The organism is Vulcanisaeta sp. EB80, from assembly GCF_002078205.2.
This window is the reverse complement of sequence record NZ_LCWN02000001.1, coordinates 1-56,438: the sequence shown is the minus strand read 5'-3', so window position 1 is coordinate 56,438 and position 56,438 is coordinate 1. Positions and strand designations below refer to the sequence as shown.

At 46.0% G+C, this 56,438-nt stretch carries 63 protein-coding genes and 1 tRNA gene (1 of these 64 running past the window's edge); 25 read left to right on the top strand and 39 right to left on the bottom strand.

The window, feature by feature from the left end; translation table 11 throughout:
• Positions 1-840: the 3' portion of an aminotransferase class V-fold PLP-dependent enzyme gene (locus tag B7L70_RS00315; protein ID WP_081225904.1), read on the top strand. 336 nt of this gene lie to the left of the window's left edge; the window shows 840 of its 1,176 coding nt (coding positions 337-1,176); its start codon lies beyond the left edge, outside the window; the stop codon is at positions 838-840.
• 145 nt (positions 841-985) lie between these two features.
• Here B7L70_RS00315 and B7L70_RS00310 read toward each other — a convergent pair whose 3' ends face one another.
• Entirely contained in the window at positions 986-1,690 is a 705-nt protein-coding gene (locus B7L70_RS00310; RefSeq protein WP_238376007.1) for a 7-cyano-7-deazaguanine synthase, read from the bottom strand.
• A 90-nt stretch (positions 1,691-1,780) separates the two neighbouring features.
• On the opposite strand from B7L70_RS00310, the gene B7L70_RS00305 reads away from it, so the two are divergent.
• Complete coding sequence (locus B7L70_RS00305) at positions 1,781-3,166, top strand: MmgE/PrpD family protein (protein ID WP_081225902.1); 1,386 nt, start codon at positions 1,781-1,783, stop codon at positions 3,164-3,166.
• A 283-nt stretch (positions 3,167-3,449) separates the two neighbouring features.
• Complete coding sequence (locus B7L70_RS00300) at positions 3,450-5,051, top strand: DNA topoisomerase VI subunit B (protein ID WP_081225901.1); 1,602 nt, start codon at positions 3,450-3,452, stop codon at positions 5,049-5,051.
• 136 nt (positions 5,052-5,187) lie between these two features.
• Here B7L70_RS00300 and B7L70_RS00295 read toward each other — a convergent pair whose 3' ends face one another.
• Together B7L70_RS00295 and B7L70_RS00290 are read right to left on the bottom strand one after the other, a co-directional pair.
• Positions 5,188-5,613, bottom strand: a complete 426-nt coding sequence (locus B7L70_RS00295; protein ID WP_081225900.1) for a DUF123 domain-containing protein — start codon at positions 5,611-5,613, stop codon at positions 5,188-5,190.
• The gene (locus B7L70_RS00290; protein WP_101940202.1) at positions 5,607-6,281 is read right to left on the bottom strand and encodes a hypothetical protein; all 675 of its coding nucleotides are present in this window, start codon (positions 6,279-6,281) and stop codon (positions 5,607-5,609) included. Before B7L70_RS00290 ends, B7L70_RS00295 begins: the two co-directional genes overlap by 7 nt.
• A gap of 149 nt (positions 6,282-6,430) precedes the next feature.
• Here B7L70_RS00290 and B7L70_RS00285 point away from each other — a divergent pair, with 149 nt between their 5' ends.
• The 3 genes from B7L70_RS00285 (at position 6,431) to B7L70_RS00275 (ending at position 9,631) form a co-directional block, all read left to right on the top strand.
• On the top strand, positions 6,431-7,486 hold the full coding sequence (locus B7L70_RS00285; RefSeq protein WP_081225899.1) for an RNA-guided pseudouridylation complex pseudouridine synthase subunit Cbf5: 1,056 nt from the start codon (positions 6,431-6,433) through the stop codon (positions 7,484-7,486).
• Positions 7,487-7,621: 135 nt separating this feature from the next.
• Positions 7,622-8,779, top strand: coding sequence for a radical SAM protein (locus B7L70_RS00280; RefSeq protein ID WP_081225898.1), 1,158 nt, complete (start codon positions 7,622-7,624; stop codon positions 8,777-8,779).
• Between the two features lie 78 nt (positions 8,780-8,857).
• Complete coding sequence (locus tag B7L70_RS00275) at positions 8,858-9,631, top strand: GNAT family N-acetyltransferase (RefSeq protein WP_238376006.1); 774 nt, start codon at positions 8,858-8,860, stop codon at positions 9,629-9,631.
• 323 nt (positions 9,632-9,954) lie between these two features.
• Here the strand turns inward: B7L70_RS00275 and B7L70_RS00270 are convergent, their stop codons facing one another.
• Positions 9,955-10,734 (bottom strand): hypothetical protein, encoded by a 780-nt coding sequence (locus B7L70_RS00270; protein WP_081225896.1) that lies wholly within the window; start codon positions 10,732-10,734, stop codon positions 9,955-9,957.
• A 144-nt stretch (positions 10,735-10,878) separates the two neighbouring features.
• Here B7L70_RS00270 and B7L70_RS00265 point away from each other — a divergent pair, with 144 nt between their 5' ends.
• From B7L70_RS00265 to B7L70_RS00245, 5 genes are all read left to right on the top strand, one after another.
• Positions 10,879-11,190 (top strand): hypothetical protein, encoded by a 312-nt coding sequence (locus B7L70_RS00265; protein ID WP_143701478.1) that lies wholly within the window; start codon positions 10,879-10,881, stop codon positions 11,188-11,190.
• A complete protein-coding gene (locus B7L70_RS00260; RefSeq protein WP_081225894.1) occupies positions 11,187-11,501 on the top strand; it encodes a hypothetical protein in 315 nt (104 codons plus the stop codon). Before B7L70_RS00265 ends, B7L70_RS00260 begins: the two co-directional genes overlap by 4 nt.
• Positions 11,502-11,594: 93 nt before the next feature.
• Positions 11,595-12,875 carry a hypothetical protein gene (locus B7L70_RS00255; RefSeq protein WP_143701477.1) on the top strand — a complete coding sequence of 427 codons (1,281 nt, stop codon included), beginning with the start codon at positions 11,595-11,597 and terminating at the stop codon, positions 12,873-12,875.
• The gene (locus B7L70_RS00250) at positions 12,859-13,212 is read left to right on the top strand and encodes a hypothetical protein (protein ID WP_081225892.1); all 354 of its coding nucleotides are present in this window, start codon (positions 12,859-12,861) and stop codon (positions 13,210-13,212) included. Before B7L70_RS00255 ends, B7L70_RS00250 begins: the two co-directional genes overlap by 17 nt.
• A 587-nt stretch (positions 13,213-13,799) precedes the next feature.
• Complete coding sequence (locus B7L70_RS00245) at positions 13,800-14,153, top strand: hypothetical protein (RefSeq protein WP_081225891.1); 354 nt, start codon at positions 13,800-13,802, stop codon at positions 14,151-14,153.
• A gap of 168 nt (positions 14,154-14,321) precedes the next feature.
• Here B7L70_RS00245 and B7L70_RS00240 read toward each other — a convergent pair whose 3' ends face one another.
• The 5 genes from B7L70_RS00240 to B7L70_RS00220 form a co-directional block, all read right to left on the bottom strand.
• Complete coding sequence (locus B7L70_RS00240; RefSeq protein WP_081225890.1) at positions 14,322-14,984, bottom strand: recombinase family protein; 663 nt, start codon at positions 14,982-14,984, stop codon at positions 14,322-14,324.
• 213 nt (positions 14,985-15,197) lie between these two features.
• On the bottom strand, positions 15,198-15,989 hold the full coding sequence (locus B7L70_RS00235; RefSeq protein ID WP_162009057.1) for a site-specific integrase: 792 nt from the start codon (positions 15,987-15,989) through the stop codon (positions 15,198-15,200).
• On the bottom strand, positions 15,986-16,483 hold the full coding sequence (locus tag B7L70_RS00230; protein WP_143701476.1) for a hypothetical protein: 498 nt from the start codon (positions 16,481-16,483) through the stop codon (positions 15,986-15,988). The genes B7L70_RS00235 and B7L70_RS00230 overlap by 4 nt, the downstream gene beginning before the upstream one ends.
• 104 nt (positions 16,484-16,587) lie before the next feature.
• A tRNA-Leu gene (locus B7L70_RS00225) sits at positions 16,588-16,702 on the bottom strand.
• Between the two features lie 54 nt (positions 16,703-16,756).
• The gene (locus tag B7L70_RS00220; RefSeq protein ID WP_081225887.1) at positions 16,757-17,626 is read right to left on the bottom strand and encodes an amidohydrolase family protein; all 870 of its coding nucleotides are present in this window, start codon (positions 17,624-17,626) and stop codon (positions 16,757-16,759) included.
• A 90-nt stretch (positions 17,627-17,716) separates the two neighbouring features.
• Between B7L70_RS00220 and B7L70_RS00215 the strand changes: the two genes are divergently transcribed.
• From B7L70_RS00215 to B7L70_RS00205, 3 genes are all read left to right on the top strand, one after another.
• Complete coding sequence (locus tag B7L70_RS00215; RefSeq protein ID WP_081225886.1) at positions 17,717-18,316, top strand: class II aldolase/adducin family protein; 600 nt, start codon at positions 17,717-17,719, stop codon at positions 18,314-18,316.
• Between the two features lie 25 nt (positions 18,317-18,341).
• The gene (locus tag B7L70_RS00210) at positions 18,342-18,737 is read left to right on the top strand and encodes a hypothetical protein (protein WP_081225885.1); all 396 of its coding nucleotides are present in this window, start codon (positions 18,342-18,344) and stop codon (positions 18,735-18,737) included.
• 121 nt (positions 18,738-18,858) lie between these two features.
• Positions 18,859-19,800 carry a zinc ribbon domain-containing protein gene (locus B7L70_RS00205; protein ID WP_081225884.1) on the top strand — a complete coding sequence of 314 codons (942 nt, stop codon included), beginning with the start codon at positions 18,859-18,861 and terminating at the stop codon, positions 19,798-19,800.
• On the opposite strand, the gene B7L70_RS00200 is transcribed toward B7L70_RS00205, so the two are convergent.
• Positions 19,797-20,849: a methyltransferase gene (locus B7L70_RS00200; RefSeq protein WP_081225883.1), complete on the bottom strand. Its 1,053-nt coding sequence runs from the start codon at positions 20,847-20,849 to the stop codon at positions 19,797-19,799. The genes B7L70_RS00205 and B7L70_RS00200 overlap by 4 nt on opposite strands.
• 37 nt (positions 20,850-20,886) lie before the next feature.
• Complete coding sequence (locus B7L70_RS00195; RefSeq protein ID WP_081225882.1) at positions 20,887-21,951, bottom strand: polyprenol monophosphomannose synthase; 1,065 nt, start codon at positions 21,949-21,951, stop codon at positions 20,887-20,889.
• A 148-nt stretch (positions 21,952-22,099) separates the two neighbouring features.
• On the opposite strand from B7L70_RS00195, the gene B7L70_RS00190 reads away from it, so the two are divergent.
• Both B7L70_RS00190 and B7L70_RS00185 read left to right on the top strand, forming a co-directional pair.
• A complete protein-coding gene (locus tag B7L70_RS00190; RefSeq protein ID WP_081225881.1) occupies positions 22,100-23,056 on the top strand; it encodes an alcohol dehydrogenase catalytic domain-containing protein in 957 nt (318 codons plus the stop codon).
• A 63-nt stretch (positions 23,057-23,119) separates the two neighbouring features.
• Positions 23,120-23,944: a CoA ester lyase gene (locus B7L70_RS00185; RefSeq protein WP_081225880.1), complete on the top strand. Its 825-nt coding sequence runs from the start codon at positions 23,120-23,122 to the stop codon at positions 23,942-23,944.
• Here B7L70_RS00185 and B7L70_RS00180 read toward each other — a convergent pair.
• The 15 genes from B7L70_RS00180 to B7L70_RS00110 all read right to left on the bottom strand — a co-directional run bounded on the left by B7L70_RS00180 (position 23,936) and on the right by B7L70_RS00110 (position 36,924).
• A complete protein-coding gene (locus tag B7L70_RS00180; RefSeq protein ID WP_081225879.1) occupies positions 23,936-24,217 on the bottom strand; it encodes a helix-turn-helix domain-containing protein in 282 nt (93 codons plus the stop codon). The two genes, B7L70_RS00185 and B7L70_RS00180, sit on opposite strands and share 9 nt — an antisense overlap.
• On the bottom strand, positions 24,214-25,407 hold the full coding sequence (locus B7L70_RS00175) for an ORC1-type DNA replication protein (RefSeq protein WP_081225878.1): 1,194 nt from the start codon (positions 25,405-25,407) through the stop codon (positions 24,214-24,216). Before B7L70_RS00175 ends, B7L70_RS00180 begins: the two co-directional genes overlap by 4 nt.
• 99 nt (positions 25,408-25,506) lie before the next feature.
• The gene (locus tag B7L70_RS00170) at positions 25,507-25,998 is read right to left on the bottom strand and encodes a hypothetical protein (protein WP_081225949.1); all 492 of its coding nucleotides are present in this window, start codon (positions 25,996-25,998) and stop codon (positions 25,507-25,509) included.
• A gap of 24 nt (positions 25,999-26,022) precedes the next feature.
• The gene (locus tag B7L70_RS00165) at positions 26,023-27,213 is read right to left on the bottom strand and encodes a glycoside hydrolase family 57 protein (RefSeq protein WP_081225948.1); all 1,191 of its coding nucleotides are present in this window, start codon (positions 27,211-27,213) and stop codon (positions 26,023-26,025) included.
• Between the two features lie 5 nt (positions 27,214-27,218).
• Positions 27,219-27,767 (bottom strand): hypothetical protein, encoded by a 549-nt coding sequence (locus tag B7L70_RS00160; protein ID WP_081225877.1) that lies wholly within the window; start codon positions 27,765-27,767, stop codon positions 27,219-27,221.
• 27 nt (positions 27,768-27,794) lie between these two features.
• Positions 27,795-28,256 carry a riboflavin synthase gene (gene ribC / locus B7L70_RS00155; RefSeq protein WP_081225876.1) on the bottom strand — a complete coding sequence of 154 codons (462 nt, stop codon included), beginning with the start codon at positions 28,254-28,256 and terminating at the stop codon, positions 27,795-27,797.
• Positions 28,257-28,297: 41 nt separating this feature from the next.
• A complete protein-coding gene (locus B7L70_RS00150) occupies positions 28,298-29,215 on the bottom strand; it encodes a hypothetical protein (protein ID WP_081225875.1) in 918 nt (305 codons plus the stop codon).
• A complete protein-coding gene (locus B7L70_RS00145) occupies positions 29,215-30,045 on the bottom strand; it encodes a hypothetical protein (protein ID WP_081225874.1) in 831 nt (276 codons plus the stop codon). The genes B7L70_RS00150 and B7L70_RS00145 overlap by 1 nt, the downstream gene beginning before the upstream one ends.
• Positions 30,046-30,109: 64 nt before the next feature.
• A complete protein-coding gene (locus B7L70_RS00140; RefSeq protein ID WP_081225873.1) occupies positions 30,110-32,752 on the bottom strand; it encodes an AAA family ATPase in 2,643 nt (880 codons plus the stop codon).
• Between the two features lie 47 nt (positions 32,753-32,799).
• Positions 32,800-33,120: a 50S ribosomal protein L31e gene (locus B7L70_RS00135; RefSeq protein WP_081225872.1), complete on the bottom strand. Its 321-nt coding sequence runs from the start codon at positions 33,118-33,120 to the stop codon at positions 32,800-32,802.
• Positions 33,121-33,142: 22 nt separating this feature from the next.
• A complete protein-coding gene (locus B7L70_RS00130) occupies positions 33,143-33,979 on the bottom strand; it encodes an NAD(P)-dependent oxidoreductase (protein ID WP_081225871.1) in 837 nt (278 codons plus the stop codon).
• A gap of 31 nt (positions 33,980-34,010) precedes the next feature.
• Positions 34,011-34,562 carry a THUMP domain-containing protein gene (locus B7L70_RS00125; protein ID WP_081225870.1) on the bottom strand — a complete coding sequence of 184 codons (552 nt, stop codon included), beginning with the start codon at positions 34,560-34,562 and terminating at the stop codon, positions 34,011-34,013.
• Positions 34,563-34,861: 299 nt separating this feature from the next.
• Positions 34,862-36,064, bottom strand: a complete 1,203-nt coding sequence (locus B7L70_RS00120; RefSeq protein WP_081225869.1) for a nicotinate phosphoribosyltransferase — start codon at positions 36,062-36,064, stop codon at positions 34,862-34,864.
• Between the two features lie 52 nt (positions 36,065-36,116).
• Complete coding sequence (locus B7L70_RS00115; RefSeq protein WP_238376005.1) at positions 36,117-36,665, bottom strand: hypothetical protein; 549 nt, start codon at positions 36,663-36,665, stop codon at positions 36,117-36,119.
• Complete coding sequence (locus B7L70_RS00110) at positions 36,643-36,924, bottom strand: MoaD/ThiS family protein (protein WP_081225868.1); 282 nt, start codon at positions 36,922-36,924, stop codon at positions 36,643-36,645. Before B7L70_RS00110 ends, B7L70_RS00115 begins: the two co-directional genes overlap by 23 nt.
• Before the next feature lie 50 nt (positions 36,925-36,974).
• On the opposite strand from B7L70_RS00110, the gene B7L70_RS00105 reads away from it, so the two are divergent.
• The gene (locus B7L70_RS00105; protein ID WP_081225867.1) at positions 36,975-37,526 is read left to right on the top strand and encodes a methylated-DNA--[protein]-cysteine S-methyltransferase; all 552 of its coding nucleotides are present in this window, start codon (positions 36,975-36,977) and stop codon (positions 37,524-37,526) included.
• Here the strand turns inward: B7L70_RS00105 and B7L70_RS00100 are convergent.
• Positions 37,519-38,325 carry an S-adenosyl-l-methionine hydroxide adenosyltransferase family protein gene (locus tag B7L70_RS00100; protein ID WP_081225866.1) on the bottom strand — a complete coding sequence of 269 codons (807 nt, stop codon included), beginning with the start codon at positions 38,323-38,325 and terminating at the stop codon, positions 37,519-37,521. The genes B7L70_RS00105 and B7L70_RS00100 overlap by 8 nt on opposite strands.
• A gap of 32 nt (positions 38,326-38,357) precedes the next feature.
• On the bottom strand, positions 38,358-39,371 hold the full coding sequence (locus B7L70_RS00095) for an MBL fold metallo-hydrolase (protein ID WP_081225865.1): 1,014 nt from the start codon (positions 39,369-39,371) through the stop codon (positions 38,358-38,360).
• A gap of 279 nt (positions 39,372-39,650) precedes the next feature.
• Between B7L70_RS00095 and B7L70_RS00090 the strand changes: the two genes are divergently transcribed.
• Positions 39,651-39,836: a TrmB family transcriptional regulator gene (locus tag B7L70_RS00090; RefSeq protein ID WP_081225864.1), complete on the top strand. Its 186-nt coding sequence runs from the start codon at positions 39,651-39,653 to the stop codon at positions 39,834-39,836.
• 122 nt (positions 39,837-39,958) lie between these two features.
• On the opposite strand, the gene B7L70_RS00085 is transcribed toward B7L70_RS00090, so the two are convergent.
• On the bottom strand, positions 39,959-40,954 hold the full coding sequence (locus tag B7L70_RS00085) for an acetamidase/formamidase family protein (protein WP_081225863.1): 996 nt from the start codon (positions 40,952-40,954) through the stop codon (positions 39,959-39,961).
• Positions 40,955-40,994: 40 nt separating this feature from the next.
• Entirely contained in the window at positions 40,995-42,320 is a 1,326-nt protein-coding gene (locus B7L70_RS00080; RefSeq protein ID WP_081225862.1) for an APC family permease, read from the bottom strand.
• Between the two features lie 183 nt (positions 42,321-42,503).
• Here B7L70_RS00080 and B7L70_RS00075 point away from each other — a divergent pair, with 183 nt between their 5' ends.
• Entirely contained in the window at positions 42,504-43,946 is a 1,443-nt protein-coding gene (locus B7L70_RS00075) for an NCS2 family permease (RefSeq protein ID WP_081225861.1), read from the top strand.
• 76 nt (positions 43,947-44,022) lie between these two features.
• Here the strand turns inward: B7L70_RS00075 and B7L70_RS00070 are convergent, their stop codons facing one another.
• A complete protein-coding gene (locus tag B7L70_RS00070; protein ID WP_081225860.1) occupies positions 44,023-44,346 on the bottom strand; it encodes an AbrB/MazE/SpoVT family DNA-binding domain-containing protein in 324 nt (107 codons plus the stop codon).
• A 291-nt stretch (positions 44,347-44,637) separates the two neighbouring features.
• Between B7L70_RS00070 and coaBC the strand changes: the two genes are divergently transcribed.
• Genes coaBC through B7L70_RS00055 form a run of 3 tightly spaced genes read left to right on the top strand, consistent with a single transcriptional unit; the run spans position 44,638 to position 47,244 of the window.
• Complete coding sequence (coaBC, locus tag B7L70_RS00065; protein WP_081225859.1) at positions 44,638-45,906, top strand: bifunctional phosphopantothenoylcysteine decarboxylase/phosphopantothenate--cysteine ligase CoaBC; 1,269 nt, start codon at positions 44,638-44,640, stop codon at positions 45,904-45,906.
• 53 nt (positions 45,907-45,959) lie between these two features.
• The gene (locus B7L70_RS00060; protein WP_081225858.1) at positions 45,960-46,535 is read left to right on the top strand and encodes an MFS transporter; all 576 of its coding nucleotides are present in this window, start codon (positions 45,960-45,962) and stop codon (positions 46,533-46,535) included.
• Positions 46,507-47,244, top strand: a complete 738-nt coding sequence (locus B7L70_RS00055) for an MFS transporter (RefSeq protein ID WP_081225857.1) — start codon at positions 46,507-46,509, stop codon at positions 47,242-47,244. Before B7L70_RS00060 ends, B7L70_RS00055 begins: the two co-directional genes overlap by 29 nt.
• A gap of 49 nt (positions 47,245-47,293) precedes the next feature.
• Here the strand turns inward: B7L70_RS00055 and B7L70_RS00050 are convergent, their stop codons facing one another.
• The 4 genes from B7L70_RS00050 to B7L70_RS00035 all read right to left on the bottom strand — a co-directional run bounded on the left by B7L70_RS00050 (position 47,294) and on the right by B7L70_RS00035 (position 50,891).
• Positions 47,294-48,355 (bottom strand): electron transfer flavoprotein subunit alpha/FixB family protein, encoded by a 1,062-nt coding sequence (locus B7L70_RS00050; protein ID WP_081225856.1) that lies wholly within the window; start codon positions 48,353-48,355, stop codon positions 47,294-47,296.
• Positions 48,352-49,173 (bottom strand): electron transfer flavoprotein subunit beta/FixA family protein, encoded by an 822-nt coding sequence (locus B7L70_RS00045; protein WP_081225946.1) that lies wholly within the window; start codon positions 49,171-49,173, stop codon positions 48,352-48,354. Before B7L70_RS00045 ends, B7L70_RS00050 begins: the two co-directional genes overlap by 4 nt.
• A 150-nt stretch (positions 49,174-49,323) precedes the next feature.
• Positions 49,324-49,617, bottom strand: a complete 294-nt coding sequence (locus B7L70_RS00040; RefSeq protein ID WP_081225855.1) for a ferredoxin family protein — start codon at positions 49,615-49,617, stop codon at positions 49,324-49,326.
• The gene (locus tag B7L70_RS00035; RefSeq protein WP_081225854.1) at positions 49,614-50,891 is read right to left on the bottom strand and encodes an FAD-dependent oxidoreductase; all 1,278 of its coding nucleotides are present in this window, start codon (positions 50,889-50,891) and stop codon (positions 49,614-49,616) included. Before B7L70_RS00035 ends, B7L70_RS00040 begins: the two co-directional genes overlap by 4 nt.
• Before the next feature lie 234 nt (positions 50,892-51,125).
• Between B7L70_RS00035 and B7L70_RS00030 the strand changes: the two genes are divergently transcribed.
• Together B7L70_RS00030 and B7L70_RS00025 are read left to right on the top strand one after the other, a co-directional pair.
• Positions 51,126-52,637, top strand: coding sequence for a radical SAM protein (locus tag B7L70_RS00030; RefSeq protein WP_081225853.1), 1,512 nt, complete (start codon positions 51,126-51,128; stop codon positions 52,635-52,637).
• 4 nt (positions 52,638-52,641) lie between these two features.
• On the top strand, positions 52,642-54,060 hold the full coding sequence (locus B7L70_RS00025) for a radical SAM protein (RefSeq protein ID WP_202908650.1): 1,419 nt from the start codon (positions 52,642-52,644) through the stop codon (positions 54,058-54,060).
• 6 nt (positions 54,061-54,066) lie between these two features.
• Here the strand turns inward: B7L70_RS00025 and B7L70_RS00020 are convergent, their stop codons facing one another.
• The 3 genes from B7L70_RS00020 to spt4 form a co-directional block, all read right to left on the bottom strand.
• Positions 54,067-54,735, bottom strand: a complete 669-nt coding sequence (locus B7L70_RS00020) for a hypothetical protein (RefSeq protein WP_081225852.1) — start codon at positions 54,733-54,735, stop codon at positions 54,067-54,069.
• A 77-nt stretch (positions 54,736-54,812) separates the two neighbouring features.
• Positions 54,813-55,208 (bottom strand): 30S ribosomal protein S24e, encoded by a 396-nt coding sequence (locus B7L70_RS00015; protein WP_081225851.1) that lies wholly within the window; start codon positions 55,206-55,208, stop codon positions 54,813-54,815.
• Between the two features lie 101 nt (positions 55,209-55,309).
• Complete coding sequence (gene spt4, locus B7L70_RS00010; RefSeq protein WP_081225850.1) at positions 55,310-55,543, bottom strand: transcription elongation factor subunit Spt4; 234 nt, start codon at positions 55,541-55,543, stop codon at positions 55,310-55,312.
• Between the two features lie 62 nt (positions 55,544-55,605).
• On the opposite strand from spt4, the gene B7L70_RS00005 reads away from it, so the two are divergent.
• Positions 55,606-56,304, top strand: coding sequence for an endonuclease III domain-containing protein (locus B7L70_RS00005; protein ID WP_081225849.1), 699 nt, complete (start codon positions 55,606-55,608; stop codon positions 56,302-56,304).
• Here the strand turns inward: B7L70_RS00005 and B7L70_RS13805 are convergent.
• On the bottom strand, positions 56,232-56,438 hold a 207-nt coding region (locus B7L70_RS13805), incomplete at its 5' end, for a hypothetical protein (protein WP_238376004.1). The two genes, B7L70_RS00005 and B7L70_RS13805, sit on opposite strands and share 73 nt — an antisense overlap.

Sequence of the window (56,438 nt, the reverse complement as noted above, 5' to 3'; positions counted from 1 at the left end):
TCATTTCACGCCCTCAAATCACGGGGATTAATAAGGGAAGTTAGGGTGGCTAAGTCCATTAATGGCTACGTACCCCTCAGCGAATACGAGAGGCTCATTGACGATAATACAGCACTGGTCTTTGTGGATTACGTATCCTGGATAACAGGTTATAGGGAGAGGATTAGGGAGATAGCTGAAATAGCCCACTCAAGGGGTGCGTTCTTAATAACCGACGCATTCCATGCGGTTGGTGTTCTTCCAATCAATGTTAAGAGGGATGGTGTTGACGCGCTAATAACAGGCACGTATAAGTGGTTACTCGGTCCTCACGGTGCAGGATTCGTGTATGTCGGTGACGAATTGATGAGTAAGTTAAAACCAGCGTTCTCGGGCTGGATGGGTATTGAGGATAACCAAGTTAGCAGGAGGTTAAGGAATGAGAAGCTATTCGAGAGGCCAATAGACACGAGCACGTTTAAGCATGCAAAGGATGCGTCAATGCTTGAGTGGGGCACATGGCCAATAATAGCCTTTGAGGGCGCCTTGGCGTCAATGAAGCTATTAACTACGTATGAGGTACCGTGGAGATTTGAGGAATATACCAAGGGGCTTGTTGAGAAGCTTGCCGATTCAATAGGTGAACTAGGCCTTAAGGTGACTACGCCACTAGATAGTCACGCGGCAATAATAACCTTTGAGTATAGGGACCCATATGGTCTCGCCGAATTTCTAGGTAGGAATAAGGTCGTCGTATCTCCACGCCCTGGAACAATAAGGGTCTCACCACATGCCTACAACACTATTGAAGAAATAGAGAGATTATTAGATTTGGTCAGGCGTTACATTAAGTCCTCTTAACGTTAATAATTAACTGGTAAGTTCGACCTATAGTGAGCCTCTAAGCTATGGAATACTTCAGGGTATTTATGGATTTAAGTAATGAACCTAGACTCGCTTATTAAGGGCATGGGAGTTCGCCTCATCGGCATGAAAGGATGAACCCCTACTTCTTAGAGTAATGAATTCGCCACCAATCCTTACCCTCCCTAATCACTCTCTCTAATGGGTCCTCAACGCCTAATTCCTCAAAAGCCCTCTTCCTGGCTATGCAGCCTGTACAACGACCACAGGGTTTATCGTAGTTGTTGTGGCAAGACCATGTGTACTCGAAGGGTACGCCCAATTTCAATCCTAGCTTGACCACCCCAGTCTTGCTTAGCCTAGAGAGCGGTGCGACTACCCTAAATCCCCTCGTTCTCCCGATATAGGTCCCTATTGACAAGGCCTTTGAGAATAATCGCCTAAACTCCCTAGTCGTGTCTGGGAAGTGCTTAACGTCATCGGCATTGTGCCCGGCAACCACGAGGTTTATGCCGAGCATCTCAGCAAAGTAGGCAGCCACCGAGTATATTATCGCGTTTCTTGCAGGTATTGTGCTTGGGTGGGCATTCCTAAGGTGTTGTGGTCTCTCATCCTCACTACCCCATAGTTCGACTACTTCCCTCATGAACGGTAAATCAACCTCTATCAACCTGGTATTGGTCATCTCAGCCAACCTCCTGGCCGACTCCCTCTCCCTCTCGCCCCTACCTGGGTAATTAATCGATAGCGCAATCACATCATAACCCCGGGCCTTAAGTAAGTAAAGGGCCACGGCAGAATCTATGCCACCTGACAATAACAACAAGGCTTTCTTTCCATTAACCACGGTCTCCATCTTTTAGCATTTATTAATAAATAATTCGTCATTGCTCATGAGAGTTAATGCATTTATTTAGGTGGTGAGTTATGGATGTGTATGGTTAGGGATAGTCTTGGCGAGGCTATAGTTCATTACGCCCTTAACATTAGGTTTGAAGATCTAGATCAGCAAGTCATTAATGAGGTTAAGAGGAGGGTTTTGGATAGCCTAGGTGTCGCCCTTGCAGCATTTACGGCAGAGCCTGTCAAGATAGCGAGGGGCATAGCTAGGAATTACAAGTCTAGTGTTGAGGCAACGTTGTGGGGCACACCAAATACTGCTGCGATTGATTGGGCCTCATTCACCAACGCCCTAATGGTTAGGTATTTGGATTATAATGACACGTACCTAGGCAAGGAACCCCTACACCCCAGCGACATGGTTCCAACGCTCGTGGCAGCGGCCGAATACAGGAGGTTAGGTGGTAAGGACTTGGCAACAGCGATAGCCGCATCCTACGAAGTAGGTGTTAGGCTTTGTGATGCAGGGAGTCTTAGGCTTCACGGTTGGGATCACGTCAACTACATAGGTATCGCCGTAACAGTAGGCTTGGCGAAGTTAATGGGGCTTGATGAGAATAAAGCCTTGAATGCTCTCTCGATAGCCACAGTGCCCCATGCAGCCATGAGGCAGTCAAGGGTTGGTGAACTGAGCCACTGGAAGGCGGCAGCCACAGCAAACTCCTCCAGGAATGCCGTATTCGCGACGCTGCTTGCCATGGAGGGCTTCACAGGACCTGACGCACCACTAAAGGGAGAGATGGGCTTCATACGGCAACTACTCGCCAACGAATTCAATGAAAAGATAATCCTCGAGTTGAGCTCCATACCAAGCCCGAAGAGAATACTCGACACATACATAAAGCCGTACCCAGTTGAGTACCATGCGCAATCTGCCGTTGATGCGGCAAGGGAGATTAGGAGGGAGTACGGTAAAGCCATAGAGCCTGATGATGTGGATTACATAGTGATAGACACATTCAAGGCAGCTTACGACATAATAGTTAAGGACCCAGAGAAGTGGGATCCAAAGACCAAGGAAACTGCGGATCACAGCCTAATGTGGGTTACAGCAGTAGCTCTAATGCACGGTACAGTAGAGCTCCAACATTATAGGCCCGAGAATATCCGTGATCCAAGGGTACTCTCACTAATTAGGAAGATGAAGGTCAATGTTGACCCCGAGCTCGATAAATTATACCCGTCAGCCATACCAAACAGAATAACCATTAAGTTTAGGAATGGTAGGGAGTTAACGGCACGTGTCGATTACCCAAGAGGTCATCCAAAGAATCCAATGACTGATGAGGAGGTTGAAAACAAGTTCAGAATGTTAACGGATGGAATATTAACGAGAGACCAAATAAGCACAGTAATAAGTCTTGTGAGGAATCTAGAGAACCTGGGCGATATTAGGCAGTTGGTTAAGGCTATAATAGTATAATTTGGTAAATATCTATAATTAATGATAAGACATGCCCACCATTGATGTTTTACTTATATAAAAATGAAATTAATTATAGCATTATTGGGATTGCGATTTAATACATTGTTTTTCGCATTTTTCTAATATTTTTCTTTTAATACGTTATTTAATTTGGATATTATTTCTTACTTCAACATGTGCCACATTCATTATTTATCTTCTTATAGTTGTTTTCACGTTCAATTCTTCGTATTTCATGGGTGAAAAGTTTAAATTGGCATTTAATTCATAGCTCCTGATCATGGGATCTAGCGACCTTGTTAAGTTTGAGGCATTATCTCCTGCGGAGTTCTTTAGACGTAATCGAGAAATTGCGGGTTTTAGTAACCCGACTAGGGCTGTTTATCAGACGATTAGGGAGTTGGTTGAAAATAGCCTTGATGCTACGGAGACCTTTAAGATACTGCCTAGCATAAAGATTTTCATTGATTATGCCGATCAATCTAGAAATTGGATTGGTATCTATGTTGAGGATAATGGCATCGGAATACCTGGCGATGAGATACCCAACGTGTTTGGCAGGGTTTTCTACAGTAGTAAGTATAGGATTAAGCAGCACAGGGGAATCTTCGGTCTTGGTGCGAAGATGGTGGTGCTTTATGCACAATCGACAACAAACACGCCAATACTTGTTAGGAGCGCACCGTTAAAGAGCGACATGATTTATGAGTATCAGTTAATGATTGATATTACGAGAAATGAACCCGTCATAGTTTCCCAGAGGACTATGGAGAATAGGTATGGGTGGCATGGCACAGCTATAAAGGTTGTTCTTGAAGGTGATTGGCTCAAGGCTAAGCGGAGGGTTGAGGAGTACATTAGGAGGACTGCCATGGTTGCTCCCTATGCTGAGCTCATCATTAGGGGTCCTGACGAGGATTACGTGATAAAAATACCCAGGGTAACCACTAAAATGCCCGAACCACCAAAGGAGGGTTTGCCCCACCCCAAGAGCGTTGATGTGGAGTTGATTAAGCAATTAATACAGAAAAACCCAGAAGCGCCCCTCCTTGAATTCCTCGTTGAGAATTTCGATGGCGTCGGTGAAACAATAGCTAAGACGTTTCTGGACTTTGTGGGGCTTCAACCAGATATGCCCGTGGGTAAGTTGGTTAATGATGAGTTAGTGAATTTCGTAACAAAAATGAAGGAGTTTAATGGTTGGAGGAGGCCTAGGGCTGATTGGTTATCACCGATTGGTGAGGATATACTGGCGGAGGGTGTTAGGTTTGTACTAAGGCCTGAGGTGATTTTTACAGTGACCAGGAAACCAAGCTCCTACATGGGTAACCCATTCATTGTAGAGGCTGCATTGGCGTGGGGAGGCAGTATTGAGCCCAGTGACAAGCCCATAGTATATAGGTTCGCGAATAAGGTACCGCTAATATACGATGAGGGCAACGATGTCGTTAGGAAGATCGTTGATGAGATCGATTGGTCACAGTATAAGGTTAAATTCCCAGCGCCCCTAGCCATCGTTGTGCACATATGCTCCACAAAGATACCCTACGCGAGCGCAGGTAAGGAGGCTATTGCGGAGGTGCCTGAGATAGAGAGTGAGGTTAGGAATGCCGTTAGGGAGGTGGCTAGGAAGTTGAGACTCTACATAACCAGGAAGGAGAAGGAGCAGGAGTTGCTGATGAAGTATGCAATATTCAGCATGTATGCTGAGGAAGTTGTCAATTCGTTGTCCTACGTGACCAAAGCCGATATAGAAGAACTAAGGAGTAGTATTACCGCCTTGATAAAGGCTAGGTTAAAGATAGAGAAATTCGAAGACCTAATAAACAATAACAATAAGGTTGAGAACACGAATGAGGATAATAAAGAAGAAACCCAATAAGGCATTGAACAAACCCACACAATACACAACCCAAGCATCATAATTCACCAAGACCTAGTGTATTTCAGAATCACGAGCCATCATCACGCGCTCAGTAGCACCAGCGTCTTCATCAAGTTCAGGCGTGTATCATAGGCTATAAATCTTTTCCCACGAGCTTTCGCTTAATTAACCTCCTTAGTAAAGGGAGGATTCTCATTGGATTCTCGCTGGTCGATCTAATCCTAAAAAGGTGCGTTCTATCCTCCCTCTTATCACTACTACCAAAGCCAGGGATACCCTCGTACTCACTAAGTAATGCCCTCGCGACGTAACTCTCGCTGTAAGGTAGGACCATAACCGCTAACTCATCGCATAGGTCATGGAGGTAATCCACATGCCAGTACTTGGTACGAGTATTACCTGCCAAGTGCCTCATAATACGTGCGCCGCAGTGATTACCACAGGAACCAACATATGCATAAATCCCCTCATCTATCTTAAATACGGAGCCTCTAGTCCTTACGTAGCCATTCCTGCATCTAAACAATACAATATAACTAAGAGGTGATGGGTTCACCATACGTATGTTACATTCACCAGGGCATTCTCTGGTATGGTACCATTGATTAAACTGCCCGCGTTAGTTGGTGGGTAATAGGTTGCTACATAGCATACAAAGCCGAGGTTTATTGAGTATGTGGCATTGGGTAGTACTGGAACTATTAATTGCCCGTATTGCCCAGCCTCGTAAGCGTACGTCATACCCTCATACGTATACGCAGCCGTCATCGGTATTGACGGCATCGCCTGAGCCATTAAGTAAACATAGTATGAAAACTGCCCTGTGATGACCTGAGGATTGGATAGCCTATACGTTATTAATAGGTAACCAGGGCCCTTAGTTACCATATTAATCTCCTTAACACCCTGTAATGTATAGCCGTTACACCCAGTTACGGATAATGAGGCATTAATTAATAAATTCTCAACAATTATTTCCTTATGGCTCAAGCCCTGATAATAGGGCGATTGAGTGTTAGCTGCGCATTCATTCAATTCCTGCTGTAATTCCACATACTTACTCAATAAGCTCGTGTAATTACTTAGTAGTTCGTTATATTTCATAAGTAACGTCGAATTTGCAGTTTCATTATGAGGCATTGAGTATATTGAATGCACTACGTATATTACCATTAATGCGATTATTAACGACACCACCACGATAATGAATGTCCTGATACTAGGCACGGGTCATTAGTTAGCCCTACAGGTAAAATAAAAGTTTGCTTCACATGCCCATGAGTCGTCAATTACCGCAACAGCAGGGTCATCACCCATTTTTCAACCTGCAGTAGAAGTCGCTAGGTAAGTCTTTTATATTTGCCATAACCACCATAATGATTGGCGTGTCATTACCAAATTACTGCAATGAGCCGGAGGTGTTAGTTAAGATTCCCAATGAGGAGACTAATAAGGAGTGGGGTTTACCACCCGAAAATAGATCCATGGACCTATACCTCAGGTATGGCTTTATTGTGATTGATAAGCCAAGGGGCCCAACAAGCCATGAGGTGGCCGCGTGGGTTAAGAGGATCCTAAACCTAGACAGGGCTGGGCACTCGGGAACTCTCGATCCTGGAGTTTCGGGAGTCCTACCGGTGGCTCTTGGTGAGTCCACAAAGGCAATGCCCGCGATAAACACATTGGATAAGGAGTACATAATGGTCATGAAGCTCCATGGCGATGTCGATGATGATAAATTAAGGGCAATCCTTAAGGAGTTTACGGGAGCTATCTATCAAAGGCCACCATTGAGAAGTGCTGTGAAGAGGCAGGTAAGGGTTAAGCATGTTTACGAACTAGAGCTCCTCGAGAGGGATGGGAGGTACGTATTGATTAGGATGAATGTGGAGTCGGGAACCTACGCCAGGAAGTTGGCTTACGACATAGGCGAGGTTCTTGGTGTTGGGGCGAACATGAGGGAGCTTAGGAGGGTTAGGGTTGGATGCTTCACGGAGAAGGAGGCTGTCAAACTCCAGGACCTTAAGGATGCCTACACACTGTATAAGGAGTACGGTGTCGAGGACCTACTGAGGACATACGTCAAGCCCGTGGAGTACATGGTAAGGCACTTACCCAAGGTCTGGATAAGGGACTCAGCCGTAGACGCCATATGCCATGGTGCAGCATTGGCGGTTCCAGGAATCGTGAAATTAACAAACAACGTGAAGAAGGGTTCTCTAACAGCAATAATGACGTTAAAGAATGAGCTCGTGGCGCTCGGCTACGCTGAGATGAGCTCTGATGATATAATGAAGGCGCAGAAGGGCATTGCCGTGAGGACGACGAGGGTTGTCATGAGGAAGGGCACATACCCACCTATCTGGAAGGAATTGAAGGAGAAGAAGAAAGCCGAGCGGAAGTCCGAAACCTCTAATGGTAAAACTTCTTAACCCCTTAAAACACTAAAAATAAAATACCAAATAAGTGCTTGATGAGTATTGAGGGTCAGCTGATCGATGAGGAGAAGCGGATCTACTGAAATGAATGTAATTTAAGTCTCCAATATTCACTGATTCTGAGGTTGTGTGGTCGATGAAGCCCAGGTATTCCTTGAGGAATGCCCTGCATCACCCATAGGGCACATACTTGCATTAAAAAGTCATTTGGAGGGCGTTGGGGAGTCCATGCCGTATATAAGTATGGATTCCCTCAATGATGTTACCATTTACCTAACACATGCCTGTAACCTGAGATGCATTCATTGTTACCTATCGGCTGGTGAGCCATTGGGTAACGAGCTTAATGTCCGTGACTGGTTAATCATCCTCGATAAATTAAGGGAATTAGGTGTTAGGTTTGTTTACCTGTTGGGTGGGGAACCAATGTTATTAGTTAGGAGGGGCTTATTTGACATAATTAGGCATGCCAAGGATCTGGGTATATATGTATCAATGAGCACCAACGGTACATTGGTAACTAGGGATGTGGCTGTGAAGTTGAAGGAGGCTGGACTTGACCAGGTACAGGTTAGTGTTGATGGGCCAAATCCCGCAATTAATGATGTTATTAGGGGTATTGGATCGTTTGATTTAGCAATGAGGGCAATTAATATCCTCAAGGATGTGGGTATTGGTGTTTCCCTGTCCTATACCGTCATGTCTAGCAATGCTTACTATATCGTGGACATGGTTAGGTTGGCGGAGAAACTTGGTATACCCGTACTCACCTTCATTAGGGTTCAGGAGTTTGGTAGGGCTTATGACAATGGTATTGGGTTAAGTGATGATGATGATGCCGAGAGGGTTCTCTATGAATTGTTAAGTATCAAGGCTAATGTCAAATTAGTGCTTAATGGCTTCAGGTTCTACCTTAAGAACCTACGTAAGACCTATGAGGAGATTAAAGGGAGACTTAGTGATCTTGGTATTACTAACTATACAACGTGTCCAGCAGGTAAGAGTAGGTTCGTTATTGACTCCAATGGTGACATCTACGGTTGTGAACTACTGATGAGTGAGGAGTTTAAAGAGGGTAATGCCCTGAGAGACGACATTAGGCATGTTTGGCGTGATGGGTTTAAGGTATTTAGAAACAGGAAATATACCGAGATTAACCAATGCAGTAAATGCCCAATGGCTGACCTATGCAATGCAGGTTGTCCTGCTAGGGCGTATAGGGCTTATGGGAGTACTAATGCACCAGATCCATATTGTCCATTGGCTAAAAGGTCCCGTAAAATTTAATAATATTTATTATTTATTCCAAATTATTAGGGCTATTATTTAATGAATCTTATGATTCGCGTAACCGATAAATTAGACATGGATCTCCTTGCATTAATAAGGAGGCACTACTTAAACGATCCAATAACCTTCGCGTACGTGTTCTACGACATCATGTATTACCCCGAGTTCACAGAGGTTTACCTAAACGTTGTTGGTAACGACATAATCGGTTTCACACTAATTTACAGGGGTTTTCGAAACTACACGGCCACTCACGTATTCGGTAATATTGAGGAGGGTGTGGATTACATACCCTGGGACTCACAACTCATACTGCACATAAACACGGAACCCAGGATAGTTGAACGCATAATACGTATTGCATCAAGGAAGGGTCAGGTTGAGATTAGGAGGAGTTTAACCATGGTTTGCGACAAATCCTCATTCAAAGCCTTTAATTTGGGTGGTGATTACGTGATCCGTAGATTGACAATCAATGATCTAGATCAATTCATCGAGATAAAGAGCCTACAGGGAGTAAAAATATCGAAGGCTGAAGCCATTGCCAGGTTATTATCACCGCATTGGCATTACTACGGCGCATTTCTCAACAACGAACTAGTGTCCATGGCAGGTACATACCTAAAGCTACCCGAGATTTGGGTTGTCGGTGATGTATTCACGCTACCACAGCATAGGAATAGAGGTTTAGCTAAGGCGGTGACCACAGCAGTAACGAATGACTCGGTACTAAGTGGCGCGATGGCAATGCTTCACGTTTTCGAAGATAATTCACCAGCAATAAAGGCATACAAAAGACTCGGCTATAGAGTAATACAAACATTACTATGGATAAACTATAAGTCATAAGAATCGTATAAACAATTCTTGATACCTTATTGCAGCTACTTTTTACTAATTCATTCTCACAATTACTAATGAGGCAGTAAGAACAAGGACTAAGTAATAAACTGTATGCACGATCGCCCATGGTGGTATGCACAATATGTTCAATCTTTGGTGTGGGGGTGGGATTTGAACCTACGCAGGCCTTCGCCAGCGGATCTTGAGTCTACAAACCTGTAACAAGCACGGCATGTGCTTAACACGGTTTTTCCGTAACAAATACACCCACGAGCACAGCAACCAACACATCAACACTAAGCCCCTAACTACAGCGTTACAAGGCGTGGTTACTCCGTGCCCTCACCACCTGAGGCGCCGAGCCCCACCGTGTTGCGAAACGCTGAGTGCAGGAACAGGTAGTTGAGGTCAGCAATCGCCGAGGCCCAGGACTTAAACCGCTTGTTCCTTATATTGAAGGAAACCATGTATGGACCTATGAAACCGTTCACTACGTATAAGGTGTATGCCTTAAGGAAATTATTCATTTCCCTACACTCACGAGGACTCAGGTCCTCCTCGCGCATGAGACCTGCCAACGCCTTCAGCGTCAGCCAGGCACCAAACAGGTTGTACCGCTCCAATTTGGGGTACATTTCCATCCACGGAAAGAAAGTACTCATTTCCTCCCTATCTCTCTTGTTTAGTTTGAATATGTCCTCTATCGTGAACATCATCAACATAGTTATCGAGACCCTCTGTATCAAGTCAATCAGCATGTAGTTCCTCAGGACCGTGAGGAGCTCGGGCAGTGCCTCACGCCCGTATTTTCTGAAGCTCATGACAATATCGAGGTTGCGATCAACCAATGCGTTATCGATGACGCCCAACGGCGTAGGCATGTAACCACGCCTACCACCCACAGGCACAACCCTGATGTAACCATCCTCAACACCCGCGTCCAAACCACTGTCCAGGCTCCTTTTCCCGCGTATGCCGTGCTCCTCCTCAAGGCACCCGAGCAGTTCCACATACCTCGCGGGCCTCTCGTTCCTTGTGTAGACCGTGATTACGCAGTCCACGGTTGGGAACAGGTAGGTGTTGAACCTGTATTTCCTCACTGTGCTCACAACTACAGTGTGCATGAACGTGTTTATAAACTTTCCGCAACAGACAATTCCGCATATTACACAATTCCCACGCGGAATTCCGCATGCACTCCAACAACAATTCCCATTTAAACACGCGGGTGCACAATGCCCCTGGGTGCATACATGAGCCAGGTGGTAAGGCAGGTCAAGGTTCCGGCGAGGGTGAGGCTGTGGAAATCTAGGAAAAACTACATAGCCGTGGTTACCGACGAAGCAACGAAGAAGGTGCTTGAGCAGTACCTGGACAAAAGGGTCGAGGTCGAGATTGCGGGCGTGTCGATAGAGGCGAGGCTGGTCAAGGTTTGGCAGAGGAGCATGTGGCACATAGGCGTGTTCCTACCGAGGAGGCTCACGCCCACGTGGGAGAAACTCAGGCAAAAAGCCGAGGAGCACGACGCAACAATAGTAATAACCGAGGAGGGTGGTGAACCATGAGCACGGTGTTCAACTACACCACGAAGGCATTGATAAAGACACCGTTGACTCCTGGAATAACACGCGATAACAGACCTGTCATAAGACTCGCGATACTAATCGACACCGTTGAATATACGTTGAACATCGTGGGAAAGCCGGGAACAGGTATTGAGCAGTTGGCAGAGTACCTAACGAAGAACGGAATCGTGAAGCTCGAAAACGGCAGGTGGTTCATTGAGTTGCCGACCTGGTCCATCGCCAAGTCCAAGAACTCGACAATATGGGTACACGCCGAAGACTACGAAAAACTCAAGGGCACAACAACCTGACGCCGACAACGCCCCACACCCTCAAAATCAAAACCACGCTTTACCTGGCCCCGACAGGGTTGGGGCACACGCCCCACCCTGCGGGAAAGCCCCATGTCCAAACCCGCAAATGAAGGTACTGGAAACCAGGATTTAAGCATTACTCAACAAACCCAGAATACTGAACAAACACGCAACACACAACAAACAAACCTAACACAACAATTCCTCGCACTACTAAACCAGGGTAGTGCTGATTCTTCTGCTGGTGGGTTTGGTGAGACTCAGGCACGTGCTTCTGCACGTGCCCCAATCTCAGAGGCAGGGGCTGTGGGTGTGAGATTCAGCGACGGCACACCACGCTCAAGCCAGTCTCAGCAAACAAACACAGCAGAAACAGCATCACGTGAGGTGAATTGTTTGCCGTGTAATGGGTGTTGTGGGCGTAGGCGTGGGCGTAGGTTGCCTGGGCGTGTTTATGATTTCGTGGCTTGGGTTGCTGGGGTTAGGGGTGTGCCAATGTGCCAGGTGGTTAATGAGTTTCCTGAGTTGTTTTGTGTGGGTGGTTCTGGTGGTGGGCGTGTTGGTGTTAGTGAGCGTGGTTTGAGTAGGCGTGTTCAGTATAAGGCTGGGTATTTACTGAAGATGTTTGGTGAGGCTGGTGAGGTTGGGCAGGTTGTGGATAGGTTAGTGCTCGCTGTTAGGGAGTACCTGGAGTTTGCTGAGCGTAGGCGTGTTGGTGTTGAGGAGGCCAGGCAAAACGTTGAGGACTTGGCGAGGGGGTTGGGGTTCAGCGATGTTCGTGATTTTGCCCTGTACCTGTGGTGGCTTGTGCCGAGTAGGGTTGTTAGGGGTATGGAGGGCTTAATCAAGCCTGACTTTGTTGGGCGTCGTGGTCCCTATGTTGATGTGCTCGGCGTCAGGTGCCTACTGCCTCACGAGGGTGGGAGGGATTGGCAGGTGCACACTACCATGAGCCTGCCCAGGTTCCTACACGCCCTGGTTACTCATTTTAGGCATGACCACGGTCTTACTGATTGGCGCCAGGTCGCTCAATGGGTCCTCAGGAAGCCCTGGCGTGCGGTGGCGATAAACCAGGTCGGTAAGGAGGGTGAGTTGGGTGGTGAGGATTGGGAACGCCTTACGCCGAGCCTCAGGCTCTACCTCTTCGAGGACGTGCTCAATAAGCTAATTGATGTGTTGGTGGGTGTTGGTTTGGTTGAGGATTTGGGTAATGGCGAGTACAAGTGCGTGCTTGATGGTGTGGTTGTTAGGGGCAGGTTTGACGTGTATAGGCACTTGCACAATGAGCACAGTAACCTGGCTAATGACGTGAGGGGTCTCGTTAAGTCGGTGGTTGGGGCTGGGGTGGTTGCTGATGAGGGTGCCGAGTGAGGTAATCGAGGAGTTAGGCAGGTCCTTGGGTGTTGAGGTTAGCGTGGTCGAGGGCTTCGTGGATTGGTTGCTCAGTGACTACCTGGTTAGGTACCCGAGCGTGGGTTTGCTTAGGCTGGTGATTGACGTGTTGAGGAGTGGTGATGCCCGTGTTGTGAGGTTCAGGAGGGCGTTGGGTATTAACTCAACCCTCGGCGTTGAGGTGAACATAAACAACCCGTTGTTCAGCAGGCTCCTCACTGCCGTGAGGAGCGTGGTTAGGGCGTTGGCTAAAACCGGCGTTATTGAGTACATAGAGGACCTGGGCGTGGTTAACCTGGGCAGTAAGCAGGTCTAGTGTGTCTATCTACTACTTTAGGGTTCTCGGGTGTATACGGTTCCCCACCACGAGCCTAGCCTCTAAGACCTATATTATTATTTATATTATTACCACGAGACCCACGTGAGCCGAACAGATAAAATAACTCGGAAACGCACGGGCACACGCCCCTGCCAAACTGCACATGAAGAAGACGAGTATATTATACGTTGGGTAAGTCACGTTGTTTTGCACGTGCACTCCCAACCCAGTAGTGGATGAAGATGACGTAGGTAATAGATGGTGGATAAACCACGTGCGTGAACAGAGAGCATAATCAACATCTTAAAATAGGACGTTTGCCATTTAGATAAAATAACCCAGGTCGGCGTGCTAACCGCGTTCTCCTGCACGCGGATGCACAAAGGGCATAATCACCATCTTTAAATAGTATGTGGTTCATTTAGATAAAATAAGCCGTGCCTGCCTGCCGTGCCTTGTTCAGTCCCTCTTTGATTAGCGACTGAACGCTCTTCTCCTCGGGTACTTGCTTGGTGCTTACCTGGTGGTGGGGCTTGGCACTATAGAGAATGTTTTATAACACCCGAGCCAGTGCCTAGAGTTTGATGTCGCAAACCCCAAACCCGGAACAAAATGATTTACAGAGGTTGAGGGAGTTAGCGGAGGAGATAAAGGGTAGGTGGACCACGGTTAAGGTGCCGAGGGAGGCCCTGAAGAAGCTCGATGCGCTCAGGGAGAGGCTTGTTAAGGACCTATGCAGTACTGAGGAGTGTAGGACTAACCTGAGGCACGCCTTATCGCCTGGGCGTTTCCTCGATGCAGTCCTAGACGTGATATTGAGGGGCGACTACGCCTTCGCGCTTAAGGTCGTGGTCAGGCTCTACGAGAACACCACGGGCATATCCGCATACAACACGGCGAAGGAAATACTCGCGAGGCAGTACGGGTACCGATACTAACGCCTCTCGGCACCCACGCCCCCGCCTAGCCCGTGCTTGCCAACTAGGACTATTTTTATTTTTATTATTAGGGGCACGCACCACTATTAGAGTTTACCGATTGACTACCGATATGGCACCCATCAGCGTGTGGAGGTTCATCACCCGGCTCAGCGGGAAAGAGACCAATCACAGTCCCATGGACTTGAGCCTCACTAAAAACTGGTTGTAGGATAGCACCTTAACCACGCCCCTCTCCTGGTACCTCAGCAGTCCCTGTTGCACCAGCAACCTGTAGATGGCTTTTTTGGTTAGTCCCATGCTTAGGTACTGCTTGACTACGTCGATGGGTATCTGGGTGCCCCTACGCCCAATGTGCTTGCCCATTGCCTTTGCCCTGGCCAACGCCGACCTGGTCCTCTCGCTAATCAAGGCACGCTCAATCTCGGCAGTCACGCTGAGCATTGCCAGGGTTGCCTTGCGAATAGCCTCGCCCAGGGGTGTGGACTGGATAACATTAAGCTCTGGGTGCTTGACAAACAATATGTTGTAACCCTTCTCGGTGAGGTACTTATAGGTGTCCATTACGTCGAGCATGTCCCTGCCCAACCTGGTGATGTCGAACACGATTATTGTCCTTATTGCTGGCATTGACTCAAGGGCAGTTAGCAACTGCCTGAAGCCCTCGCGCTCGAGCGCGGGCTTTGCACCGCTGACGCCGACGTCCCTAAACACACCCACGAGTGTCAGGTTGTTCTGCTTGGAATAATTCTCGATTGCGTGGACCTGGTTGTTTATGTCCTCGCCCTCTAGGCTCACCCTGGCGTAACCCACGGCTAACTGTGTCTGCATAGCGAATTAATTCCAGGTGGGGCAGGTAAATAAAACAAACCCAAGGCAGTCAATCAATGAAATTGGGTTCCAGGTGCAACCGAGGCTCGACTCGGGAAACGGGCAGTTCCAGGTGCCGTGGTTTACGGCAACCACTGCAGTGGTGGTTTGAACCAAAACTTTCGCTTAACCACCTAGTTTTTAGTAGTTCTAGTTGATTAGTTAGTAGGTAGTTCAGCAACAAACCCTGGGTGCGAATTTGATGTACCACTGCCTAAGCTCCTCGTGCCTAGGGCTCCAGTAGTGCTCAATGAGCACCCTAAACTCACTCGGCGGTGCCCTGCCCTGCAGTGTATTGACTATTGACTCTGGCACGCCCTGGCTAATCATGTGTGTTGCGAAGAACTTACGCAACTCATACAACTCAAACTCACGCCCAAGCACCTGCCTGGCTGTGTCCTTGATTTCCTTGCGTAACCTATCCCTGTCGAATGGTATGAACCTACTCGCCCAATCCTCAACATTGGGCTTGACGCCCAGGTAGTCGGCCTTAACAATCCCAAGCTTAGCCTTTACCAGGGACTCCCTCACGGGTAGGTACTCACGCTTAATCCAGTCAATGACTTCTGGGCGTAGGAATGCAATGAATGCGCGTTTTGTCTCAGTCACCTTGCTGATGTGAATCACGCCGTGTTCCAGGTCCACATCATCAATGCCCACTAGGAACGGCTCTGATGGGCGTAACCCACACTCTGCCAGGATTGTGAAGTACAGCCTGGACTCTATGGTGGGTAGTTGTTGCCAAATCTGCCTGAGTTGGTCGATGGTTGGTAACCTCACCTTGTTGTGGTTCTTCGGCCTGACAACCGTGAATGAGCTATAGAGCAGGCTGTAGAGGAGTGGGTCCCTGGGCTTGAGCACCTCCTTTAGGAACGACTTCAGGCTCGCCGTTGTGTGCCTAATGACGTGGGTCTCACCCTCCTCAGCAAGCTCGGCCAGGTACTCCCTAATCCCGTCGGGCGTCAATACCCAGTTAAGCTCAGCCAGGGCGCGCCTGATGTACCTAACCTCATCACGAATAGTCTTCTCACTAAGCCCCCCTTCAGGTGCTTGGTTCTTATGAACTCCTCAACGTCCTGCTCAGTGGCGACCCACTTAGTGCCAGCGCTCCTGACGTAATCGCCGAGGTACCTGTCCAGGTAAGAGAGCAGTATCTCCCTAAAGCCTGGGTCTGCCCTGGCCCTCGCGATAACCTTAATAACATCATTAATGCTCGCTGGCTCAGGTTCCGGCACCTGCCCAAGGAGCTTGGCTAACTCCTCATTGCTGAGGAACTTGAGGGCACGGCAAAGCAAGTCCTCGGTAACACGCCTCTTACCAGAGCGTATCATGGATATCAGGTTGAGGGTTACGCCCAAGTCACGAGCCCTGACGCCTTTCTTCTCCATCACGTAGTTGATAATCTTAACACGCTCCTCATTACCTATCTTCTCAATGTTCACAAGCTCGCAATCAACCACGGGCCCCACCTGCTATACCTATTGTTACAGCAGGGTATTTAAATCTTCTGTAACAGGAAACACATTGAGTTGTAACACGGTGATGGTGAGTTTATTTCAATCTTTGGTGCGGGGGGTGGGATTTGAACCCACGCAGGCCTTCGCCAGCGGATCTTGAGTGCGGCTCTGTTAACCTGGCTTGAGTGTCCGCCCCCTTTGTCCTGGCTCGGGCACCCCCGCAAGTCTAACTATGAATGTCTTGGATATTTAAGCCTTAATTAATGTGTTTTCGAACTACCTAGTCCTTGATAGTGGCTTTAGTATTTTCTTTGGGTTGTCACTGGCGATCTTTATTAAATCCTCCCTTGGGATTTGTATGTTTAGGAATTCCTTAAGGTTAGCCTTTATGTCATAAACCCCAGGTCCTGGATAGTCACTTCCGTAGACAGACTTTTCGCTTATTTCAGTTAGTCTGGGTATGTATTCGAGCAATCTCTTTGGTGGTATGCTTGATAGATCGGCGTAAATGTTTCGCCTTATCCTTATTAATTGGAAGGCTGTTGGTACCCAGTTTGGTCTACCCACGTGGGACATGAGTATCGTTAGCCTTGGAAAGTCTACTGCAACATCATCTACGAATATTGGGTCCCCATACTTATTCCTTGCCTTCGAGAATGCGCTCGTGCCTGTGTGTATGTAGACTGGTAATCCGTGGTCCTCGGCAAATTGGTAGACAAGCCCCAACTGCTTCAGACCGCCTTCCTCAGGTCTGTAGGCGTTTGGTTTAAGCCACATGTGCGGTGGATGAACCTTGATTGCGCTAATACCTGCCTCATACTGCCTACCCAACCAGTACCTTACCTCCTCCACAGTCAGTTCGTTAGCCTCAACACCACCTATTACGGCGAACCTATCCGCATAATCCTTAACTGCATCGATTACCTTTAGCGCATAGTCCTCCTTAGCAACGCCGAGCTTCCTAGATGGGTGCGCCATCACGCCGATATATTCAATCTCGGAATCATCAAGAATCTTAACGAACTCCTTAACACTCATCAATAGTAATTCCCTAGGTGCGTGCCACTCGTTTATCGCGAAGTTTAGCAGTTCATCGGTTATTATCTCCCTGAATACAGCATGCGTGTGCGCATCGACGTACCCCATTGCGGTACATGCACCATTGCATTTTTATTAGCTTTTAGCCTTTTCTTATAGACATGTTTTTATACCCATGGCATAACCGGGTATTAACGTATGAATGAGGCATCATTAAGAAGATCGCTTGTGGAAATATTCAGGCTTGCTTATATGAGAAGGCTTGTTGATTTACTTGGAGGTAACGTGAGCGCTAGGTTGAGCGGTGATGAGATTTTGATAACGCCCACATCCACACCAAAGGTGCTAATTAAACCACAAAGTATAGTTAAGATAAGACTTGACGGTACAGTAATATCTGGAGGAAAACCCAGCAGTGAGTGGAGGATGCATGCGGGTATATACAGGGTTAGGAGTGATATCAAGTTCGTACTCCATACACACCCACCGAACATACTAGCCCTAACCCAGGCAGGCCTTAAGGTGGATTTATCATTGAGTGAGGCGATTTCCTACATTGGCGAGGTCGCCGAGGTACCCTACCTAAAGCCAGGTAGTGCGGAATTGGCTGAGGCTGTCAGTAGAGCTATGTCTAAGGACGATGTGACGGCTGTTATTCTCAAGAATCACGGCTTGGTAACGATAGGTTCAACGCCATACGAGGCGCTCAATAGAGCCGAGGTCCTTGATGACCTAGCCTACATCACATTAATGACAACAATAGTCAAGCCTCGCCCTTCAGGGCGGGGTGGTTTTTAAGTCTGGTTGTTTGTTTTTGTTGTGGATGTTGTGTAGGGCTGTGGCTGTTGAGCTTGAGGTCACTAGGGAGCTCAATAGTTTGCTTTACTCCGTTGAGTCTGCGTACCTCAACATCGTTCGTGAGGTTGTTGAATACGCCGTTGCGAATAACGTCTTGAACGCAACCCAACTTCATAAGCTATTTTATCACAAATATAGGGGTGAGTACCAAGACTTGAACTCACAATTAATCATCCAAGCAATCAGACAAGCCTCTGCGGTTGCAAAATCATTCATCGAGAGGAGGAGGAAGGGCTTGGTGGGCAAGCCCTATCCTGAGGTTAGGAGCGTCTCGATTAGGTTTACGGAGAAGGCATGGAGTTATGAGGAGTTCGTTAAATCAATAGCCCCGGTTAGGCTTAGCCTAACTGCTCAACAGTAGGAGGGAGGTTTGGATAAAGCCGCACAAGCGCTTCTGGCAATACTGGTGGAGGGTACTAACTGGAGAAGCCGAGCTTGCGTCTACGCTAGTTGTTAAGCGTAGGTTGAACAGGTGGTATGCGGTGTTTATCTTCGAGATCAAGCCTAGGGTGGAGGAGCCAAAATCAATTGCTGCCTTCGACATCAACGAGAACACTGTTACCGTGAATAGAATTGACCTACCATCCACCGTAAGCAAGGTGGTTAACTGGAATAGGCAGTACATGATTCCAGAATTATATGCGATCAAGACGAACTTCGGCAAACTGGCTAGGAGGTATGAAAGGATTAGGAACGCAATCATCGAGATGCTCAAACAATCCTTTACATTACCAAACGGTAATTACGTGAATGTGACGAACACGAGGGAGTTTAGGAAGCGTGTGAAGCACCTAAGGGAGGGGGTTAGGAAGGTTGGTCGTGTCAGGCATGTGGCGAGTGAGTTAACCAAGAACCCATCAATCATAGTCACAGAGGAGCTTGGCGAGAAACCACAGGAGGAGATGATTAATGGCGTGGGCAAGGGTGAGCTTAGGCATAGAATAAAGCAAACACCGTTTAAGAGTATTGAGGAGGCTGTTGGGGATAAGGCTTTGGAGAGGGGTTCGAAACTCGTTAGAGTCTCATCATACAGAAACAGTAGGGTGTGTCCAATACACTTCACAAGGCTTGAGAAAACAGATGATTGGCATGTACTAAAGTGCCCACTTGGGCATTATGTAGATAGGGACTACGCATCCGTGATGAATATGTTGTGGAAAACAACGCCAGAAGCATGGACAAAGGCGTTTTGGTGGGACTTGAAGAGACTGAGCAAGAACATGAACTGGAGAAAGCACGAAAATAAATCAAACCCGATAATACCATACACCACCGTACAGTACCTGCACGCAATGCTAAAGACCTTCACGGCCAGCGAACAAAGCCCCGCAATGCCGGCCCGGGCCAAACCCATGAACCCAGCCAGAGAAGCCAATGAAGACCTGGCGAGGAAACCTCCCAAAAAAGGAGGAGGTCAGCCTTAATCCTTAGTAATAAGGAATATGGTGCTCCAAATACCACCCTGATTAACGACTCTCTCATTAATTATTCTAAACCCATAATCATTAGCTAATCTCTTCACCAGGGATTTCCTAATCGTGATTGTAATGAAAGACGACCTGTCACGCAACAAATCCCTCAGTGTCTTAAATAACGTGTCATATAACGCGGTAACTCCCTCAATGGGTTCGATCCTAATACCAAATGGTGGATTGAAGGCTGCGTGATCACAGGCGCCATTTTTAATGGCGGGTTTCCTGGAGTCCATAACTACGAAATCAATCAATGAATCCACACCAGCTTCCCTGGCATTAAGCGTGGCGCCCTTGACATAGCCATAATCAATGTCTACACAAAGGAAGGTTAAATCACGTCTATACAGAGCGCCTTCGATCACAATAGTCCCACTGCCACAGGTTATATCGCAAATCCTCGTAAATGGCTTAGGATTTAACATCCTAATCATTGCGTTAGCAAGTATTGGGTTTATGGCGGCTGGATGATTAAATACCCTATACGACCTATTTTTCAGTGGTTTGCGAGTTATTGATGCACCAAGGATGCACCTATCATGGTCTATCACTAATCTTAACACGAGGTCGGCATTGTCGAGGTTAAAGATGGGTTTGGGACCAAGTTGGCTCAGGAATTCCGTGATTCTCTCTCCAAGTAGCGCTGCGGCGTCAGGGCTTTTGAAATCGTGATCACCAGACCTATCTGCCTCAATGCCCAATGACGTGTTTGGCGTGTAATAATTCAATAGGTTATTCATGTTCAATTTCCAAATGCACCTCCTCAAGCTCTCGAGGTCCTTATCAACAAAACCCTCGCCAATGATCAATATTGCATGCTCCACAGTCCTTAAGCTCCTAAGCTCCCCATACGTTGCATCGCTTAAGTTAACCAATACCTTACCTGTAACTGAGGACTTACCAAATACTTCAGCATGTACAACCTTGTCTCCAAACCTTTCCATAACCTCATCAATGACCACATCCTCAATTCCTGAGACAGTTGTAAGTAATACAATCATTAGTCAATAATCAACCCAGTTCAGAGGGAATAAAACTTTACGCATGAATAACGTGGATCTCGATTGGGCTTATCTGTATGATCCTTAACGTCAATATTAACTGTGCTACTGCTGAAATAATGAGTACCACAAGTACCGGTATCGATGCTTCAAATAATAGTAATTTTATCATAACGACCGTGTACTTAACCGCATGGTAATTAATGTAATTCCTAAACCTTGGTTTAATACCCATTAATACTTGGTAAAGCGTTATTACCGTAATTAGTGAGAGTTCGAGTGATAATACATTCCCAAGAAGTGCGTTCATACTAGATAAAGCATGAAATATTGCATAACCAACTAGGGAACCTATTATAAGGGATAGTAAGTACTTAAATACTGAGTAATTACTAAGCTTAAGCACGAGTTGTGCGTAATTCATGAGCTCCTTACTATTTAATTTGCTCTTACCATAAGCCCTACTCCTAAATACATATGGAATCTCAGCAACCTTAAAGCTGCTACCATACGCTACATGCGCTACCGTTAATAACTCAAGGATTAATTTATACCCAGCAGAGTCGCTTAATGAATCAATAAGACCCCTCAACCTATCACCTCTAATTGCAAAGAAACCACTTACGGGATCTCTAATGCTGCGAACCCATGGCATCAATAACCTAGCCATGTACGTAGCACCCTTACTAATCATAAGTCTCGTAAACGACCAACCTGCAACGCCGCCACCGTTGGTGTACCTACTGGCTATGGCTAAGTCATAGCCATTAAGTACAGCATTGACTAGGCTAGGTACAACCTCAGGTGGGTGCTGAAGGTCAGCGTCCATAACAACAATAGTGTCAGCGCCTTTATCAATACAAGCCTTCATACCAGTCCTTATTGCGCTTCCCAAACCAAGTCTTACACCTCTCTCTATTAGTAATGCCTTATTCGTTGATCTCGAGAACTCATAAACAACATCCTGAGTTCCATCTGTGCTTCCATCATCAACTACAACCACAAGCCAATCATAACCACTCAAAACCTCACTTAACCTGGGCAGTAATACCCTTAGGTTATCGGCTTCATTTATTGTCGGCAACACAACACAAACGTCCACGGTTTACTCAATAAGAAGCGATTAAATTAAGATTACGCTGGGGCTGAATGACGACATGCACGTGATCGATTTCGTACCAGGATAAATAGTCTCAATATAATATATACACTCAGTATTTATTTAATAGGCGTAACTGGACAGCGATTCAATGCGAGTTCGCGCAGCAGTCTTGAGGGAGTTCAAAAAGCCCTTCAGCATTGAGGAGTTTGATATTGGTGAACCAGGTCCTGGAGATGTTATGGTTAAGGTTAGGGCTTCCGGTATTTGCGGTCGTGACCTAGTTATTTGGAGGGGTGGCTTTAGAAACTTAAGACCTCCCCTGATTCTTGGTCATGAGATCTTCGGTGAGGTTAATGGAAGAGCCGTGGGCATCTTTGGTGCAATAACCGATGGTACCTGCCCATACTGTAGGGCTGGTAAGGAGAACCTGTGCGTTAATCTTCAATTCTTCGGTGAGAGTAGGCCTGGCGGTTATGCCGAAGCCGTTATTGCGCCCGCGGGTAATGTATTCGAACTGCCGGATAGCGACTTCGTTAAGTACGCAGCCGCCGTGTGCCCACTGGCAACTGCTATACATGCAAGTAAATTGGGTAATGTTGGTCCTGGGTCTAGGGTTCTCGTTACAGGTGCCGGTGGTGGTGTTGGTATTCATACGATACAATACCTCAAGCACCTTGGTGCCCACGTGATATCCATAACATCACCCCAGAAGGCCGACTTTGTTGCTAAGTACTCGGATGAGGTTATTACTGACAGAGATTTTTCAAGGAAGGTTAGGGATGTTGATGTGGTCCTTGAGGTAGTTGGGTCCGCGACGATAAATGAGAGCCTTAGGGCATTGAAGCGTGAAGGGGTTTTGGTGCTCATTGGTAATACTGAGGGTGAGGAGATAAGACTAGCCAGACCTGCCCTCACAGTAATGAGGGAGCACAGAATCATTGGCTCTGCCGCATACACAAAGAACGAAGTTCTAGAAGCCGTTAGGCTACTACATAAGGGTGCTGTAAAACCTGTCTTCAGGACTTACGCCTTTAATGATGTGAATAGGGCCTATGAAGACCTTATCAACCAGAGGGTTCTTGGTAGGGCTGTTCTCGTATTTTAACACTATAATTGCTTTAGAAATGATTGGCGATAAACTTATTACCCTTCCGGAAGTTTTCATGCAGTGGTCTTCAGGCGTTCCCAATTGTTCGTCCCCGGCAATAATGAGCACATGATTAGAAAAGCCGCGCTTGAGCTAAGGCCGGATTCCGTGATTATAGATCTTGAGGATGCGGTGCCTATTGATGGTAAGGAGAATGCCCGTAAGTTAATAAGTGAATTATTGCCACAGCTTGACTGGGGTAATAAGGAGCTCTGCGTTAGGGTTAATGCTCCCAACACGCCCTGGTTTTATGGGGATATCGATACGGTCATGAAGATAGACAATGTGAGGTGCATTGTAATCCCCAAGGCCGAGTTCGACCTTGGTTTTATCTATAAGGCAACTGGTAAGGAGATAGAACCTTTAATAGAGACTGCAAGAGGACTTTTAAATATCGAGGAAGTTATCAGGAGTGAGGGAGTTACCGCAGTATCGTATGGAATAGTCGATTTCGCACTATCAGTCGGTGGGGTATTGCAGGCCTACGAGTCTAACCAAGTCCTGAGGACTATGGTTGTATCCGCAGCTAGGGCTTACGGTGTTGACCCAATTGATCGTGTATACTTTGATATTAAGAACATTGAAGGCTTCAGGAGAGAGTGTGTTGAAGCCAAGTCCCTTGGTTTCGTTGGTAAGCAGGTTATTCACCCAAGCCAGATACCCATAGCCAATGAAGTATTCTCGCCGAGTAAGGAGGAAATTGAGTGGGCAAGGAGGGTTGTTGAGGCTTATGAGAAGGCTGTTAGGGAGGGTCATGGTGCCATAAGTCTTGATGGGCAATTGGTCGATCATGTGCATTATAGGTTGGCTAAGAGGATTCTTGATTTTGCCAATCAACTAGGTTGATGGGTTGCCCTCCAATTCTCGAAACAGGTTCTCTATGGCTATGACCCTAGGGTCATCCTCAACAAGCCTTACTATCCTAATCCTACCAAACTTCCTCTCCTCAGCGATACCAAGCCTCTTGAGCGCCTCGATGTGGTGCTCAATAACCTTATAATTAATCCCTAAATCCCTAGAGAGTCTTGTGATGTTAATCTCCCTATACCTAATCAATGCCCTAATTATCCTAATCCTAACCCGCGATGAGAAGGCGTTCTCTATGAAATCGGTGCTCACGTACCCAACTCACCCCCTATTATCTTCCTCAATTCCTCCTCAAGAGTTGCCAATGGTTCTGATGGTATTGAAATAAGCGTTGTTCTACCCCTCATACCCTTACTAGACGTCCTAGTCTCCACAAACCCCTTCATGTTCAAGTCCTTCAGGTACTCCCACAATTGTGTGTGCTTCCTTGGTTCCTCATTATATTGCTCACACAATATTTGATACTCATTCTCAGCGGTACCGAATGGTATGTATGGTGAATTGGGGTTCTTCATTAAACTCCTGACTATAGCTAACAGGAATATCTTTTCATGTAACGGCAACATTCTCAATTCCTCACTCCTTATTCCCCTGAGCGTATTCTTAATGGCCTCCCTGACATGCTCCGGCAAGATCCTGTCTGAACCTCTCATTTCCGCAATCTTCGCAGACCTCCACAGTATATCGATTGCATACCTAGCGTCTCCTCTATGGTCATTAGACTGCCACTCATCCACACCGGCGACATCCGCTATCATCTCCAGGATTTCCTCATCGTAAGCGCCATCCATTAATGCCTCCTGGGCTCTTGATAGTAATATCTCGAAGATCTGATCCTTCGTGTATGGCTCGAACCTTATTATAGCATTACCAAGTGAGCTTTGGGAGCTCCTGTCCAATTGATCCCTGAATGTGAGGTCTTGACTTATCAGTACTATTCCGAACCTGTACTTATCACCCCTACTCACGTACTCCTCACCAAGCCTTATTAATGTGCCTAATGCATGCGGACCACTATTATTGACAAGGTGGAATACATCGTCGAGTGTGATTATTGCGTAAATGTTCTTCTCCTTAACCACATCAAGTAAGATCTTAAGCATCTCTTCCGTTGAGAAGCCCCTCTTTGGGACTGGTATGTTCAATTGCAAACCAACATCCTTTAGCACCGAAATAAGTGTTCTATTGAGGAAGCAGGACACGTGCACATACCTAACAACCTTACTGGACTGCATCACGTAATTCCCAAACTTCCTGCTCGTGACAGTCTTGCCACTACCAGGCCTACCAATAAGGATCACCTTTGGATACATCGAACCTGGATTCTCAAGAAACCCGCTGAAGTATGTCTCGAGTTCTTTCAATTGCTCCTCCCTATAGGGTAGCTTACTCGGTATATACTCCGGTGTTAGTGCTGCTTCGTTTTTAAATATCCTAGGCATTTATATTACTTCTGTAGAGAGGTAAAAAATAGTTTTTGGTTACTAGATAATCAATAACCTAGAGTAGACCAAAACTTTCGGTGAACTCTCACATTGAACCTAAACTCTAACGTATACCCTCGAACCTACGTATATGCCAGCCCAATTGTCCAATCCCTCAACAACAACCGCACAATCACTTTCACCCCTAAACACCGCATGAACCCCCTTATCCCTCAGAAAATTAATTATTGCCCTCTCACAGGAATCATCACTAATTGGTGAATTACGTAGCCTGCACCTAACAATGAAGGACCTACAACCACTCCCTAAGTTCCTGCTCACAATGTTGATTATATCATTAAGATTGTTGTAATTACCTTCATCTATTATCGGCACAATAGTTGTCAACGCATTATCGGGTATTGGGGAGTTTATTAAAATGCTGGCAATATCCCTAGAATCTCTTGTGGTCTCAATTAGGAGAACCCCGCGAAATACGGTACCTCTAATATTGATGTTACGATCTATTAAAAACAAATAATCCCTAATGTCCTGCTTTAATGAGTGTTCGAACGATAACTCAACAGTAACTATCACCTTACTAACCATTAGAATTGCCACCCACGTGAATAACTAGCGCCTATTGGACAATGCGCATGCTAACCCAATCACAATATCCTCAACAACCTTAAACGCTGTGAAGGCTGATTTATACGGATTAAAGTAATTATGCACCTCACCACTGGGTCCATACTTCATGGACATGTAGTAATAATGATCGCTCGTTAATAAATACCTCCAGGTCTTATATAACCCATTCCTTCTCATTAGATTGCCAATCGATACAACATGCGCCAACGCGATTTTCTGGAGGTCATTACCCTGCCACGCGCTATCATCCTTCTCAACATCAGCCCAGGAAATAGCATATGGCACATCAAGGTAATCAACGGGATCCTCATTAACCAAGTTCGATGGGTGTATAAACCTCACATCGGCCCTAGCCGCCTCCTTCGGTAACCACTCGAGAAAGTCGAAGATACCACTCTCACGCCAATGATGCTCACCGAAGGTTTCGAAGTCCAATCCTATCAATACGAAATCCCCGGGCGTTGCCCTTATCCAAGCCATGTACTTATCCGCGGTCAATGGCCATTGATCCCACGATCTATTACTAAACCTAAAGCCAACATCGTCAGACAACCTATAATGCCTAAGCAATAACTTAATCTTTGATGTTGGTGATCCATAAACATACGTGGGGCTCCTCCAACCCAACAACCAATCAACCCCCTCAGTCAGCACTATTGACGCACCAGCCCTCTCCATAACCACACCCCAATCATTCCGGTACAGGAATTCCGTATTCTCAAACGCAACAGGTCTTTGTCTAAATAGTGATTCGTAAATTTCCACGTGAGCCTTCAGCTCATCTAAAAATAACTCCTCACTTACGAATGACGCGAGTGAGTGATGATAGGGCTCGGCAACAAGCTCGATAACGCCGTTTTTCACCAACTCCTTTATTAATTCAATTACCTCAGGTCTCCACATTAGTAACTGGTCGATTAACGAACCAGAAATAGATAAAGAAACCCTAAAGCCTTCGTTAGAAATGTCCCTCATTAACTCAAGAGTTGGTATATAGGATCTCTCGACAACCCTGTTCAGGACCTCCTTATTGGCATCGTCATTAAATATCAATGGGCTAATGATCGAGTCATTAACCTCACTTGGCCTTAAGTCGCATAATTTATTAAGTACATTGGACCTTAATCTCCTCGGTTGGTGCATCTCGAGGAAAAATACGACACCCTTAACCATCATAATCACTCATCAAGCCACTGATACATACTATGTAACTGCCTTATATCATGCTCAACCCTCGATTTAACATTAACCAAAAACTTTATCAGCTCATCAATCATACCGTCAGTCAATTTCCTCCTCTCCTTAATCATGTTTAGGAATTTCGTGATTAAATCAAGATTTATCAACGCATCTATCACGGTCTTGCCATAGATAGACTCATCAACCCCATCGCACGTCAATAATAATTCCTCGGATGATTTCAGTCTATCACCATTCATTAACCTTATAGTTATCCTTATTGAATTATTGTTAGCGCTCAAATACAATTTAACCCTGTTTATACTCAACTTAACGCCAATACCCATGGTCAACACCTGGTACCAAGTCATCTCCCTATCAAACCCCAAATCATCACTTACACTAATGCTTGGGCACTTACTACCGTACTTAAACACGTACTCGGAAACCAGTGGATTATCCCTCTCCCTAATCCTAACTATCGCATTATTACTAATCAACTCACTGAACACTTTATTAGATAGCTCAATTACGGTACTCACACCCATGCAAACCACATAGAACTAATAAAGCTTTTACTTAACGATAGGCCCAACATCGGGTCTACCCTGCCTCAACCCTGTCCCAGCCCACCTCGTCAACTCACCCCTGAGCATCAGCACCAAGTTTCTTGCATGCTTTCTGGACCTATCCACGGCTATGTCGAACAACTCCTTTTCATTACCAGCCTCATCCTCGTGAACAGTCACGTCTATTATCGGCTTATCATACTCTATCTGAAGCATTATTAACCCCATGGAGGCCACGGCATAGGTTATCTTATCGGTTAAGCTCGGCCCTATCCAACCAAAGACTATCACTGCGTCAACGCCCTTATTGATTAATTGTTTTGCAGCCCACGGTGTATTCTTAAAGCCAGGAACTGTTATTCTTTCTATGATCACGGATGGCTCATTGTTCTTCAATTCCTCAATCGCATACCTAGCCATATCCACCCGAGCAAACGTTGTGTCAACAATCCCAACCTTCAGGGTCATAAAGCCCGAGATCACCATTATAATTTATATGTATTTAAAGATCATTGCCTTATCTCTAGGAATTTACTAATGTTCAACTTATCCACAGACTCATCTATAGTGCCTATGGTGCAGGTGCTCGAACCATGCCTATAGAGGACCTTCTCACCGCCTCTCGTAATCCTGACAACGAGCGTACCCTCCCTACCACACACCGGGCACCTACCAACCGCGATTGTAACCCATGTCCTCTTTACCGACCTTGCCCAATCAGCAACCCTCCTTAAATAATCCCTAAGGCTCTCCCTAGTTACCTGTGTTGGCGGTATCAACTCGCCCTTATCGCTTACTTGCTGTGTGGTGGCTTGGTTAGTTCCCTGCACGAGCAGCGAGTTTTGGATCTCCCCCACTATCTTAGCGGTATCGCTGGGTAGTACAACTTCATCCCCTAAGTAGTTAAATGGACAGGCGTTCCTTATGGGGCAGATGGTACAGCTTATGGTCTTTATATTGACCTCCCTGTTCTTAACCGATTTTATAGCGGCTTCTAGCAGGGTTTTACCCCACTCTGGCTTTATTGCTATTGACGTTCCCTCCTCAATGTCCTCGCCTACGTTCTTAGATAGGTAATGAAGCTGCACCTCAGAGTTCAATAGGGCTGCGACGAGCAATGCCTCGACTATGTGCGTCTTAACGTTTTCCTTAAGCATCATTAACTTAGGCAATACGATGGTCTCGCCGCACTTTAATAGTCTTGGTAATTCCATGGTTAAATCCTCAACCTTTATTATGTGCTTCTCAGGTGTGCATATCGTAAGGACTCTTGGTAGATATTCTGTGTATGCCTCATCCATTATACTAACGTCCCTCCTAAGGGACAATAGTGAGCACTTGGCTATGGAGGTTACGAAGTGGAAATCCTTGTTTTGCAACTTACCCAGCAGGTAATTGGCCAAGTCCGTTAGCTCTTCGAGGCTCATTACCCAATCACCTTAACCCCGGCCTTTGAAACCTCGCTCTTTACGTAGTCCAGGTAATTATCGAGTAGCTCCTTAGCTGGTAGTATCGATTCGTGAGGGTTCCTAGTCCTCATTATGCATATATCCCTAAACCTGCAAACCTTGCATGATGTTGTCTTAGCTATTAAGGCACCAATATCCCCACCTTCAACAGCCTTAACCCACAATTTGAAGGCGTAAATGACCGGGTAACCAACCTCGGGTATAACCTCGATAGGCACTATGTTACGTAGTATACCATCGGTGAGCACCATGTATAATATGTAGGTGTTCTTATTGCCGGCTGCCGCGTAGAAACCGGCTTGGATTAGGTCATGGAGAAGTCTGTTTTTCGTAACCCTACCCATTATTGTCTTAAACTCCAGGTAATAATCACCGCAATCTAGGTCGGGCTTACCTCTCATGGTCCAGTCATGGTGCGTGTACATGACCTCCACGCCCTCAATGCACTTACTACCAAGCCTATTCTTAACCTCAGTAATTGCTAGGTTGTGTATCATCTTACCGAGTAGGTGCATTGTTATATCACCCCAATCAATGCTTGGGCTCTTCCCAGTCAGGTAGTAACTGGGTATTAGGGAGCATTGCGTGAATAAACCGACGGGTACGTTGCCGGGGCTTATCTTAACCATAGAGTCCCTTATCTCATTGAAGATCACTTTACTCAGTCCAACATCCCTATTAATCGCCTCACTAACCTCTTTCATGATGCTTGTTATTGAATATCCATCCCTTACCAATTTCGTTACTTCCTCAATTACATTTCTCAATGCCTCGGGTACCTGGCTCATGGCGCTATTGTGGAGGGACCCCTTTAAATTACTAAGTCCAGGTCTGGACTTGGTATTATTTCAATTAAATAAACAGATTAGCTCTCCTCACGAAGTCCTCATACTGATTAAGCAGTTCCCTACTTAGTGATGGGTGAACCCTACCTAGGGCATACTCAAAATCCTCCCTCTTGATCATGACCCTTTCATCACCACCCAACACCCTGTCCAAGGCCCTCATCTTTGCCTCCCTAACAAGTGCCGCAAGATCTGCGCCACTGTAACCCTCGGTGGCATCGGCTACCCAGTCAATGACTCCATCCTCAACCTCTGCACCCTTAAGGTGCACCCTCAGAATCTCACGCCTAGCGTCCTTATTGGGTGGTGGTATGTATATCACCTTATCGAATCTGCCGGGCCTAAGCAACGCCGGGTCTATAGACCAAGGCCTGTTTGTGGCCGCTATCACAATAACGTTATTTAAGCCCCTAATGCCATCCATCTCCGTCAATAGTTGCGAAATCACACTGGACCAGACTGCACCTAAAGGCGAATCCCTAGGCGGTGCCACCGAATCGATTTCATCAATGAAGATTATGGCTGGTGAGTTATCACGAGCCATGTTGAATACATCCTTAACAACAGCCGCCGCCCTCTCCGGACCCACCCTAGCCAATTCTGCGCCGTTAAGTTCTACGAAGTTTGCCCTAAGCATATTTGCTGTTGCCTTGGCAACAAGCGTCTTACCAACACCAGGCGGTCCGAAGAGTAGTATGCCGTGGATTGGTTCAATACCGAGTTTCTCCAGGATTTCCCTTTTCTGCATTGTGGCCACCACGTACTTATTTATCAAGGCCTTTACCTCCTCGAGATCACCAACATCATCCCAGGAAACCTCAGGAATACCCACCTGAGGTTTTCCGTATGTCCTCAATCTACTATACTGTAATCTGAAGGCTTCGTACTTCTCGAGTAGGTCGTAGGTGAGGCTCGGTTTATACTTACTAATTATATTTTCTAGGTCACCTTGGGTTATTGGCCTGTTCTCTTTAAGTGACATCAGCACGGCTGTCCTAACCACATTCATCATGTCAGCGCCTGTGAATCGATCAGCCAGCTTGGCAAGCTTGGCGTAATCAATTGGCCCCTGCACGGGCTTACCCCTGAGCATCTGTTCAAGCATTTTAGCCCTAACCTCCTCACTAGGTGGTGGTATGTATATCACCTTGTCAAACCTGCCAGGCCTAAGTAGGGCTGGGTCTAGTAGGTCTGGTTGGTTCGTCGTGCCTATTATTAGCACGCTCTCGTTTCTCTTCATTATACCATCCATCTCACTAAGCATTATATTTAGTAATCTGGGTGTTACATCATCACTAACATACCTGGTCCTAGCTTTGCCGATGGCGTCGAGCTCATCAATTATTATTACCGATGGGGCATAGTTCCTGGCAGCCTTAAATAATTCAGCGAGCCTATTCTCGCTCTCACCGTAGTACTTACTTAATAGTTCACCTAGGTTCATGATTATTGCGGTCCACCCTAGCCTACCAGCTATTGCCCTTGCTAGCATGGTTTTGCCAACGCCAGGTGGTCCAAAGAGTAGGACGCCATGTATCGGCATTAAGCCGTACTTCTGCGATAACCCAGCATTCCTGAGCGGTGTTATCACCGACGACTCTATCTCATCCTTAACGTCATCTAAACCAACGACCTCATCCCACTCATTAGCCATAGCCTTTAACTCATCCTTGTTCAATATCAATTGGTACCCACGTTCAAGGGCTATGGCTGACTGCTTCTCCTCCTCCTCGAACCTAACCTCAATCAGTCTGAAGTGCATGATGGGTAATAACGCCAAGCTAATGATTAAGGCATATGGTAAACCTCTAACTAGTGTGTCAACATCAATACCCTGGTAAAGACCGAAGTATGGATTCATGTAAAATAATAAGTAGGTAAGGACTGCGTAGGCAGCCATAGTACCCACAGCAGGCGCTAACAACCTGACTACCTGATTCCCATGAAGCCTCAACCTACTGGACACGACATAGGCTGTGTACGCCGCCAACGCCATTAGGGGTGGAAGCACATACGTGGTAGTCCAAGTAAACACCCTATATAATGCCTGACCTAACCCATAAAGTCCAACATCCATGCCACTAAATGCGCTGACTAGTTCCGTGTACGTGAGTGATTGTAATGGGGCCAATTCGGCATTGACTGGGCCAAACCAGGGAACTTGGGTGTTCGCATTTAGTAATAGTAGTGTTGGTATGTAAAGCACCAGGAATGTTATCAGGGACTTCAGTGGCGTAACCCTCCTCGTAACCCCTATCGTTAAGCTCGGTGATGTTAGTATCAATGGTATCGACAAGACATGGAATTGGTTGGGTATGATTGAGAATTCCCAAGCCAGTAAGCCAACACCAACACCGAGCCAGTCAAAGGCACTAATTAATATTATGAGCACTAGGATAAGTAGCAATGTGCCTAGGGCGGCGTAATGATAAACATAGAGTAGCGCCGGTATTAGAAGTATTATCATTATTGCAAAGCCGAGCTTCGTATGACCTGAATAGGCTAGGGCTGATGTAATAATTATTATTAATAGGGCTATGGGTAATGGGTAGAATGGGAAGTCCCATATGAAGGCTACCGCTGCTATTGCTAGGTACAGCACACCTGTGAATAACCTGGACAATACACGCAATGCTTTGGCGCCAACCACGTTGAAGAGGTAGTTTAGGAGGGCTTAAAAAATGATTAGTTACAATATCATTGGGTTTTTTGAGACTTCTCCTCCGCCTTACTCTCAGCTTCCTTAGGAACGTTTAACGTGACCCTAACAATACCATCACTATACTTAGTAACCTTAACCTCAATACGCCTTGGTGGTTTCTCAATACTCCTGGACCAAACATACTCATTGACTTCATTATCAATCCTAACCTTATCAGGGTCAACCTTCATATGCCTAGCCACAAAACTCCTAATTAACCTGATGGCGTATGGTGACCTCTTGATCCTCGATACCTCCCTAGTCCTCCTGAGGTTAATCACGTAAACCCGCTCAACCTCAACCTTAGCGCTCTCCATCGATGCACGGATAATTCATGTATTAATAAGCATTATTTTTGCCGAAACCCTCAAGCTCGAGAATCCCAGCCCTTACGTAATCCTCATTGCCAAGGCCCAGGGCAGAGAGTAATTCGTAAAGTGCCTTTACGGCTGATGACACAACCATCGGCGTTTTTGCATCCCCCGCTGATTTCACGGCATAGTGAACATCCTTAGCTGCCAAACTTAGTGTGAAGGATGGTGGTGCCTTTGGGCTTATGATCCTGTCAAGGTACTTATCTGCAATATCCTTAAACGCAGTCCTCCTTAATAAATCCTTTAATGTCTCATTATCAACACCGTAGGTCCTACCAAGATTCACATACTCCCCCAAGAGTGCCATTGAACCTATCAGAAGTGCGTTGTAAGCTAGTTTTAACGCCATTGCCGACTCGGCGGTGGGTAATCGAATAATCGTTCCTAGTTTATCAAACACGTCCTTAACCTTATTGTACACAACCTCGGCGCCGCCAACAAGGTATATTGCGCTACCTTTCTCCACATCACCAGGTCCGCCAATAACTGGTGTTGCCAATAACCCAACATTTGACCCAATAAGCCTGGTACTTAATGCTCTAATTGCGGCAACGCTGTATGTACCAGCCAGGGCTATTACATCACCGCTGATTCCCTTAATGACCATGTTTAGGGCATCATCGTCGGAGACAAATATGAAGACAAGGCCTCGAGCTTGTGAGACGTCATTTAAGGCCTTTGCAGGTAATCCCTTAAGCTTATCCCTAGTCCTATTCCAGGCATAAACTGTAAAGCCCTGATTAGCTAGTCTCCTTACTAGTGCGCTGCCCATTCTACCAGTGCCTATTACTGTAATATCCATCAATGAGCAATCAGGTGTGGGTATTAAAGGGTTATTGCGATTGTGAGGTGTTGGTTTGTTGAGTATTGAGGTTGATTTTCATGAGGGAGAAAATATCATCTTCCTTAATGACACTTATGCCGGTCCTTGACGGAAAGACCTCAACCTGGATTACCTTATCCGGATTCTCTAGCTTAACCTTATTACCTATCTTACTGGCTATCGAGTCTATGATATCCATCCTATCCAAATCAACACCCCTCTTCCTAACCTCAACCTTGTAAGTCTCGCCAGAACCCAAGTACCTACTCGCCAATTCAACAGCCGCGCTGGCTATAGCCTCGATGTTCGTGTTTACCGTCATCATTATAGGTACAACCTTAAGTACAAAACGGGGAATATAACGACCACTACTCACAAGCTCCTTAAGCCTTCTCGTGAACTCCACTGGATCTCCATCGACATAACCTGTTATTAATCCATCAAAACCCGTGAATGAGGTCTGCGCAATCCTCATGCCAATCAACTCACCTATGTACTTAAGCTCGTCAGCACACCTACCCTCTAACCTCCTCCCCGTCGATACAACGAGGTTAAAGTCCATGTGGACCGAACATAACATTAAACAGCTTATTAATAAACCACACCTATAACGATCAACAATTGGTCGCAACAGTCTCCTCATTAGGATAACTTTACAGTGAGGTGATGGTTTATTGGTTAGGTAATGCTTTTAAAATCGGATTTAAATCATTGTTGACCAATTATGAATAACCTAGTTATGGAAGAGGAGGAATGGGGTGAAGAGGAAGAGGAGGAGTGGGAAGAGTTCGAGGAAGAATGGGAAGAAGAGTTATGATCCGATCTATCCTTTAAATGATTAAAAATAGAATCAACAAATCTTTACAACTCGATGGTACTAAGTTGCTTGAGTACGTAATTCCTAATATCAACATCGCTCGGCGGCTGTTCGATGACCTTGCCATCATCAATGAACTTCCTGAGCAGAGGCTCGGGCTTAGATCCATCTGGGCACGGTTTTGGTTCTGAACCCCAGGGAATAACCTGGTCATTAAGCGCCCCACACCTATAGACCTGCTTAAAACCTGGTAATTTACCACGCTTCGTTATCGGCACCCAACGTTTACCCTTATCATCATATGCCTCAACGATGTCCATGCTTATATCAACACTGGGTGGGAAGGCTATTGACGTGCCTACACCGAACATATCCACAATATCCCTAAGCCTAACAACCTCCTCCTCATCAACACCGCCACTTACCACAATTTTCACATTCCTGTAGCCGGCAAGATCGAGCGTCCACCTCACCTCACGCACGATGGCTTCCATGTTACCACGCCTACTACTCGGTGTGTCCAACCTGACGCCGTAAAGCCTATCGCCAAGCAACTTGGCTGCTAACATTGATTCCTCACGCTCATCAAGGAATGTGTCGGCTAGGACTATCCTAGGCACATCACTGGGCATGACCTTATCAAACCAGACCCAAGCCATTGTGTGATCGCCAACGGCATGCCTAAAGACGATCATTAATGCATGAGGCATTGTACCACTCGGCTTAATGCCGAGCAATCTAGCGCCGATAACTCCCGCTACGCCATCACAGCCACCAATGTATGATGCCCTATCCACCATGGGCTGTATAGCTGGGTGAACAACCCTAGCACCAAAGAATAGGCAGGTCCTATCGCCAGCCAACTTCTTGATCCTGGCTGCCTTCGTGGCTACGGAACTATAGTGCCTTAGTATTCCCAGGAATGTGGTTTCATAAACCGCAAAATCAGCATAATTACCCTCAATAACCATCAACGGTTCATTCGCTTGGAACAACGTACCCTCGGGCATTGCGTAAATCGTTATTGGGAGCTCCTTAGTCGCCACAAGATTAATAACCTCCTTAAGGCCGGCGAAGACAGCCCATTTGTAGCCTCTTGGTAAATTCACAACATGAAATTCCGCCCTGACCCTAACCTTATCGAGACCAGCAGCCTTAAGTACATCGACAGTTCTATTGAAGTATATGTCCGTAGCCTCACCATTTAATATCTCCTCATCCTTGGCAATGTAGAATAATCTATCCATGTTGGGTAAAGGTTGTGGAATACTAAATTTAAGTTCTACATGGCAAATTTTGCTATGCGAATTCATCCACGTACTCACTAATTAACGTCCTAATGAAATCATCGATTGACGTAAAGGCGCAATCACAAACCCTATTCACACCTGCACCAATCACAACATCAAGGGCTTTATCCCCTAGTAAATTCATGATCTTGCTGGTAACATCCGATACACAATCATTGATTCCCATGATTATTACGGAGATCTTATCATGACCAACGGGGTGCAGTAGATTTAGCCCCTCCCTAAGCTGTGTGGTTCCTGCCATGTACGTTAAGGCGCCTAACCCAGGATCTTTGAACTTTGATATGCCCATGATATGATCCCTAAGGCTTAGGTATGCTGGGTATATCATATGCCACGCATTGAGGATTTTATTTGCGGGAACTACCGTGACCAGCGAATCCCTACAACCATTAGCCATACCCTTAATCCTGCTGAGCAAATCCTCATCTAATGCCCGCCTCAATACTATGGTGGCTAGCCAAACTCTTAACTCCCCAATATCGCTCATTAGCTTGATTATTATTGACATCACATCAACCACCATGAATATACGCAATGATTAGAACCTCATCATTATCGTTAATAGGCGTGTCTAATCCCTTGAGTAGCCTTATGTCGACATTATTAACCGCTATGTATATGTCAGGCATCAAATCATTCCTTGATGCATCAAAAACCCTCCTGAATAACTTATCATTTACCGATTTAAGTCCATTGATCACGTCCCTAACGTTATTGGCATTATTCAATTCCAGGTAATCCTTACCCAATGCCAGCGCCTTCAAAACACCGACTAACCTAACCCTGACAACCACATTGGGTCTTCGGAACAGGGTTTTTAAGGTCTCCTTAACAATTGAATTAAATGCATTGCTCAGTAATATCGCTGAAGGAGATTGGTATCGTAGAGATTTGTAGCTATGGTGATAGGATTCGGGAGGTGAAGATTAGGGTTGGTATTAATGGTGCACATGAAGGGGCTAATGATGACTTAACGAAGTTAATAATTAACTACATAAGAGGTTTGGTGAATGCACGCGAAATCCTGAAATACATAAGCCTAAGCCCAGGACTGCTTGGGCTTGCGCAATTGGCAATGCTATCGATACCCAGGGGTAGGGTCGCCACGTACTCCCAAATAGCCAGGTTATTGAACACAAGTCCAAGGGCCGTGGGTAGGCTAGCAAGCGCTAATAAACTACCGATAATTGTCCCATGCCACAGGGTAATAAAGAGTGATGGTTCACTCGGTGGATACTCGATAGGCGACGTTAGAATTAAGCACGCCTTATTAACAATGGAGGGGGTCCCCATAGTGAAGGGTAGGGTTTCTAAGCAATACTTCGTTAGTGATTCCGTGCTAATCACGAACTTTAAGGAATTGCTAAAATTGGCTTCCCAGGGTATGGTTATTTGACGATGGATATCACGACTTCATCACCCTCCTCTATCCCGTATCTCGATGCGAAGCTTCCTCGATTAACCGAAAGCTCAAGGAATCCCTCACTATTAATAAGGGCTAAGGTCTCACCCTCCTTTGCAAAGCCGTAACTCCTAAGGAACCTAGCCTCAATCTCTAGGTTCTTCCTTGGTACGGTTATTCTCAACGTATCGCCATACCCAAGACCCATGATAGTAACATCGCTAGACCTAACCCCAGTGTACGCGTTGCCGAAGTGATCAATATATATTATGGATGACCTTGCGAAACCCTTAGATACGGTATTCGGTGGTATGGGGAGTTTAATGGGGTCCGTGACCCTTGGACCTAGTAGTGATATATCGAGCCCAAGGCTTATGTAAGCAGCCACCGGCGCAAATACGTCACGTCCATGGAAGGTGCTTGAAACAACGGGCCTCATGTAGCTCCTATTCTCAATAGACCTTATATCCTCAATACCACCATCCTCCGCAGCCATCATTAGGACGCCGTTGTCAGGACCTACGAAGTAGTAATTCCTCGTTTTGATAACTAAAGCCCTCCTGGACGTTCCAACTCCTGGATCAACGACCACAACATGAATCGTGCCCCTCGGGAAATACTTATACGATGCCCATAACGTGAAGGCTGCCTTGAATATGTTGAATTGCGGTATTGCATGGGTTATATCAACAATGGTGGCGTTGGGATTTATGTTGAGTATGACGCCCTTCATTGATGGTACGAAGTACGATTCATAACCGAAATCCGTGAGTAGGGTTATTACACGACTCATCAATGCGTCATTACCTACAGCAATTTTAAGCTTTAGAGGAATGGGTCGAGCGTTAGTTGACCAGGGGTGGGTAAGACCCTGCTCATTATATTGAACTTCCTTAAGTATTTAGCGAACCTGGCGGCATTACCATACACGGTATACACAATCCTAGCGCCACTATTGAGCGCGAAATCCACAAGGCCGGGAAAATCAGAGTGGCTACTAAGTGGTAATGCATCAACACCAATAGCCCTAAGCCTAGCCACCCTAGACCTCTTGGCGTACATGCCACTTAATGCTACGGCCTTAACCATACCATACCTAGACCTCAACACCCTAATCGTGTTCACGAAATCCCTAGGCATGCCCATAATGATTACGGAACCGGGCTGTGGGATCTCGCTTAGAACCTTGCCGTATTTAAGCCCTAACACATTATTCATAACCTTAATGCTAGGCTCAATGTACATTGGGTAATCCTTAAGCAGCACAGCAAGTTCCTGCCCGCGACCGAGGGGTTGACCCATGAGTAGCACAATGCCATTCCTAATACCATCCTCAACAACACCCCTCAACTCATCATAGATAGCGATCCTACTTGGGAATACGTAATCGGGACTCCCATACGTGGCCTCCATTATCAACACATCAACATCAAGCCCCTCAGCCCCTCCCAGCAGTATTGAGGACTCCACATTAAAATCGCCAGTAACCCCAACCCTGAAGGCACCAAAATCAAGCACGTAAGATAAGCTCCCAACCACATGACCAGCATTGTAGATCTCAACAATAACATCATCAATAACAATCTCGTGACGAGGACTAGCTTTAATATACCTAAGGCCTTCGCCATCACGAACTCTAATTACTCTAGCCGTTTCTTCGCTCATAATTAGTGGCATGGCATTACGGATCGCGCTAGGGTTAACATGATCCCTATGTCCGTGGGTTATTAATATCGCGTTAAATGACTTACTCGGCTTCCTTAAGGGGTCTATTATGAATCTTTTATTTCCATACTCAATGATGATCCCATTATCATAATAAGCCCTAAATCTATGCACACCTAATCAGTAGTCCTGGATCTATACTGCTATAAAAGGTGTTTGTTCCTAAATGGTTCTCTTTCTACAACTGAGTTATGTTTAATATAAGCGTTAATCCGCAATAAATGCGTTTCATCAATCTACGGGAAAGAGACGACGATAACTAGGCTAAATAAGCATTCCAGCCACATTAAATATAATAAACTAGATTATTAATTTACCCAGCAAATTACGGTTGATACTTCACAAATATAAAGGCGATATCTTTATAACCCAAGGGAAAAGACTTTACATTGTATGGTTGAGGGCATAAAGAAGAAGATCCTGGACTATCTCGTGAGCAATAAGGGTAAGGAATTCACGGCTGAAGAGATTGCAAAGGCTATCGGTGAGGAGAGACTAAATGTGGTTAAGGCACAGTTAACCAGGTTAATAAAGGATGGTAAGGTCATTAAGACGGATAATAAGTACAAGGCCTCATAAAAATTCAACAAATATTCAAAAACATAAAATACCCTTTCCTTATGATGAACCCGACCACTACGGAATAATGAAGAATAAAACCGGGCCGGAACTGAGCCATAGAGGTTTTATCACGGCAGCATTCACGGGCCTTTAAACAAACTCCCGAATTTCCTTAATTTTTCCCTAACTTCATCGTTCATTATTATGTCTAGCGGGAAGAAGGCGGTCACTATCCAGTTTGGTACATCGACAACCTCGCTTATCCTAAGATCCATGGCCACGCTTGCCAACATATAAGCCTCAACGGGTTCCATAAACTTTGACAATGCATTTATTATACCTATCGTGGCCACTTTAACCGCATCCCAGAGATTTGGGGCCATGCCAGGGTAAGCTATATACTCATTAAATGTTACTTCCCTCATTCTGCTAAATCTAAAGATTGGCTGTCTAAGTCCAATGTTCTTAATCAACTTAACCCTAAATCTAATCCTCATTGGTGCCTCAATGGCTGTTCCACAGACCTCACCATCACCCTGGGCAAAGTGCGTGTCACCAATCGATAGGAAACCCCCCTCTACGAAGACGGGTAGGTAAAGTATGGAGCCCACCGTTAATTGCTTAACATCCATGTTACCACCATTCTCTCTGGGAGGTACGGTACTCCACCTGCCACTGTAAGGTGGCGCGGTACCGATGACGCCGGGGAATGGCGCACCCGGTATTTCCACATCTACATCTCCAAACCTTGCGCGGGCCTTACCATCCTTTATACTCCAGATCTTAATAGCGGGCCCTGCAAGGTCTATGGGTGTTGTATATAGGTCCTGGGCGAACAAGCCGAAGCCGGGTATGACCCCCGTCCAGCCCCACCCCATGTCCTTAAACTCTAAAAACTCTATTTCAACGGCATCTCCGGGTTCGGCATCTTCGATCTCGATAGGCCCGGTTAATGGGTGTATCCTGGAAAAATCAAGTTTTAGCAGGTCTTGAGGTGATGATGATTGCGTTATTTGACCATCAGACGCCTCCTTGGTCTCAACCTCAACCTCATCCCCATCCCTTATCGTTAGGATCGGCTTAAGTGATGAGTCCCATTTATTGTGGGTTATGGCGTGGATTGTGTATCGTGTCATTACTAATAGGCTTATTGTTTCTTTTTAAATTTTTAACTTACTACATACCAGGTACTAACAATTTTGATCTGAACCCCCTCGTTATTACCGCCATATAGATGAGCCATAGCGAAAGCCACGCAGCGCCCAGGATCTTGGCATCCATCGAGAGTCCCCACCATATTGGTACGAGAACGATAAGTCCCGCTATTGGTATTAATACATATAATATGTGTCTTTTCCTATACGTGAAGTAATATATAACCGCTATGTGGAGTAGTATGAAGGCTGTTAATGCGCCAAAGTTTACAAGACTAACGAGTAGGTCGAGTGGTACTAAGATGGCTATTAACGTACTAATGGCACCGCCTATTATTGTCGCTACCCAGGGTGTGCCGAATTTGCTGTGGACCTTAGCAACGGCCCTGGGTAAAAATCCATCTCTACCCATGGCATATATAATCCTGGCTATGGCGGTGGTGGCGTTAAGTCCATCACCAATACCCCAGGCTATGGCTGTTGATATCGTGGCCACGCTAAGCATTAATAAACCACCCACCGTCTGTGCCACATCGTAAAATGCCGTATCGGGATTAGAGAATTGATATGTTGGATAAACCAAATAGGCTAAGTATGTCTGTGATATGAACATTATACCAATCGCAAGCACTGAAAGCACGACTGCGCGGCCAACGAATTCGGCCTTACCTCTATGTTCCTCTGCCAATGTTGTTGCTGCATCAAATCCTAAATAGCTAAGTACGGCTATTGATGCTGCGTTGAGTATACTGGATATTTTGAAGGAGCTTGCATTATAAAGTGGATCTATAGATAATGGAATGTGTCTGGTGATTATGTATGCAATGGATAACACGAAAAATATAACTAACGCCGCAAGCTCTATTGCAAGTAAGGTATTGTTGGCCCTGGCGGTCAACTTTATTCCTAAAACACTTATGGTCGTCATAGGTACTAGGAAAATCAACACCCAGGCCTGGTAGGGTATTTGCGGTATTATCGTATTCATAGCCAAGGCCGCAACCACATATACAAGGCCTGGCACGAGGAAGTAATCAAGCATTATGGACATACCGGCTATGAAACCGTAAAATGGATCTACGGCTCTCTGTGCATAATTATATACAGAACCAGCTAGGGGAAACTCCCTAACCATGAGGAAATATGCGTATGCAGTTGGCATCATCCCAAGCATACCCAATAGATAAGCTAATGCAGGCATCCCATTGCTTAACGAGGCTACAATACCATAGATACCCCATGGAGCTATGGGGACCATAAACACGAGACTATATGTAAAAACATCGATCCACGAAATCTCCCTTTTAAGTTCCTGTTTATACCCAAAGCTACTTATGTCCTCGGGCATATTTCCGATGGGGTCATCATTATTTATAAATTTTACCTATTTTACCTAAAGAAGTATATAGTTAAGTTTATGAAATTGTGTTTAATTGTTTATTTAAACAAATATCGCGTAGCTAGTCGGTAATACTATGTTTATGCTTTGAAGGAAATGTTTAAATAACTTAAATTATATCATGGGATTAGTATGACGTTTTTAGATCTGTTAAGACCCCCCACGGTGGTTACGATAAATACTAGGTCGGAGGTTATTGCTGGGTTAACCACGTTCCTAACCATGGCCTATATATTGTTTGTTAATCCAGCGATAGTTGGTAGTGGTTTCGAACTGGCTCTGACGCATGCGTTGGGGACAAGCTCATTGTCTCCTCAGTACCAGGCGCTTGTCTACACGGTTAAGCTCGGCATAGCTGCAGGTACAGCTATTGCCGCTGCCTTTGGGACGTTGTTAATGGCCTTCTTTGCGAGACTCCCCTTTGCCATGGCTCCTGGTATGGGAGAGAACTCCTTCATAGCCTTCTCCGTAATACCTGCCTTCACGACCACGTTACTGAATATAGGAGTTCTAGGGCCACGCGCTGCCGAGATCGCACTAATGGTGGCGTTAACTGCGGTCTTTATTGACGGTCTCATATTCCTATTTACGGCGTGGTCAGGCATTAGGGAGAGGATAATTAAGTCCATATCCCCAAACCTCGCTGTGGGCATTAGTGTCGGTATCGGCCTATTCATAACATTCATAGGGCTTAGCCTTGGGGGCTTTGTCAAACCTGGTGTTGGTACGCCCGTAACCTTTAATGTAGAGGCCTTTAGAACCCCCTCGTCAATACTTGCCTTCATTGGGTTGATGCTGGCAATAGCGCTTTATATATACAGGGTGCCTGGTGCATTCTTAATAACTATCATAGCGCTGACGCTGGTGGGCATACCACTCGGTTTAGTTACACCACCGCCGTCTCTAGTTCAATTACCCACACTCTCAACATCAATAATACCTAACTTCCCCGAAAACATCATGTGGTGGATTAAGCTAGTCAGTTTAGCCTTCCCTGTCGCGCTCTCCCTATGGATGATCGAGTTCTTCGATGGCATAGGTACGATCGTTGGCTTATCAAATAGGGCGGGGCTTGTTGATGTGAGGGGTAGGCCCGTCAATATTGAGAGGGCCCTATATACCGACGCCATGGGAACCATAGTGGGCGCTCTTGCTGGAACCACGACAACGGTTATTTACGTTGAGTCTGCCGCTGGAATAGAAAGTGGGGGCAGGACCGGGTTAACGTCGCTAATTACGGGCCTACTCTTCCTAGCATTCCTGCCCCTAGGACCGCTTGCAGTTATGGTACCAAGCTTCGCAACAGCCCCAGTACTGATACTTGTTGGGTTGATGTTCATATCACTAATCCCAAAACTCAACTTTAGCGATTTAACAGAGGCTATACCGGCATTCGTAGCAATAATAAGCATACCACTAACATACAGCATAGCAACTGGGATAGGTCTTGCGTTCATAACTTATACCTTGACAAAGATAATTGCTGGAAGGTTCCGTGAGATCTCGGTGACTACGATAATAATAACATTAATATTTACTATATATTTCGTAGCCATGCTACCATCACTTCACTAATGATTTAGCTTGAACAGTAAGTAAGCCTTGGATTCCTCCAATTTTTTAATTTAAAAGTAGGGGAAATAGTCCTTACTCAAGACATACTTATGTTAATTGGCCGTATAATGTGTATCGTTACCATATCGAATGGTTTAATTCCAAACTTCTCCCTAACCTCCCTGGGTATTGTAAACTGTCGGCTACTAGTATGCTTTGTTCTTAGGAGCTTTACGTTGGTAAGCTCTATCTTTTGGTTGTTGTGTTCCAGAACTACATATGCGTATTTAGTTCTTTCTAAACCTAATTTCCTAACTAGGTTTGCTGGCACCAAGACTTGGTTATTTATGTAGATCTTTATTGTGTAGGGCAGGGTGTTTATTGGTAATCCTTTCCTACCCACAGTAATTTCTGTGGTCATATTTCTCGAAAGACGTCGCTTTCACTTCTATTTTAAGGACTTTGTTAAACCGGAATGGTAAACCAACGTGAAACCTCACGTAATATGTGTGTTTCTCGTGATTTCAAGTTGAAATTTTACCTATAATTGAAAGTCATTAAAAGACTAGCTTTCTTTCTAATAAGCGGAAGTATTTTATTCGGGTTAGCTAATTAATTCGTGTGATGAGGCGTGTCGGGTGCTGAGTGAGTGATTGCTATCGCATGGGCTGATGAGGGATTAAGTTAAATAATTACCTACGTAACCATTACTGTGCCCTTCAGGGAGGATATTGAATCGATTAGGGGATCGAGAAGCAATTTACTTCGTGGTAAAAGTATCGTTCTAGCATTAAGTGGTGGCATATCGATATACAGGGTTCCTGACGTCGCCAGGGAGTTGATTAGGCATGGCGCTCACGTAACCACATTCATGAGTAGGGAGGCACGTAAACTGCTCAGCTCCAGGATCATGGAGTGGGCCACAGGTGGTGCAGTCTATGTTGAGTTGAGTGGTTATGCGGAGCATGTGAACATATGCTCGAGTGCCGATGCTGTGGTTTTCATACCAGCCACCGCAAACACAATCGGTAAATTGGCGAATGGAATTGCGGATACGCCAATCACGCTTTGCGGCATGACAGCCCTAGGTGCGGGTAAGCCCGTACTGATTGTACCTGCCATGAACGAGTCCATGTGGAGGAATCCAATAGTTAGGGCTAATGTTGATAGGCTCAGGGACCTTGGTATTGGATTCGTTGAGCCTGTGGTTGAGGAAGGTAAAGCTAAACTTGCCCCCATTGACGAGGTTGTCGACTCCGTAATAGACATGTTGGCGCCCAAGGATATGGCCGGCCTATCTGTATTAATAACCTCGGGACCAACTCACGAGCATATCGACGCTACAAAGTACATAACCACACCGAGCAGTGGATTGACAGGTTATTACTTCGCCAGGGAGGCCCTGGCCAGGGGTGCCAGGGTTACGCTTGTTGAGGGCCCCGTAAGCATTAGGGATCCGCCTAATGCTGAGGTCTTTAGGGTAACCGGCGTTCTCGAGATGTACGACACCGTCATTAAACTGGTGAGTAAGAGGCGCTACGACTTAGCAATCCTAACAGCTGCACCCCTCGACTTCTACGTTAAGGATAGGGTTGAGGGTAAGTTAAGCAGTGATTTGGAAAAGGTCGTTATTGAGTTAATTCAGGCACCAAAAATCGCTAGAGACTTGAAAACGTATTCTCCAGCCACATTCTTAATAGCTTATAAGGCCGAGGTGAATATTTCGGAGGACGAGCTAATCAAGAGGACGTTAAGGAGGGCCTCCGAGGGCAATTGGGACTTGGCCCTAGCCCATACCGTGGGCTTGGGTAAGGGCTTTGGCACAGAGAAGGATGAGGTCATAGTCCTGGATAGGAATGGAGTGATGAGGAAGCTAGGCCCAATGCATAAGAGGGAGCTTGCTAGAGAGGTTCTAAATATATACGTCACAATTAATAATATAAAATCAATAAAGGGTAACGCTTTTAATCATTTATTTTGATCGAACACCGTGAGCGGACCCCTAGCCCCTGAAGATGTCAGAAGGAGGGTTTAATGCTGGTATCGATATCGACATTCTTCGCATGGGCCCTTGAGTACTACGACTTCCTAATCTATTTCTCACTAATTCTGTACATAAGTGAATTATTCTTTCCAAAATCATCGCCAGTAGCAGCGTTACTGTACACATTGTTGGTCTTCGCAGTTGGCTACTTCGCGAGACCCCTCGGTGCAATATTCTTTGGGCACATTGGTGATAAGTATGGGAAGCGAAACGCATTACTTGGTGATGCGGTAACCATGGCCGTCGCCACGATAGCAATAGCCTCGCTACCCACGTACTCGGAGGTGGGAGTTCTAGCACCAATACTACTAACGATTTTCAGATTCCTTCAGGGATTTGGCTATGGTGGCGAGGCAGGCGGAGGCGTGGTTTGGGCCCTTGAGTTTGCGTCACCAAAGTGGCGTGGTCTTGTTAACGGTGTCCTTAATTCCAGTATGTCAGTGGCTACGTTGTTAGCCACGGGCTTACTACTGCTTGTTAGTGCGTACTACCCATTTACCCACCATTGGTTGGAGAATACTCTTCCTAAATGGTGCCGTGGTTGTCATAGTTGGTCTCGTCATTAGGTTGTTAGCCCCTGAATCAATACTTTGGGAGAGGAGGAAGGACGAGGGAAGGCTTGTTAGGATACCGCTAGCTACCGCTGTTACAAAATATTGGTTCAGCCTGCTCCTGGTCATATTGATAAACTTGGGTTTAACATTCGTTTTCTATGCAGGTTATGGCTTTGTAACGACATTCACGAAATTACTTTCGGCATACATGCCCGAGCTTCAGAGGGCTTTCGTTAAGTTGACGTATGTTCCACTAATGCTTGGCAGCCTGGGCGGTGTAATTGGCAATACGCTCGGTGGTTACTTAACGGATATTTTCGGTAGGAGGAAGATGCTGATAATACCGACAGCAATACTCCTGGTGTTAATATACCCACTGTACTTATCGCTTACCACGTTGTATATACCCATAATGGCGCTGTCATTGGCTTTGATGTATTTCATATTCACTCTCTCCGCCACTGTACAAACGGCGTACTTCTCCGAGATATTCCCAACCGAGGTTCGTTGGTCAGGTATAGGGTTTGGATGGAATTTAAATGCAGCCATTGGTTCATTAGCGCCCACGTTCGCATTACTACTATACACAAACCTGAGGGGCACGACCAACCCAATAATTGCGGCAGCCCTCGCGCCATCGATAGTCGTCATTATCGGCGCTGCCATGACAATAATAGGGGCATCAATTGGGCCGGAGACTGTTAGAAAGCCGCTCGAGTAATTCAACTTGAGAAATTAATCAATATAATCAAATTTAATATAATCAAATTTTAAGGCTCCCTACGACTCTTTAATAGTTCTATTAGCTCCTTAACAACTTCCCTATAGTCCCCAACAACTCCGTAATCCGCGTACTGGAATATGGGAGCATTGGGATCACTGTTTATGGCTACTATTATCTTAGACTCCTTCATACCGAAGATATGCTGTATTGCACCACTCACACCAACGCCTATGTAGAGGGTCGGTCTTATGGTCTTACCCGTCTGACCAACCTGTCTATCGGCATTCAACCAACCAGCGTCCACCACCTTTTTAGTACCTCCAATGGTACCACCCAATAACCTAGCGAGCTCGGTCAGTAACTTAACGCCATCAACTCCACCAACACCACGCCCTGCAACAACCACTATATCCGCCTTCTCAACTGGTGACATTTCCTCACCCTTAACCACAGGCCTCTCTTCAACTAACCCCTGACCGTTTATGCTTGGTATTGAATCAAGTGTTTCACTAATTATCTCTCCGCTCCTGCTCGTATCCCTCGGTGGCGTTGGGAATACATTAGGCCTAACGCTGGCTAGTTGTGGTCTCCTGCTGGGTGTCCTTATATGCGCGAGTATGTTGCCACCATATGTTGGTCTTACTTGATCCAAGTCCCTTGTCTTTGGATCCACATCAAGTTCCGTGCAATCAGCCGTAATACCTGTTCTTAATGAATTGGCAACGTATGGTGCAAGTTCCCTGCCCCTCTTTGTGGCGGCAAACAGTATTATCTCTGGCTTGTACTTATTAGCTAATTGCACTATCACGTTCGCGTAAACATGCGGAATATACTTCGATAAGGCTGGGTGATCCACGTATACGACCCTATCGGCTCCGTAGTAGATGGGCTCCTTAACGACATCACCCAGGTTATTACCTACCATGATTGCCGTGACGTCGGTATTAATCTTGCTCGCCAACTCCCTAGCCTTACCTATTAATTGCAGGCTCCCATCCTTGATAACCCCATTCACGTACTCCACATAAACCCAAATTCCCTTATGCTCATTCTTATTAACTGGGTTCCACTCACTACATATTTTTTGTTGTGCTTGAGCTGTGCTCATGGTCTTATCACCCCCTCCTTAGTTAGGTTATCCAGTAACCACCTGGCTGCCTCCTTAGGATCACCCTTAAACAACTGCCTCTTCCTCTCTATTGGTTTTGCATCCTCTATCTTCGCAACTATCGTTGGCGAGCCTCTAAGCCCAATGCACTCCCTCTCGAGCTTCAGCATGTTATTATCAATAACCTTAACGAGACCATTAACCCTGGCATTTATCTTCCTAACGAGACTTAGATCCCTCGGTGGATTGCTGTTCTTATATACACTGATTATTATCGGCATTTTATACTCATAGGTCTCGTAAACACCCTCATCCTCTAAGTACCTGGTCACCCTGATGACCTTATCCTCAAGCCTAGCTTCAGCCTCAACTGCATAGTAAACATAGGGCAGGTTCAACCACGACGCAACCTGGGCAGGCATGTGCGCTGTTGTTGAGTCGGTGGTTTCCTCACCAAATACTATTAGATCGAAATCGGGGAATAGCCTCTGTATGCTCCTTGCCACGGTATGCGAGGTAGCAAGGGTATCGGCTCCAGCAAAAGCCCTATCGGTGATTAGGTAGGCTTCATCGGCTCCCATGCCTATTGTTGACTCGAGGAAGTCCTTACCGCTGGGTGGCGCCATGGACATTGTTATTACCTTACCACCATACTTATCCTTAAGCCTCAATGCAAACTCAAGGGCATTTCTATCGTAGGGATTAAGCATAAGTGGGACACCCTCACGAACAAGGTTGTGCGTGACTGGGTCCAGGCGTACAGCTGTTACGTTGGGTACAGCCGCCTTAACTGGTACTATTATTGTTAACCCACCCATTATGATGCCTAGTTCATTTGACTTAATATGCATTTCTAACCTTTGACATATATAACTCTATATAATGCATTATATGAATGCGTGATTAATATTCTACCCATTAGTAACTTTCTAGAACCTTTTTCATTATTATTATTAATTCATTTAATTTTAGCCGAATCGATATTGTACACCAAAGCCCGATTTTGGATAGTTCCACTCAATGTTGTTCTCTGGGCATACTACACGGCATGTACCGCACTCAAGACAGCCTTCGTGTGAGAATAGTACTGTTCCATCAGGGCCTGGCGTATAGCATCTTGCTGGGCATAAGTATAGGCATGGCTTCTTATCGCACCTCCTGCATCGCTCCGGGTCTATTATCCTGATGTGGGGTCTCTGGTCAACATCCCAGGCGTTACTGTTCAACCTCTCCTCAATAGGAATCCTCCTGTCCAGACTCATAGGTTCATCACCACCCTAATGGCATCCCTTGCCAGATCCATGAGTGTGACGTTCCCCTTAGCCTCGAGTAAGGTTGAGCCGAGCCTCCTCGGTGTACCATCGACGTCGAAGTATCGTGCCAAAACCTTATTTATCAACCTCACGTAGTCACTATAGAGCCTAGGTTCAATTAAAACTTTATGCGCATTTCTAAATGCCCTGAGCTCCCTAAGTACGAAGGATTCCTCGAGGAGTTTGCCGTAGATTGACAGCGTTTCGGCATCGTACTTACCCACATCATGCGCCTTAGTAATAGCTTCAGCAGCCACCCTACCGCTCTCCATCGCAAAGTCCACACCCCTAATAATAATGCCCAGGTGAAGTAGGAATCCTGCAGCATCGCCAATAACTAGGTAGCCATTACCGTACAGGTTCGGTGGTGAAGCGTTGAGACCAGCCACGGGGGTTAGGTGTGCTGAGTATTCGAGGAGTTGTCCACCCTTTATCAATCTCTTGATTAATGGATGAAGCCTAAATTCCTCAACCAACTCATGCACTGGGGTATCTAATTGATATCCATGGCTTAAGTAAAGAACCACCCCCAGGGTTATTGCCTCCTTATTCGTGTAGATAAAGGCGCCACCAGGTAGGTAATGGGTTGGGTATCCAGCCAAAACCCACGCTAACCCCTCATCCTCATCCAAGCCAAACCTCTCATTTATCGCGTTCCTATCCAACTTAATTACCTCCTTAACACCAAGGGCCACAATCTCCGGACTTAACTTAGGTGCTAGCTCGCTCCTTTCGAGCACAAGCCTATTTATGCCCTCGGCTATCACAACCACATCGCCATAGACCTCATCATTACCAGCCCTAACACCAACAACCCTACCATCCCTAATGATCAAGGAATCTATGGGTATCTCAGGAATAACAACAGCACCGGCTGACTCAGCCTTCTTATCAAGCCATTCCACAAAATTCGTTAAGTACGCAGTGAATGACCTATGCTCGGTTTTAATTGTTTCGAAATCAATCGTGGTCCAGGAATCCTCGGTCATCATTGTAATCCTCTCCCTCCTGACCCAACGCTCCACAGGGGCCTCCTTGACGTACTCTGGGTATAGCTTATCGAGCACGTGGGCGTATATTCGACCACCAAACACATTCTTACTACCGGGTTTCTTACCCCTCTCAACAACCAAAACCTTGAAACCCCTATTAGCCAATTGTTGTGCCGCCGTAAGTCCCGCAGGGCCGGCCCCAACCACTATAACATCGAATTTACCACTCACGAGGTCAAAGCTAAGACATACATCTTATTAAGCATTAACACTACATAGATCTATAAATTAAGTTGATGCCCTTTTACGTATGATGAGGATGAACCCAGCTGATGAATGATGCGTGCTCTATCCTGGCTGAGAGATATTGAAAAAGAGATTGCTTTTACAATAAACCTCATAGCATGCTCACAACGCTTCTCGAGTAAACAGGCTTAATTGATATCCAAAAAGAGAAAGCAATTGATGTCTTCACTAACTGAAAATATAGATAAAATCGTTGAGAAAAAAATTGAGAGTTCGGGAAGTGGAGCTGGTGCATTAATTGCGGCAATTAGGATATTGAACAGAGGTGCTGTTAGGTGGGCCCTGAGGTTATTAACGAAGGAGGTGGAATTTAATGGTGAAAGGAAACCATTGATGGAGTGGGTATTGGCAAAGTACGTTGGTGAGGAGCAATGCCCAACGGTTGCCCACTTCGTGGCGCCATTCTTTGAGATGGGCATGAAGTTGGCGACGGCGTGGCTTCATGCCGATGAGGAGCCAATTAAGGAATTGCTAAGTGACCCAGCGATAAGGAGGGGTATAGTAACTACTTTACGTGGCATTGCACTATTCGGAGTAACGACACCCCAGAAGTTACCTGCGCCATTCTTCATAGTCTGGAACTTCACCAACGCCTGCAACCTAAAGTGCACACATTGTTATCAGAATGCGGGTAAGCCATTACCCAACGAGTTAACACTTGAGGAGAAGCTTAGGGTGGTCAAGGAGCTGGATGAGGCTGGTGTGCCGGCTATTGCCCTATCTGGTGGTGAACCCACGGTACACAGGGACTTCTGGCCCGTCCTCGCTGAAATAAGTAGGAGGGGCTTTTACCCAGCCATCGCCACAAACGGAACAACATTCGCAAACCTCGAATTCGCGGAGAGGGCTAAGAAGCTTGGGCTTAGGTACGTGGAGATAAGCATAGACGCCGCAGATCCCGCTGTACATGATAAGTTCAGGGGTGTTCCTGGCGTCTGGTCTAAGGCCGTGCAGGGATTGAGAAATGCCGTTAAGTTGGGCTTCAGTGCGGCTCTCGCGTTCACGGTAACAAAATACAACATACACGAGGTTGATAAAATACTCGACCTAGCCCAGGAGATTGGTGTTAAGCGTGTCGTGTTCTTTAACTTCGTACCTGTGGGCAGGGGTCGTGAGAATCTCGAGATCGACCTATCCCCTGAGGAGAGGGAGGAGTTCCTTAGGCATATCTATAAGGAGATGAAGAAGAGGAAGATGGAAATAATAAGCACAGCCCCCCAGTACGGTAGGGTAGTTAACCAATTAAGCAATGGTGAGGATGTATCGCCCACACACTTCGTTGTTGCGAACGACCCAATAACCAGGGAATTAACGGAGTTCATTGGCGGCTGTGGCGCCGGCAGGGTTTACGCAGCCATTGAGCCCGAGGGCACGTTAACACCATGTGTGTTTCTACCATATCCGGTGGGTAACTTGAGGACTAAGTCCTTCTGGGATATATGGATGGATCCATTCATGGAGAACTTCAGGGATAGGGATAGGCTCGAGGGCTTCTGCGGTAAGTGTCCATATAAATTAATATGTGGTGGTTGTAGGGCTAGGGCATACAACTACTTCGGTGATGTGTTGGCACCGGATCCAGGCTGTATCTACAACTCAGCGGAGTGGCGTAAATTAACGGAGGACTTGGCTAAGATTAAGGTGAAGATTTCACCATTGGTATTCAAGTGAGGTGATGCGCATGAAGGTGCTCTTAGCCGTTCCGCCGGGCATTGATAAACTGGAGCTATACAGGGTACTTGGTTTGAAGGCACCACCGTTAGGTCTTGCCTGGATAGCCGCAGTACTTGAGAGGGCTGGTCATAAGGTTAGGATTATTGATTCACCAACGGATGGTATTGATTTAAAGGCGTTCATGAATGAGGTTAGGTCCTGGAACCCTGATGTCGTTGGTATAACCGCAATAACGCCAACAGTATATAAGGCGTATGATGCAGTCAAGGCAGTTAAGGAGTACGATAAGGACTTGCCCGTGATAATGGGCGGTCCTCACGTAACATTCATGTACGAGGAAGCTCTTAATAATGGTGTGGATGTTGTTGTTAGGGGTGAGGGTGAGTACACAACCCTGGAGTTAATAAATACGATAGAGAAGGTGGGTCTTGATACGGGTCAATTCAAATCAATAAGGGGTTTGGCGTTTAGGAGTGGTGATGGGATCATAAGGACACCAGATAGGCCACCCATCAAAAATCTTGATGAGCTACCACCGCCGGCCCGTCACTTACTGCCAATGGATAAGTACACATTGTTTGGTAAGCCTATTAGGATAATACATGCAATGGCCAGCAGGGGTTGCCCGTATGGTTGTTCGTTCTGTTCCACATCATACTTCTGGGGTAGGATGGTTCGTTATAGGTCGGCGAAGGCTGTGGCTGATGAGATCGAGGATGCGGTTAATAGGTATAAGACCAACATTGTTGTGTTTACGGATGATGAATTCACCCTGGGCAAAAGGTTCGTTTATGACTTCCTTAGGGAGATCAGGGAGAGAAAGCTGGACATAAATTTCTCGTGCGGTTCAAGGGTTGACACTATTGATAGGGATATGATTGTGAAACTGAAGGAGCATGGATGCACAGCGCTTTACTTCGGCGTGGAGTCAGGTAGCCAAGACACCATCAATAAGATTGGTAAGAGGATAACACTGGAGCAGGCTGTTAAGGTGTTTCAATGGGCCAAGGAGATTAATATAGACCATGTTGGTTCATTCGTGATAGGTTTCCCATGGGAGAGCATTGAGGATATGAAGAACACGGTTAGATTCGCCATGAAGTTAGACCCGACATATGCCCAATTCACCGTGGCGACCCCATACCCAGGGACACCACTTTATTATCAAGCCGTTAGTGAGAACCTAATTGAGGATTGGAATTGGGAGCACTACACAACACTTAGGGCAGTCATGAGAGGTTATAGGTTTACGAAGGAGCAGGCACAGAAAATGCTTCAGTGGGCCTATGTTAAGTACTACAGTAGGCTTGGATTCGTGATCCATGAGTTAATCCATGGCAGGTTGGGCACGATAATTACGGCAATAAAGAACTCGCTCGTTCCATGGTTCACTGAAAGATTACTTGGGCGTGGTGAATAACTAGCCTCATGTATTGCTAAGAATCTCCCTTAAAATTATAAGGTTTTTCCTACCAGGTAATGTGGCATTTATGAAGGAGTCCCTATTAATATTAACACCCCACCTATTGACTATGCTCAATACCTCATCAACATTGTGATCATCAAATACCCCCTTCTCTATGTAATCATGGACTAGACTTAATACGCCATATACCGTGTCTATGCCGTAAACCTTCGCCAACCAAATCACGATATCCGGTATATTCAATATTACCAAGTTCTTGTCACTTAACCTTATGATCAACCTCATGTATAACGTCGTTACATTGTTTACGGACGTGCAGGGTATCTTTGCACAATCGACATCACTCACAATGTATGTATCATAAACTTTGATGTTGCCTGTGGTGAATTCTATCGAGAGATGCACGTTAAGCTTTCCCAAGCTAAATATTTCTATTTCATTACCAATCTTCTCGGTAATCCTCCTCATGCGCCTAAAGAATTTATAAACATCATTCCTATCGCAATTCCTAGCAATCAAAGGCGTGGTTGCCAGTACGGGAAGGTCTGAACATGCTAGGTTTAGACTGCTACATAGGATGGCTCTTTTATAAAGTATGAATGATATTAGGTGAAGTGTATCCATGTACTTTATTGGGCATTCATTGGTTGGTACTTCTCGGAAATCCATAAGTTAGTAAAATACTGTCCTCAACCGCTTATAAACCTATTGATATACAGCCGTAAATTTACGCCTGAATTATCGTTTTATTTCTTAGCAGCCGCCTTCTTCTCCCCCTTCTTTCTCATTTCCTCCCTAATTTTCCTAGCCTCCTCCTTAGGCATATTCCTAAGCTTAACATAGAGAGGCTCGACCCTCTCGCCGACAGTTGGATCATCATATACATGAGCCTCAATTATACTTCTGTGTCTACCATATTCAGTGACCACCCTAATCACGTAGACCTGCTTAACATCAACGCCAAGGGCCTTGGCAACCTCCTCACGTAGCTGCAGCCTACTTGGTGTGGGTAGTCCTACGTGCCAAACTTCAGCCGTTACTTCCTTACGACCAACTACCTTATTGTCCCTAATCATTGTTAACTTAGTTATGACTTTCCCAACCTCAACACCCTCAGGTAGGCTTGGTGTTGGTACAGACATTCAGGGATTCGTGAAGCATACCCCTTAATAAGCTTAAACTCCTAAGGTATTGCCTTAGGTGCCTCGATCGCCTTAAAACAGGACGCCATTTCGTAAGGGCCTTATAACACATCAATCGCGTACATACCCTCCTTCTTTATACCCAGTTTACTTGCTATGCATGATTCCTCGGGCTTCAACACTATTATGAGCCCCATCCAGTCCTTACTAAAGTCTGTACTACCACAGACTGGGCATTTCTCCGTCTCCTCAGGCACCACAGCCTTACAATTCCTACAAGCCTTGTAACCAGGTAGTGGGCTTCGCCTAACTGGTCTCCTTCCCCTGGTGCTCATTCCTTCTATGTCTGGACTTTAACATTTAATAAACTTATCCGGAGCGGGTTAAATGGTTTTCGATGCGCGAGGTTATTGAGAGAGTTATTGATGTGTTTAGGGGTTTGGGTAATGAGTTGAGGCGGACTGGTTGGTTCGTGGATGGTCCTGAGTCCACCAGGTGGTGGGGTGGGGCTGAGTCTCCTGACGAGGTTGTGATAACCGCAATCCTAGTTCAACAAACCAGGTGGGAGGTTGTTGGTGAGGTTCTCGGTAGGCTTAGGGTTCTCGGCTTAAATAAGATTGAACGCATTGCGGAAACAAGCCCGGAAGCGCTTGCCGACATCATAAAGGGTGTTAATTACAGGTTTACAAAGGCCGTGAGGCTCGTAAAACTGGCGAGGAACATCGTAAGTGTTGGTGGGCTAGAGGGGCTTAGGTCAATGAGTAACGTTAGGGATTTCCTACTTAACCAGGATGGTGTTGGTGAGGAAACCGCAGATTCGATAATGCTCTTTGCCCTAAACATACCGTCACTACCAATTTCACAATACACAAAACGCGTTTTCAGTAGGGTTCTTGGGATAAATCTTGGTAATGGCTATAGCTCGTGGAAGGGGTTCCTCGAGGAGGTATTACCGAGGGATTTATACATCTACAAGCTTGTGCATGCATCGGTAGTCACGATAGGTAAGCAATACTGCCTACCTCAAAAGCCCCTATGCAACCAATGCCCATTACGCAGCGTATGCAAGTACGCACTGACCTCCTCCCTGCCTTGAAAGGGCGTGGGAGGTTTCCTCGCCCTGCCTTCATCGGCTCCTCCGGCTGGGTTCATGGGACTGCCCCGGGCCAGCATTGCGAGGCTTTCCTCGCTGGCCTTTATTCTCTTCATGATGTGTTGTAGGAGGGTTAC

What these genes read in the sequence shown, in the direction of transcription:
- B7L70_RS00030 (WP_081225853.1), top strand. Translation starts at nt 51,126, where the DNA reads ATGTCTTCACTAACTGAAAATATAGATAAAATCGTTGAGAAAAAAATT.
- B7L70_RS00175 (WP_081225878.1), bottom strand. Translation starts at nt 25,407, where the DNA reads ATGCCTAGGATATTTAAAAACGAAGCAGCACTAACACCGGAGTATATA.
- B7L70_RS00070 (WP_081225860.1), bottom strand. Translation starts at nt 44,346, where the DNA reads ATGACCACAGAAATTACTGTGGGTAGGAAAGGATTACCAATAAACACC.
- B7L70_RS00085 (WP_081225863.1), bottom strand. Translation starts at nt 40,954, where the DNA reads ATGACACGATACACAATCCACGCCATAACCCACAATAAATGGGACTCA.
- B7L70_RS00150 (WP_081225875.1), bottom strand. Translation starts at nt 29,215, where the DNA reads ATGAGCCTCGAAGAGCTAACGGACTTGGCCAATTACCTGCTGGGTAAG.
- B7L70_RS00075 (WP_081225861.1), top strand. Translation starts at nt 42,504, where the DNA reads ATGACGTTTTTAGATCTGTTAAGACCCCCCACGGTGGTTACGATAAAT.
- B7L70_RS00165 (WP_081225948.1), bottom strand. Translation starts at nt 27,213, where the DNA reads ATGGTTAAGGGTGTCGTATTTTTCCTCGAGATGCACCAACCGAGGAGA.
- B7L70_RS00200 (WP_081225883.1), bottom strand. Translation starts at nt 20,849, where the DNA reads ATGATTGTATTACTTACAACTGTCTCAGGAATTGAGGATGTGGTCATT.
- B7L70_RS00240 (WP_081225890.1), bottom strand. Translation starts at nt 14,984, where the DNA reads ATGCAGACACAGTTAGCCGTGGGTTACGCCAGGGTGAGCCTAGAGGGC.
- B7L70_RS00260 (WP_081225894.1), top strand. Translation starts at nt 11,187, where the DNA reads ATGAGCACGGTGTTCAACTACACCACGAAGGCATTGATAAAGACACCG.
- B7L70_RS00130 (WP_081225871.1), bottom strand. Translation starts at nt 33,979, where the DNA reads ATGGATATTACAGTAATAGGCACTGGTAGAATGGGCAGCGCACTAGTA.
- spt4 (WP_081225850.1), bottom strand. Translation starts at nt 55,543, where the DNA reads ATGAGCACCAGGGGAAGGAGACCAGTTAGGCGAAGCCCACTACCTGGT.
- B7L70_RS00220 (WP_081225887.1), bottom strand. Translation starts at nt 17,626, where the DNA reads ATGGGGTACGTCGATGCGCACACGCATGCTGTATTCAGGGAGATAATA.
- B7L70_RS00170 (WP_081225949.1), bottom strand. Translation starts at nt 25,998, where the DNA reads ATGGTTAGTAAGGTGATAGTTACTGTTGAGTTATCGTTCGAACACTCA.
- B7L70_RS00040 (WP_081225855.1), bottom strand. Translation starts at nt 49,617, where the DNA reads ATGAGTCTGGACAGGAGGATTCCTATTGAGGAGAGGTTGAACAGTAAC.
- B7L70_RS00135 (WP_081225872.1), bottom strand. Translation starts at nt 33,120, where the DNA reads ATGGAGAGCGCTAAGGTTGAGGTTGAGCGGGTTTACGTGATTAACCTC.
- B7L70_RS00190 (WP_081225881.1), top strand. Translation starts at nt 22,100, where the DNA reads ATGCGAGTTCGCGCAGCAGTCTTGAGGGAGTTCAAAAAGCCCTTCAGC.
- B7L70_RS00020 (WP_081225852.1), bottom strand. Translation starts at nt 54,735, where the DNA reads ATGGATTTCCGAGAAGTACCAACCAATGAATGCCCAATAAAGTACATG.
- B7L70_RS00245 (WP_081225891.1), top strand. Translation starts at nt 13,800, where the DNA reads ATGTCGCAAACCCCAAACCCGGAACAAAATGATTTACAGAGGTTGAGG.
- B7L70_RS00250 (WP_081225892.1), top strand. Translation starts at nt 12,859, where the DNA reads ATGAGGGTGCCGAGTGAGGTAATCGAGGAGTTAGGCAGGTCCTTGGGT.
- B7L70_RS00285 (WP_081225899.1), top strand. Translation starts at nt 6,431, where the DNA reads ATGATTGGCGTGTCATTACCAAATTACTGCAATGAGCCGGAGGTGTTA.
- B7L70_RS00265 (WP_143701478.1), top strand. Translation starts at nt 10,879, where the DNA reads ATGAGCCAGGTGGTAAGGCAGGTCAAGGTTCCGGCGAGGGTGAGGCTG.
- B7L70_RS00050 (WP_081225856.1), bottom strand. Translation starts at nt 48,355, where the DNA reads ATGAGCACAGCTCAAGCACAACAAAAAATATGTAGTGAGTGGAACCCA.
- ribC (WP_081225876.1), bottom strand. Translation starts at nt 28,256, where the DNA reads ATGACCCTGAAGGTTGGGATTGTTGACACAACGTTTGCTCGGGTGGAT.
- B7L70_RS00295 (WP_081225900.1), bottom strand. Translation starts at nt 5,613, where the DNA reads ATGGTGAACCCATCACCTCTTAGTTATATTGTATTGTTTAGATGCAGG.
- B7L70_RS00255 (WP_143701477.1), top strand. Translation starts at nt 11,595, where the DNA reads ATGTCCAAACCCGCAAATGAAGGTACTGGAAACCAGGATTTAAGCATT.
- B7L70_RS00210 (WP_081225885.1), top strand. Translation starts at nt 18,342, where the DNA reads ATGTTGTGTAGGGCTGTGGCTGTTGAGCTTGAGGTCACTAGGGAGCTC.
- B7L70_RS00125 (WP_081225870.1), bottom strand. Translation starts at nt 34,562, where the DNA reads ATGGACTTTAACCTCGTTGTATCGACGGGGAGGAGGTTAGAGGGTAGG.
- B7L70_RS00080 (WP_081225862.1), bottom strand. Translation starts at nt 42,320, where the DNA reads ATGCCCGAGGACATAAGTAGCTTTGGGTATAAACAGGAACTTAAAAGG.
- B7L70_RS00275 (WP_238376006.1), top strand. Translation starts at nt 8,858, where the DNA reads ATGGATCTCCTTGCATTAATAAGGAGGCACTACTTAAACGATCCAATA.
- B7L70_RS00305 (WP_081225902.1), top strand. Translation starts at nt 1,781, where the DNA reads ATGGTTAGGGATAGTCTTGGCGAGGCTATAGTTCATTACGCCCTTAAC.
- B7L70_RS00015 (WP_081225851.1), bottom strand. Translation starts at nt 55,208, where the DNA reads ATGTCTGTACCAACACCAAGCCTACCTGAGGGTGTTGAGGTTGGGAAA.
- B7L70_RS00045 (WP_081225946.1), bottom strand. Translation starts at nt 49,173, where the DNA reads ATGGGTGGGTTAACAATAATAGTACCAGTTAAGGCGGCTGTACCCAAC.
- B7L70_RS00145 (WP_081225874.1), bottom strand. Translation starts at nt 30,045, where the DNA reads ATGAGCCAGGTACCCGAGGCATTGAGAAATGTAATTGAGGAAGTAACG.
- B7L70_RS00005 (WP_081225849.1), top strand. Translation starts at nt 55,606, where the DNA reads ATGCGCGAGGTTATTGAGAGAGTTATTGATGTGTTTAGGGGTTTGGGT.
- B7L70_RS00215 (WP_081225886.1), top strand. Translation starts at nt 17,717, where the DNA reads ATGAATGAGGCATCATTAAGAAGATCGCTTGTGGAAATATTCAGGCTT.
- B7L70_RS00105 (WP_081225867.1), top strand. Translation starts at nt 36,975, where the DNA reads ATGCATTGCTCAGTAATATCGCTGAAGGAGATTGGTATCGTAGAGATT.
- B7L70_RS00025 (WP_202908650.1), top strand. Translation starts at nt 52,642, where the DNA reads ATGCGCATGAAGGTGCTCTTAGCCGTTCCGCCGGGCATTGATAAACTG.
- B7L70_RS00090 (WP_081225864.1), top strand. Translation starts at nt 39,651, where the DNA reads ATGGTTGAGGGCATAAAGAAGAAGATCCTGGACTATCTCGTGAGCAAT.
- B7L70_RS00300 (WP_081225901.1), top strand. Translation starts at nt 3,450, where the DNA reads ATGGGATCTAGCGACCTTGTTAAGTTTGAGGCATTATCTCCTGCGGAG.
- B7L70_RS00120 (WP_081225869.1), bottom strand. Translation starts at nt 36,064, where the DNA reads ATGGATAGATTATTCTACATTGCCAAGGATGAGGAGATATTAAATGGT.
- B7L70_RS00160 (WP_081225877.1), bottom strand. Translation starts at nt 27,767, where the DNA reads ATGGGTGTGAGTACCGTAATTGAGCTATCTAATAAAGTGTTCAGTGAG.
- B7L70_RS00100 (WP_081225866.1), bottom strand. Translation starts at nt 38,325, where the DNA reads ATGAGTCGTGTAATAACCCTACTCACGGATTTCGGTTATGAATCGTAC.
- B7L70_RS00060 (WP_081225858.1), top strand. Translation starts at nt 45,960, where the DNA reads ATGCTGGTATCGATATCGACATTCTTCGCATGGGCCCTTGAGTACTAC.